The organism is Mangrovibrevibacter kandeliae (assembly GCF_024519155.1).
Classification (GTDB): Bacteria; Pseudomonadota; Alphaproteobacteria; order Rhizobiales; family Rhizobiaceae; genus Mangrovibrevibacter; species Mangrovibrevibacter kandeliae.
The window spans coordinates 1-55741 of sequence record NZ_JANIFJ010000005.1 but is presented as its reverse complement, the minus strand read 5'-3'; the positions used below and the strand labels follow the sequence as shown (position 1 = coordinate 55741).

General features: G+C 68.6%; 52 protein-coding genes, 1 tRNA gene, 1 pseudogene and 1 riboswitch (1 of these 55 cut by a window edge). Of the genes and pseudogenes, 34 read left to right on the top strand and 20 right to left on the bottom strand.

The genetic code is table 11. From position 1 onward, the window contains the following. Positions 1-919, bottom strand: partial view of a M3 family oligoendopeptidase gene (locus NPA30_RS13875; protein WP_256803322.1) — the 5' portion only. It extends 896 nt beyond the left edge of the window; the window shows 919 of its 1815 coding nt (coding positions 1-919); it begins with the start codon at positions 917-919; its stop codon lies off the left edge, out of view. A gap of 434 nt (positions 920-1353) precedes the next feature. On the opposite strand from NPA30_RS13875, the gene NPA30_RS13870 reads away from it, so the two are divergent. Next, entirely contained in the window at positions 1354-3198 is a 1845-nt protein-coding gene (locus NPA30_RS13870) for a DUF882 domain-containing protein (protein WP_256803321.1), read from the top strand. Positions 3199-3979: 781 nt separating this feature from the next. Next, the gene (locus tag NPA30_RS13865) at positions 3980-4405 is read left to right on the top strand and encodes a MucR family transcriptional regulator (protein ID WP_256803320.1); all 426 of its coding nucleotides are present in this window, start codon (positions 3980-3982) and stop codon (positions 4403-4405) included. A 98-nt stretch (positions 4406-4503) separates the two neighbouring features. Here the strand turns inward: NPA30_RS13865 and NPA30_RS13860 are convergent, their stop codons facing one another. Beyond that, positions 4504-4758, bottom strand: a complete 255-nt coding sequence (locus tag NPA30_RS13860) for a DUF2312 domain-containing protein (RefSeq protein WP_256803319.1) — start codon at positions 4756-4758, stop codon at positions 4504-4506. 162 nt (positions 4759-4920) lie between these two features. After that, the gene (locus tag NPA30_RS13855; protein WP_256803318.1) at positions 4921-5229 is read right to left on the bottom strand and encodes a DUF1244 domain-containing protein; all 309 of its coding nucleotides are present in this window, start codon (positions 5227-5229) and stop codon (positions 4921-4923) included. A gap of 240 nt (positions 5230-5469) precedes the next feature. Here NPA30_RS13855 and NPA30_RS13850 point away from each other — a divergent pair, with 240 nt between their 5' ends. Both NPA30_RS13850 and pyk read left to right on the top strand, forming a co-directional pair. Next, positions 5470-5940, top strand: a complete 471-nt coding sequence (locus tag NPA30_RS13850) for a DUF1036 domain-containing protein (RefSeq protein WP_256803317.1) — start codon at positions 5470-5472, stop codon at positions 5938-5940. After that, entirely contained in the window at positions 5937-7355 is a 1419-nt protein-coding gene (gene pyk / locus NPA30_RS13845; RefSeq protein ID WP_256803316.1) for a pyruvate kinase, read from the top strand. Before NPA30_RS13850 ends, pyk begins: the two co-directional genes overlap by 4 nt. 74 nt (positions 7356-7429) lie before the next feature. On the opposite strand, the gene NPA30_RS13840 is transcribed toward pyk, so the two are convergent. From NPA30_RS13840 to NPA30_RS13820, 5 genes are all read right to left on the bottom strand, one after another. Then, complete coding sequence (locus NPA30_RS13840; protein ID WP_256803315.1) at positions 7430-8095, bottom strand: tetratricopeptide repeat protein; 666 nt, start codon at positions 8093-8095, stop codon at positions 7430-7432. A gap of 75 nt (positions 8096-8170) precedes the next feature. After that, entirely contained in the window at positions 8171-8296 is a 126-nt protein-coding gene (gene ykgO, locus NPA30_RS13835) for a type B 50S ribosomal protein L36 (protein WP_084411784.1), read from the bottom strand. Between the two features lie 141 nt (positions 8297-8437). Then, positions 8438-9514, bottom strand: coding sequence for a 5-(carboxyamino)imidazole ribonucleotide synthase (locus tag NPA30_RS13830; protein WP_256803314.1), 1077 nt, complete (start codon positions 9512-9514; stop codon positions 8438-8440). After that, positions 9511-9999 carry a 5-(carboxyamino)imidazole ribonucleotide mutase gene (gene purE, locus NPA30_RS13825; protein WP_256803313.1) on the bottom strand — a complete coding sequence of 163 codons (489 nt, stop codon included), beginning with the start codon at positions 9997-9999 and terminating at the stop codon, positions 9511-9513. Before purE ends, NPA30_RS13830 begins: the two co-directional genes overlap by 4 nt. Then, a complete protein-coding gene (locus tag NPA30_RS13820; RefSeq protein WP_256803312.1) occupies positions 9996-10199 on the bottom strand; it encodes a YdcH family protein in 204 nt (67 codons plus the stop codon). Before NPA30_RS13820 ends, purE begins: the two co-directional genes overlap by 4 nt. A 211-nt stretch (positions 10200-10410) precedes the next feature. Here NPA30_RS13820 and NPA30_RS13815 point away from each other — a divergent pair, with 211 nt between their 5' ends. The 8 genes from NPA30_RS13815 to NPA30_RS13780 all read left to right on the top strand — a co-directional run bounded on the left by NPA30_RS13815 (position 10411) and on the right by NPA30_RS13780 (position 17994). Then, positions 10411-10581, top strand: coding sequence for a YdcH family protein (locus tag NPA30_RS13815; protein ID WP_256803311.1), 171 nt, complete (start codon positions 10411-10413; stop codon positions 10579-10581). A gap of 256 nt (positions 10582-10837) precedes the next feature. Further along, on the top strand, positions 10838-11494 hold the full coding sequence (locus tag NPA30_RS13810) for a thiamine phosphate synthase (protein ID WP_256803310.1): 657 nt from the start codon (positions 10838-10840) through the stop codon (positions 11492-11494). Then, the gene (locus tag NPA30_RS13805; protein ID WP_256803309.1) at positions 11491-12471 is read left to right on the top strand and encodes a tetratricopeptide repeat protein; all 981 of its coding nucleotides are present in this window, start codon (positions 11491-11493) and stop codon (positions 12469-12471) included. The genes NPA30_RS13810 and NPA30_RS13805 overlap by 4 nt, the downstream gene beginning before the upstream one ends. A gap of 58 nt (positions 12472-12529) precedes the next feature. Beyond that, the gene (gene efp, locus NPA30_RS13800) at positions 12530-13093 is read left to right on the top strand and encodes an elongation factor P (RefSeq protein WP_256803308.1); all 564 of its coding nucleotides are present in this window, start codon (positions 12530-12532) and stop codon (positions 13091-13093) included. A 66-nt stretch (positions 13094-13159) separates the two neighbouring features. Beyond that, positions 13160-13966: an inositol monophosphatase family protein gene (locus tag NPA30_RS13795; RefSeq protein ID WP_256803307.1), complete on the top strand. Its 807-nt coding sequence runs from the start codon at positions 13160-13162 to the stop codon at positions 13964-13966. 171 nt (positions 13967-14137) lie between these two features. Next, entirely contained in the window at positions 14138-15169 is a 1032-nt protein-coding gene (locus NPA30_RS13790; RefSeq protein ID WP_256803306.1) for a flagellar motor protein MotA, read from the top strand. Between the two features lie 3 nt (positions 15170-15172). Beyond that, positions 15173-16201 (top strand): peptidoglycan -binding protein, encoded by a 1029-nt coding sequence (locus NPA30_RS13785; protein WP_256803305.1) that lies wholly within the window; start codon positions 15173-15175, stop codon positions 16199-16201. 197 nt (positions 16202-16398) lie between these two features. Continuing rightward, on the top strand, positions 16399-17994 hold the full coding sequence (locus NPA30_RS13780; protein WP_256803304.1) for a putative bifunctional diguanylate cyclase/phosphodiesterase: 1596 nt from the start codon (positions 16399-16401) through the stop codon (positions 17992-17994). Between the two features lie 34 nt (positions 17995-18028). On the opposite strand, the gene NPA30_RS13775 is transcribed toward NPA30_RS13780, so the two are convergent. Beyond that, complete coding sequence (locus NPA30_RS13775) at positions 18029-19255, bottom strand: YeeE/YedE family protein (protein WP_256803303.1); 1227 nt, start codon at positions 19253-19255, stop codon at positions 18029-18031. A gap of 518 nt (positions 19256-19773) precedes the next feature. Here NPA30_RS13775 and NPA30_RS13770 point away from each other — a divergent pair. Next, positions 19774-21858 carry an FG-GAP repeat domain-containing protein gene (locus tag NPA30_RS13770; RefSeq protein WP_256803302.1) on the top strand — a complete coding sequence of 695 codons (2085 nt, stop codon included), beginning with the start codon at positions 19774-19776 and terminating at the stop codon, positions 21856-21858. A 52-nt stretch (positions 21859-21910) separates the two neighbouring features. Here the strand turns inward: NPA30_RS13770 and NPA30_RS13765 are convergent, their stop codons facing one another. Then, entirely contained in the window at positions 21911-23824 is a 1914-nt protein-coding gene (locus tag NPA30_RS13765; protein WP_256803301.1) for an ABC transporter transmembrane domain-containing protein, read from the bottom strand. A gap of 62 nt (positions 23825-23886) precedes the next feature. Between NPA30_RS13765 and rpmE the strand changes: the two genes are divergently transcribed. Further along, positions 23887-24108: a 50S ribosomal protein L31 gene (gene rpmE / locus NPA30_RS13760; protein WP_256803300.1), complete on the top strand. Its 222-nt coding sequence runs from the start codon at positions 23887-23889 to the stop codon at positions 24106-24108. A gap of 64 nt (positions 24109-24172) precedes the next feature. Here the strand turns inward: rpmE and NPA30_RS13755 are convergent, their stop codons facing one another. The 3 genes from NPA30_RS13755 to rcdA form a co-directional block, all read right to left on the bottom strand. Continuing rightward, the gene (locus NPA30_RS13755) at positions 24173-24337 is read right to left on the bottom strand and encodes a hypothetical protein (RefSeq protein ID WP_256803299.1); all 165 of its coding nucleotides are present in this window, start codon (positions 24335-24337) and stop codon (positions 24173-24175) included. Positions 24338-24501: 164 nt separating this feature from the next. After that, the gene (locus tag NPA30_RS13750; RefSeq protein WP_256803298.1) at positions 24502-25230 is read right to left on the bottom strand and encodes a 3-keto-5-aminohexanoate cleavage protein; all 729 of its coding nucleotides are present in this window, start codon (positions 25228-25230) and stop codon (positions 24502-24504) included. Positions 25231-25328: 98 nt separating this feature from the next. Beyond that, positions 25329-25856, bottom strand: coding sequence for a protease adaptor protein RcdA (rcdA, locus tag NPA30_RS13745; protein ID WP_256803296.1), 528 nt, complete (start codon positions 25854-25856; stop codon positions 25329-25331). Positions 25857-26265: 409 nt separating this feature from the next. On the opposite strand from rcdA, the gene NPA30_RS13740 reads away from it, so the two are divergent. After that, positions 26266-27240 (top strand): NAD(P)H-quinone oxidoreductase, encoded by a 975-nt coding sequence (locus NPA30_RS13740; RefSeq protein ID WP_256803602.1) that lies wholly within the window; start codon positions 26266-26268, stop codon positions 27238-27240. 143 nt (positions 27241-27383) lie between these two features. Beyond that, complete coding sequence (locus NPA30_RS13735; protein ID WP_256803295.1) at positions 27384-28079, top strand: DUF1013 domain-containing protein; 696 nt, start codon at positions 27384-27386, stop codon at positions 28077-28079. A gap of 124 nt (positions 28080-28203) precedes the next feature. Here the strand turns inward: NPA30_RS13735 and NPA30_RS13730 are convergent, their stop codons facing one another. Together NPA30_RS13730 and NPA30_RS13725 are read right to left on the bottom strand one after the other, a co-directional pair. Then, a complete protein-coding gene (locus NPA30_RS13730; RefSeq protein ID WP_256803294.1) occupies positions 28204-28989 on the bottom strand; it encodes an SDR family NAD(P)-dependent oxidoreductase in 786 nt (261 codons plus the stop codon). A 92-nt stretch (positions 28990-29081) separates the two neighbouring features. Continuing rightward, positions 29082-29888, bottom strand: coding sequence for an SDR family oxidoreductase (locus NPA30_RS13725; RefSeq protein WP_256803293.1), 807 nt, complete (start codon positions 29886-29888; stop codon positions 29082-29084). Between the two features lie 289 nt (positions 29889-30177). Between NPA30_RS13725 and NPA30_RS13720 the strand changes: the two genes are divergently transcribed. The 4 genes from NPA30_RS13720 to phoB all read left to right on the top strand — a co-directional run bounded on the left by NPA30_RS13720 (position 30178) and on the right by phoB (position 34575). Further along, positions 30178-31317, top strand: a complete 1140-nt coding sequence (locus NPA30_RS13720) for a hypothetical protein (protein ID WP_256803292.1) — start codon at positions 30178-30180, stop codon at positions 31315-31317. Between the two features lie 52 nt (positions 31318-31369). Further along, positions 31370-32650, top strand: a complete 1281-nt coding sequence (locus NPA30_RS13715) for an ATP-binding protein (RefSeq protein WP_256803291.1) — start codon at positions 31370-31372, stop codon at positions 32648-32650. 439 nt (positions 32651-33089) lie between these two features. After that, positions 33090-33824 carry a phosphate signaling complex protein PhoU gene (gene phoU / locus NPA30_RS13710; RefSeq protein ID WP_256803290.1) on the top strand — a complete coding sequence of 245 codons (735 nt, stop codon included), beginning with the start codon at positions 33090-33092 and terminating at the stop codon, positions 33822-33824. Positions 33825-33837: 13 nt separating this feature from the next. Then, on the top strand, positions 33838-34575 hold the full coding sequence (gene phoB, locus NPA30_RS13705; protein ID WP_256803289.1) for a phosphate regulon transcriptional regulator PhoB: 738 nt from the start codon (positions 33838-33840) through the stop codon (positions 34573-34575). 184 nt (positions 34576-34759) lie between these two features. Here phoB and NPA30_RS13700 read toward each other — a convergent pair whose 3' ends face one another. Further along, positions 34760-36112 (bottom strand): Nramp family divalent metal transporter, encoded by a 1353-nt coding sequence (locus NPA30_RS13700; protein ID WP_256803287.1) that lies wholly within the window; start codon positions 36110-36112, stop codon positions 34760-34762. A gap of 275 nt (positions 36113-36387) precedes the next feature. On the opposite strand from NPA30_RS13700, the gene mntR reads away from it, so the two are divergent. After that, on the top strand, positions 36388-36843 hold the full coding sequence (mntR, locus tag NPA30_RS13695; protein WP_256803286.1) for a manganese-binding transcriptional regulator MntR: 456 nt from the start codon (positions 36388-36390) through the stop codon (positions 36841-36843). Between the two features lie 139 nt (positions 36844-36982). Here mntR and NPA30_RS13690 read toward each other — a convergent pair whose 3' ends face one another. Then, a complete protein-coding gene (locus NPA30_RS13690; protein WP_256803285.1) occupies positions 36983-37537 on the bottom strand; it encodes a GcrA family cell cycle regulator in 555 nt (184 codons plus the stop codon). A 508-nt stretch (positions 37538-38045) separates the two neighbouring features. On the opposite strand from NPA30_RS13690, the gene NPA30_RS13685 reads away from it, so the two are divergent. From NPA30_RS13685 to NPA30_RS13665, 5 genes are all read left to right on the top strand, one after another. Next, positions 38046-39254, top strand: a complete 1209-nt coding sequence (locus NPA30_RS13685) for an aspartate aminotransferase family protein (protein WP_256803284.1) — start codon at positions 38046-38048, stop codon at positions 39252-39254. 8 nt (positions 39255-39262) lie between these two features. After that, positions 39263-40180, top strand: coding sequence for an ornithine carbamoyltransferase (gene argF / locus NPA30_RS13680; RefSeq protein ID WP_256803283.1), 918 nt, complete (start codon positions 39263-39265; stop codon positions 40178-40180). After that, the gene (locus tag NPA30_RS13675; RefSeq protein ID WP_256803282.1) at positions 40177-41196 is read left to right on the top strand and encodes an Hsp33 family molecular chaperone; all 1020 of its coding nucleotides are present in this window, start codon (positions 40177-40179) and stop codon (positions 41194-41196) included. The genes argF and NPA30_RS13675 overlap by 4 nt, the downstream gene beginning before the upstream one ends. A gap of 120 nt (positions 41197-41316) precedes the next feature. Then, on the top strand, positions 41317-43932 hold the full coding sequence (gene mprF / locus NPA30_RS13670) for a bifunctional lysylphosphatidylglycerol flippase/synthetase MprF (RefSeq protein ID WP_256803281.1): 2616 nt from the start codon (positions 41317-41319) through the stop codon (positions 43930-43932). After that, entirely contained in the window at positions 43929-45302 is a 1374-nt protein-coding gene (locus tag NPA30_RS13665) for a virulence factor family protein (protein WP_256803279.1), read from the top strand. The genes mprF and NPA30_RS13665 overlap by 4 nt, the downstream gene beginning before the upstream one ends. Positions 45303-45325: 23 nt before the next feature. On the opposite strand, the gene apaG is transcribed toward NPA30_RS13665, so the two are convergent. Beyond that, a complete protein-coding gene (gene apaG / locus NPA30_RS13660; protein ID WP_256803277.1) occupies positions 45326-45715 on the bottom strand; it encodes a Co2+/Mg2+ efflux protein ApaG in 390 nt (129 codons plus the stop codon). An 87-nt stretch (positions 45716-45802) separates the two neighbouring features. Between apaG and NPA30_RS13655 the strand changes: the two genes are divergently transcribed. Then, positions 45803-46408 carry a CDP-alcohol phosphatidyltransferase family protein gene (locus NPA30_RS13655; RefSeq protein ID WP_256803275.1) on the top strand — a complete coding sequence of 202 codons (606 nt, stop codon included), beginning with the start codon at positions 45803-45805 and terminating at the stop codon, positions 46406-46408. 4 nt (positions 46409-46412) lie between these two features. Here the strand turns inward: NPA30_RS13655 and NPA30_RS13650 are convergent, their stop codons facing one another. After that, positions 46413-47606, bottom strand: a complete 1194-nt coding sequence (locus NPA30_RS13650) for an O-succinylhomoserine sulfhydrylase (RefSeq protein WP_256803273.1) — start codon at positions 47604-47606, stop codon at positions 46413-46415. 51 nt (positions 47607-47657) lie between these two features. Continuing rightward, positions 47658-47735: riboswitch (SAM riboswitch) on the bottom strand. A 76-nt stretch (positions 47736-47811) separates the two neighbouring features. Between NPA30_RS13650 and NPA30_RS13645 the strand changes: the two genes are divergently transcribed. The 5 genes and pseudogenes from NPA30_RS13645 to NPA30_RS13625 all read left to right on the top strand — a co-directional run bounded on the left by NPA30_RS13645 (position 47812) and on the right by NPA30_RS13625 (position 51753). Continuing rightward, positions 47812-48894, top strand: a complete 1083-nt coding sequence (locus NPA30_RS13645) for a 2'-deoxycytidine 5'-triphosphate deaminase (protein WP_256803272.1) — start codon at positions 47812-47814, stop codon at positions 48892-48894. A 92-nt stretch (positions 48895-48986) separates the two neighbouring features. Beyond that, positions 48987-49265: pseudogene (locus NPA30_RS19565) on the top strand (MarR family winged helix-turn-helix transcriptional regulator); the annotation flags it as partial. Positions 49266-49478: 213 nt separating this feature from the next. Beyond that, the gene (locus tag NPA30_RS13635; protein WP_256803601.1) at positions 49479-50168 is read left to right on the top strand and encodes a GNAT family N-acetyltransferase; all 690 of its coding nucleotides are present in this window, start codon (positions 49479-49481) and stop codon (positions 50166-50168) included. Between the two features lie 112 nt (positions 50169-50280). Beyond that, positions 50281-50355 (top strand) — tRNA-Gly (locus tag NPA30_RS13630). A gap of 192 nt (positions 50356-50547) precedes the next feature. Further along, on the top strand, positions 50548-51753 hold the full coding sequence (locus NPA30_RS13625) for an AI-2E family transporter (protein WP_256803271.1): 1206 nt from the start codon (positions 50548-50550) through the stop codon (positions 51751-51753). Here the strand turns inward: NPA30_RS13625 and NPA30_RS13620 are convergent. Continuing rightward, positions 51698-53632, bottom strand: coding sequence for a glycosyltransferase family 2 protein (locus NPA30_RS13620; protein WP_256803270.1), 1935 nt, complete (start codon positions 53630-53632; stop codon positions 51698-51700). The genes NPA30_RS13625 and NPA30_RS13620 overlap by 56 nt on opposite strands. A gap of 160 nt (positions 53633-53792) precedes the next feature. Between NPA30_RS13620 and NPA30_RS13615 the strand changes: the two genes are divergently transcribed. After that, complete coding sequence (locus NPA30_RS13615; RefSeq protein WP_256803269.1) at positions 53793-54629, top strand: transporter substrate-binding domain-containing protein; 837 nt, start codon at positions 53793-53795, stop codon at positions 54627-54629. Between the two features lie 212 nt (positions 54630-54841). Then, positions 54842-55741, top strand: a 900-nt coding sequence (locus NPA30_RS13610) for a cache domain-containing protein (RefSeq protein ID WP_256803268.1), incomplete at its 3' end; no start/stop codon positions are given.

Here is a 55741-nt window from a genome sequence, read left to right as displayed (position 1 = left end):
AGTGGGCGAGCCGCTCGAGGCCGAGCCACTTCGCCTTCAGCGCGTAGTAGCGGTGCGACAGCGTCGGGTAGGCCGCCACGACGGCGTCCGACAGGGCATCGACGACCTCGCGCTCGACCCGGTTCGCCAGGTGGCGCGAGTCGGCGACATCGCCGAAGCCGCGCCAGCGGTCGGAGATCTCCTTGTCCTTGGCGAGGGTGTTGGTGATCAGCGTGAAGACGCGCAGGTTCGCCCCAAGAACCTCGGCGAGGGCAGCGGCCGCGAGCCGGCGCTTCTCGCGGTCCGGGTCCTGCAACAGGTTGAGCGTCGATTCGAGGCCGAGGTCTTCGCCGCCGACCGAGAACCGCAGCGCCGTCATCGTCTCGTCGAACAGCCGGTTCCAGGCGGAGTGGCCGGTCTGCGACTTCTCCAGGAACAGCTCCTCGAGCCGGTCGTCGAGCTGGAACGGCTTGTCCTTGCGCAGGTCGAGGAGCCAGGGCCGGTAGTGCGCGAGGGCCGGATCGGCCGCCACCGCGGCATCGACGTCGGCGTCCTCCAGCCGGTTCAGCTCCAGCGGAAAGAACAGGAGCAAGGCCGAGATATCCGTCAGTTTCGCCTGCATGTCGCCGTAGAACTTGGCGTGTGCCGGCGCGGACGTGTCGCCCGCATAGACGAGGCTGGCGTAGGAGATCAGCCGTCCGAGCCGCTCGTCGAGGTCCTCGAAGGCTGCGATCGCGGCGGCGAGCCCGTCCGTGCCGGCGCGCGTGGAGGCCTCCGCCAGACGACCGCGCCAGCGGGCCTGGAACTCGCGCGCGATCGTCTCGGATTGCGCGACGTCGGCCTTGATCCGCGGATCGTCGAGGCCGGCATAGAGATCCGCCAGGTTCCAGTGCGGAAGCATGTCGGCCCCGGATCCGGCGGTGGAGGAAGTCGAACGCATGGGATCCTCGTCTTCGTTGGGGGCGGCCACCGGCGAAGGTCGGTGTCCGACGCAGTCGGGGGCGGTCTAGCGCCAATCGGGCCCTCTGTCATGCCGTGTGCGGTGGCTGCACCTCGAGGGGGGTGCGGCTTGCTTCTTGATCTTGTCGCGGCTGCACCCGAGTAATATAGCCCGATTGTCATAGTTCGAGACGAACGGGGCGGGGAGGCCATCGCCTGTAGAGGGCCGCGAGGTCCGCGTACGGAACTTGCTCCACGCTGGAGGGCAGCCAATTTCACCGGCGATTAACCATTTTATTTTGTATTGGACGCGTGATCTGAGCTAAGCGTCATCTTGATGCCGCACTTCTCTCCCAACGAGATGCTGCACCAACATGTTGCCGGGCCGGCTCGGGGAGTTTTGCGGGCCCAGCGATCGAGGGGAACCGGACGAGAATGTTTGGACTGACCGACCTTGTCGGCCGCGCGATTGGGCGCGCTGCGACGATCGCCACCTGTGCCGCGGTTCTCGCCCTTGCCGGAACGGCTGCCCGAGCCGAGACCCGCACCCTGAAGTTCTATCATCTCCACACGCACGAAAAGGCCGAGATCGCCTACAAGAAGGATGGCCGATATCTTCCGGACGGCCTGAAGAAGATCAACTGGATCCTGCGCGACTGGCGCGAGAGCCAGCCGGTCAACATGGATCCGCGATTGCTCGATCTCGTCTGGGAGGCCTACCGGCAGTCGGGCTCCAGCAGCTACATCCAGGTGATCTGCGGCTATCGCGCGCCCGAGACTAACAGCATGCTGCGCTCGCGCACCAACGGTGTCGCCAAGAAGAGCCAGCACATGCTCGGCCGCGCCCTCGATTTCACGCTGCCGGACGTGCCGCTGAAGAAGTTGCGCGAGATCGGCCTGAAGATGCAGGTGGGGGGCGTCGGCTACTATCCGACCTCCGGCTCGCCGTTCGTTCATTTCGATGTCGGCAACGTGCGGCACTGGCCGCGCATGAGCCGCCGGGAGCTCGTGGCCGTGTTCCCGAACGGCGGCACGCTGCACGTTCCCTCGGACGGCAAGCCGCTGCCGGGCTACCAGCAGGCGCTCGCCTCCTACAAGCAGCGCAAGACCTCGACCTCGATCGAGGTCGCCAATGCCGGTTCGGCAGGCTCCTCGTCCTCGGGCGGCGGCTCGGGCGGCAAGACGCTGCTCGCAGCCCTGTTCGGTGGCGGCGGGGGTGAGGACGAGGCGGAGGACGATGTCGAGGCGGCAACGCCCGAGCCGCGTCCGCAGCCCGCGGCCCGTGTGCCGCAGCCGAAGGCGCCCGCGCCGGAGGTCGAGGTCGCCGCGGCCGTTTCGCCGCCGGCGCCGGTGCCGGCCGTTTCGGTGCGCGCCGCAGCGCTGCCCTCTGGCGTCGCTATGCCCGATCGCTTCGACTCGGGCCCGTCGAAGCGTCCGGTGCCCGCGGCGGAGATCCCCTTCGAGGTCCGCACCGAGGTCGCGGCGATCGTTCCGCTGCCGAGCCGGGCGCCCTCGCGCCCCTCCGTTCCGGCCGCGGCTCCCCGTGCTGCATCCGACGATGTGGCGGCGCTCGTGGCATCGCTTGAGACTGCCGAGCCGGAGGCGAAGCCGGCCGGACCGCGGCTCGCCTTCGCCGTGCCGACGCCGCTTGCGCGGCCGCGGTTCGAGCGGATCCTCGATGCCGCGGCGAACCCGCCGGCGCCGGCTTCCGATCCGCTGCTCGTCGCCACGTCCATGCCTGCTCCCACAGCGCCGGCGGCACTGCACACCGCCGCCATACCGGCGGCAGTTCCGGCTGCCCCGGGTCCGACGATCGATCGGAGCATCGTGGAGGAAGTCGCCGCGCTCGTTCCGCCGCAGGGCGACGGGCAGGCGGGTGGAACACCGGACGCGGCGCCCGGCGTGACTGCCCGTGCCGCGGCGACCGGAACCCGCGTCGCCTCGCTGCAGGCGGCGGCAGCCCCGGCCGCTGGCCGCCTCGAGGTGATTCCGGCTGGCAAGACCGGCCGTCTGACCCGCAAGAGTGCCGAGATGCGGCCGCGCTCGCGCCGCATCGAAGCTCAGGATGCGATCCGCTCGCGCATCGAGGTGGCCACCCTGGTCACCAGTCCGGAGATCCGGGCCGAGGCCGAGCCGCTGGTGACGCCGAAGGCCGACATGCTGATGCGGGACGTTCCGACCTCGGTCTACGCCGCCGGCTTCACGGCGGGCCCCCGCCGCAGCGCGAGCCGCATCTTCGGCGAGACCATCAAGTTCCTGCCGGTCGCGAAGTTCGAGTAGCCTCCAAGGCGACCCCGCCGCAGGCGCTTCGACTTCGCCGGACCGGGACCGGGCGCAACCGGTCGATGGTTCGGCGTGCCGCCCGCGGGCCTTTCTGCCGCCCGGGGTCGCTCCCGGCGTCGGGTCGGCTCGAGGCGTTGAAGCCGCTCAGCGCGCGTGCCCAACGCTGGAGCGCCGGAAACGGCAGTGCACGGTCGCATCTCCCGGTCTCCTGCGTTTGACACTGGTCCAGCGCCCGCTGGCCGCGCCTCCTGCTGCTCGTCGGTTGCAACTTCTGCTTAGTATTGGTCTGCGGATACGTCAGAGCCTCGCCCGGCCGATGCGTGTGTTTCCGGGCTGGCATCAATGCGGCCATAGTAGAGTGTCGCTGGTGATTCGGCTCCGATCCCTCGGATGCTTCAACGCGGGTCGTCTCGCTCGCCGCGAGAAGGCACTGGCTCAGCGAACAACACAGCTATAGGTCGCACTGCGACAATTCGCATGTCAAAGCGAGGGTTTGGGTTGAACCGATGAATTGGACTGATCTTCGCGCTGCGCGCCGCCGCAGCTCCGCAAGTTACTTCCGAACGTCGAAATCAACCAGAAATTTTTCCCGAAACTTGCGATCAGGCGAATCGGACTTGACATTAAGTATTGCCCCTACAATACACGAGGCACTGATCGCACTGATGTTCAACGAGGAGCGGCAGCTCGGTAAAGAAGCGTCTTCGACGCTGTGGCGTCGACATCAGGCGCGGTCCAGCCGCGCTGCCGGAGATGCGCTCAAGGATTGGATAAGACAATGGAACAGATCGACGGCGTGGACAACAACGAGATGCTGATGGAGCTGACCGCCGAAGTGGTCGCCGCTTATGTCAGCAACAATTCGTTGCCGGTTTCGGATCTCCCGAGCCTCATTTCCGACGTCTACGGCGCGCTCGGCCGCACCCATGCCGCCCCGCAGGCGCCGCAGGCCGAGAAGCCGAAGCCGGCGGTGCCGGTGAAGCGGTCGGTGACGGACGACTACATCATCTGCCTGGAAGACGGAAAGAAGTTCAAGTCGCTGAAGCGGCATCTGATGACCCACTACAACCTGTCGCCCGAGGAGTATCGGGAGAAGTGGGATCTGCCGGCCGACTATCCGATGGTGGCACCGAACTACGCGGCCGCCCGTTCGCGGCTCGCCAAGCAGATGGGCCTCGGCCACAAGCGGCGCCGCAGCCGCTGATCAGAGACCGAAAAGGGGCGGCGCGGCCGCCCCTTTTCGCGTCGGTTCACAGGAGCGGGCCTGCAGCACCGCCCGGTGCGCTCGACGCTCCGACCCGCTCAGGCCATGCCGAGCGCCTGCATGTAGAGGTCGAGGATCGCCTCCATCTCCTGCCGCTCGTTCTTGTCCTGCTTGCGCAGCGACACGATCCGCCGCATCACCTTGACGTCGAAGCCGCGGGATTTCGCCTCGCCGTAGACGTCCTTGATGTCGTCGGAGATCGTCTTCTTCTCCTCCTCCAGCCGCTCGATACGCTCCACGAACTGCTTCAGCTCGTCTGCGGCTACACCGGTGTCGGCGACGTCTGCGACCATTCCACGTCCCTTGATCTTCGAGAAGAAACCCGCCCGTCGCGAAGGACGGCGGAGCCGGGCGCGGCCGGCAAAGGCCCGCACGCGCGACTCGGATGGCGCGCTCTAGCAGAAACGGTCGGAAAATTGAACCGGAAGGGACGTGGAGCCGCAGGGAGCCAGGCGTCAGTGGCCGGCGCCTTGCCCCGCCTGGAATGCCTCGATCGCGCCCGGTGCCGCCTCGCGCTGGTGCAGCCGGCGCCATTCGTCATAGGGCATGCCGTAGACGTGCTCGCGGGCATCGTCCTTGCTGACCTCGACCCCGGCCGCCTCGGCGGCCTCGCGATACCAGTTGGACAGGCAGTTGCGACAGAAGCCCGCGAGGTTCATCAGATCGATGTTCTGAACGTCCGTGCGCTGACCGAGATGGTCGATCAGCCGGCGGAAGGCGGCAGCCTCGAAGGCGATCCTCTGTTCCTCGCTGAGCTCGGACATGTCGATGACCCTTCCGTTCCGTTTCCGCTGTGGCAGCGTCGTTCCGCACATATCGGCCGCGCGTGTCCCGGCTTCAAGAAGCCACGCGCGTCGCGTCGCTTACTAGGCAGCGCGCGAGGTGCGACGCATCGCGTCGTGTCTCGGGACGGTCATCGCGTTGACAGCATTGGCGGCTATGCGAAGAGTCGCACTTTTGGTATCGGCGCGGCACGCTCCGCCGGCCGTCGTTGGGAATCGTCAATGCCATCCTTCGGGACACTCATCCGCTTCGGCTTCGGCCCTGCCGGCACGGCAGCGCTCGCGCTCGCCGCTTTCCTGTCGCCGTTGTCGGCCGCGCCGGCCCGGGCCGACTTCCGCGTCTGCAACGGCACGCAATCGCTGGTGGGCGTCGCGATCGGCTATCGCGCCGAGGCCGGCTGGACGACGGAGGGTTGGTGGCGTATTCCCGCCACCACCTGCAAGTCGATCATCGAAGGTGAGCTGTCCTCGCGCTTCTACTATCTCTACGCCGAGGACGCGGAAGGCCGCGGACGCTGGGGCGGTCAGATCGACCTCTGCATTGCCGAGAACGAGTTCAAGATCGTCGGCGTCAAGGACTGCTTCGCCCGCGGTTATCAGAAGATGGGCTTCCGTGAGTACGACACCGGCGAGCAAGGCAGCTGGATGGTGCAGCTGACGGAGGCTCCACGCGAAGGAGTGGGCGCACAATGAGACGCGATCGTCGAGTGAAGATCCTGGCCACCCTCGGACCCGCATCGTCCGACGAGGCCATGATCCGCAAGCTGCACGAGGCGGGTGCGGACGTCTTCCGCATCAATATGAGTCATACCAGCCACGACCTGATGCGCGAGCTCGTCGCGCGGATCCGGGCGGTCGAGACTGCCGTCGACCGGCCCATCGGCATCCTTGCCGATCTGCAGGGGCCGAAGCTGCGGGTCGGCAAGTTCGCCGAGGGCAGCGTGGCGCTCGAGATCGGCCAGTCGTTCGTGCTCGACGACGATCCGACGCCGGGCGACGCCACTCGGGTGCACCTGCCGCATCCGGAGATCCTCGAGGTCGTGCGCCCCGGACACCGGCTTCTGATCGACGACGGTCGCCTGGAGCTGCAGGCCGAATCCGCCGACGGCAAGCGGATCGTGACGCGGGTGGTCACCGGCACCAAGATTTCCGATCGAAAGGGCGTCAGCCTTCCGGACTCGACGCTGCTCAGCGGCGCGCTGACCGACAAGGACCGGGCCGATCTCGACGCGGCGCTGGCCGAGGAGGTGGACTGGATCGCGCTGTCCTTCATCCAGCGGCCGGAGGATCTGACCGAGGCGCGCGCCATCGTCCGCGGGCGCGCCGGCATCCTGTCGAAGATCGAGAAGCCGCAGGCGGTCGAGCAGTTGGACGAGATCATTCGCCTGTCGGACGCGATCATGGTCGCGCGCGGCGACCTCGGCGTCGAGATGCCGCTGGAGGACGTGCCCGGCATCCAGAAGCGAATCACCCGCGCCTCGCGCCGCGCCGGTAAGCCGGTGATCGTCGCCACCCAGATGCTGGAATCGATGATCTCGGCGCCGGTGCCGACCCGCGCCGAGGTCTCGGACGTCTCGATCGCAGTCTTCGAGGGCGCCGATGCGGTGATGCTGTCGGCCGAATCGGCTGCCGGCAGCTATCCGGTCGAAGCGGTCGGGATGATGAACCGCATCGCAATGAAGGTGGAGCGCGACCCGCTCTATCCGGGCATCATCTTCGCCCAGCGCCCCGAGCCGGAGGCGACCGGCGCGGACGCGATCTCGCTCGCGGCCCGGCAGATCGCCGACACGCTCTCGATCTCGGCAATCGTCACCTACACCTCGACCGGCGGCACCGGCCTGCGCACCGCGCGCGAGCGGCCGCGCACGCCGATCCTGGCGCTGTCGCCGGAGCGCTCGACGGCACGCCGCCTGTCGCTCGTCTGGGGTCTGCAATGTGCGGTCACCGAGGACGCGGTCGATCTCGACGATGTCGTCAAGCGGGCGTGCCGCGTCTCGGTCGAGCAGGGCTATGCGAAGGTCGGCGAGAAGGTGATCGTGATGGCGGGCGTGCCGCTGCGCACGCCGGGCGGCACCAACATGCTGCGCATCGCCACGGTCGAGGGCTGAGCTTCCGGCCGGCCGTCGCCACGGCCACAGTCCGGGCGCCCCGTGCATTCGTGTCCGGCGGGCCTCCAAACGCCTCAGATGGGCTGGCCCGACAGGTCGTCGGCCAGCCGCCCGACGGCCTCCTGCGCCGAGCGCAGTGCCGGATAGATGGCGAGCACCCGCATATAGGTCTCGAGCGCCTTCTGCTTGCGGTCGGTCTGCTCGAGGATCGTCGCGAGGCCGAGCAGCGCGCCGAAGTGGCGCGGCTCGAGCGCCAGCGTGCGCTCGATGTCGGCCAGCGACTTGCCGAACTCGTCGCGCGTGAAATGCAGCGTCGCCCGCCGGTTCCACGCCTCCGCATAGCGGGGGTCGAGGAGGATTGCCTGGTCGAGAAGGTCGAGCGCACTGGCGCCCTCCTTGTCCGACATCGCCTGGCCCGCCCACAGCATCAGGAGGTCGACGGTGGCGCTGCCGCTCCTGGACCATTCAGCCTGGATTTTCGTGGCGACGACCTGCGCCTTGTCAGGATCCGATTCGCGTTTCAGGTCCGCAAAGAGCTGGTCGAGGCGCTGCGCCGGCGTCTGGTCCGGCGTTGCGGCGGCTGCGTCCGACGCCCCGGCTTCGGGCGCCGGTGCGGCACTGTCCGGAGCGGGGAGGCTCGGCGGGATCGCCTCCGGCTCCGCAGTCTGGGCCTGCAGGGCGGTCGCGCTCAGCGGCAGCGAGACGGCAAGGGCAATGGCTGAAAGACGAACGGCGCGCATGCGACCGACCATACGTCGTGCAGGCGCGCCGTCAAATCGTGAAAGCGTGAGCCGGAACAGGCCCGGCCGACCGGCTCAGCCCTGGCGGGCCTTGAAGCGCGGCGCTTCCTTGTTGATGATGTAGATGCGGCCCTTGCGGCGGACCATGCGGTTCGCACGGTGGCGGGACTTCAGCGCCTTCAGCGAGTTCTTGATCTTCATTGTTCCGGACCGTCGTCGATGCGAGCGGCGGGCCGCTCAATGAAAAGCGCGCCGGAGGGCGCGCTCGAAAGGTTTGGACGAATTAACCGGAGGGGCCTGCGGTGTCAAGATCGTGACGCAGGCTTGCGACCGGCAGGATGCTCATGCGGGACGCGGCTGAAGCCGCGTGAAATGGCCCATCTTGCGGCCGTCGCGGCTCTCCGCCTTGCCGTAGAGGTGGAGCACCAGATTGGGCTCGGTCAGGAGGTCGAAGGCCGACTCCGCCTCGGTTCCGATGAGGTTGTGCATGACGCAATCGGAGTGCCGGACGGTGTCGCCGAGCGGCAGTCCGGCGATCGCGCGGACGTGCTGCTCGAACTGCGACACCGCACAGGCCGCCTCGGTCCAATGGCCGGAGTTGTGCACACGCGGCGCCATCTCGTTGACCAGCAGGCGGTCGTCGTCGGTCACGAAGAACTCGATGCCGATCACGCCGACGTAGGAGAGACGTTCGAGAATCACCCGGCCGAGCGCCCGCGCCTCATCGGCGACAGCGGGAGGGAGCGTGGCCGGCACGCTCGAGGTGCGCAGGATGCCGTTGCCATGGACGTTCTCGGCGGGATCGTAGAGCGCGATCGCGCCATCCGGGCCGCGCGCGCCGATGATCGAGATCTCGCGCTGGAAGCGCACGCGCTTCTCCAGGATCGCCGGCACGCCGCCGAGATTGTCCCAGACGCCGTCATAGGGTGCGCCCTCGCGCAAACTCGCCTGGCCCTTGCCGTCGTAGCCGAAGCGGCGGGTCTTCAGGATGCAGTCGCCCCCGAGTTCGAGCAGCGCGTGACCGAGTTCCTCCTCCCGGTCGATCGCCCGCCACGCGGCGGTGCCGACGCCGACGGCGTTGAAGAAGGCCTTTTCCGTCACGCGGTCCTGCGAGACCTCGAGCGCATCCGGTGGCGGGAAGACCGGGCGCCTCGCCGCAACCTGCCGCAGCGGCGCGACCGGGACGTTCTCGAACTCGTAAGTGATCACCGCCGCGCGCTCGGCGAGCTGCGCCAGCGCCGTCGCGTCGTCATAGGATGCCCCGATCACCGTGTTGGCGACCTGTCCGGCCGGGCAGGCGGGGTCCGGGTCGAGCACCACGGTGTCGAATCCGAGCCGCGCCGCGGCCATCGCCAGCATCCGCCCGAGCTGCCCGCCGCCGACGATGCCGATCGTGTCGCCCTGCACCAGTGCGCTCACGCTTCGGTCTCCGGCCGCTCGGCCACCGCCTCGCTCTGGTTGCGGCGCCAGGTGTCCAGCCGGTCGGCCAATGCCGGATCGGAAAGCGCCAGGACGGCGGCGGCAAGCAGGGCGGCGTTCACCGCCCCGGCGCGGCCGATGGCGAGCGTACCGACGGGAATGCCGGCCGGCATCTGCACGATCGACAGCAGGCTGTCCTGGCCGGACAGCGCGCGGCTCTCGATCGGCACGCCGAAGACGGGAAGGGGCGTCATGCTGGCGGTCATGCCCGGCAGATGCGCCGCGCCGCCGGCACCGGCGATGATCACCCGATAGCCCGCAGCCTTGGCGCCCCGGGCAAAGTCGTACAGGCGCTCCGGCGTGCGATGGGCCGAGACGATCCGCGCCTCGAAGCCGACACCGAGCGCTTCCAGCGTTCCGGCGGCATGCTGCATGGTCGGCCAGTCCGACTGGCTGCCCATGATCAGCGCGACCTCGGCACTCATGCCGTGATGTCCGGGATGATCTGGTCCTCCAGGTCCTGGAGCTTGTCCTTGATGGCGAGCTTCTTCTTCTTCATGCGCTGGATCTGCAGCCGGTCGCAGCCCGTCATCTCCATCGCGTTGATGGCCGCGTCGAAATCGGTGTGCTCCTGCCTGAGGCGCGCTACCTGCAAGCGCAGCGCCGCCTGCTCCTGATCCGCCATGATCGTCCCTCGATGACGCCCGTCCCTCGGGATCCCCGATCCCGCCGCATCGCATGCGATTAACAGGATGGAAGGGATTGGGAAACAGCTGACGAAACGAGGTTCGACACTGCAACGGATTTATGACACGATTCGCTGGTCCGCTTCGAGGTCCGGCAGGATCGGAATGCCGGGTCCCGAGAGGGACGGAACCGGATGAAAGGAGCTCTCTATGGCTTTGGATGCTCATCTCGCGACGCTGGAACAGCGCCACTCGGCGCTCGACGCACAGATCCATTCCGCAAACACCAGCCCCGGCACGCGTGAGTCCGACATCAAGGAGATGAAGCGGCGCAAGCTTCATCTGAAGGACGAAATCGAGCGGCTCCGCTTGAAGCAGTAGAGGTTCTCTCCACGATCCTCGGGTGCGGCATCCACCGCGCCCGAGACGACGCGTTCGCCGTCGCGGCCGCGACGTGCAGCGGTCGCCCGCCCGGCCTTCCCGCAGCGACCATACGCCCCGCCCGCCGGCTTGACCGCCTCCCTCCGATGCCGCTTATGACGTTTCGGCCCGGCCCCGTCCGCACCAGCTCGTGCCGACCGGCTCGAACAGGCGGAGCGCCGCTCCCGGCCGGCCGCAACCGAACATGGCGCAGGTGATGTCCCAACCCGATCCAGTCCGTCCCCGCCTCGTTCTCGTGACGACGCCGCTCGGCGACGCCGAAGCCGAGGATCGTCTGCGCGCGGCCTTGTCCGGCGGCGACGTGGCCTCCGTGATTGTCGATGCCGCCGGTCGCGACTCCGCTGCGTTCCAGCGCCTCGCGGAACTTCTCGTGCCGATCGTGCAGGAGGCCGGGGCCGCAGCGCTGATCGCCGACGACACCCGCTGCGCCGGGCGGGTCGGGGCGGACGGCATCCACCTGACCGGCGGCGACCTCGAAGCGTTGGCCGAGGCGGTCGAGCGGTTCCAGCCGAAGTCGATCGTCGGCGCCTCCGGCTTCGAAACGCGCCACGACGCGCTCGAGGCGGGGGAGAACCTGCCGGATTACCTGATGTTCGGCCGTCTCGCCGGCGACCAGAAGGACGCGCCGCACGAGCGCAATCTCGAACTCGCCGCGTGGTGGGCGCAGATCGTCGAGCTGCCGTGCATCCTGATGGGCGGTGCGAGTCTCGAGGCGCTCGACGAGGCGATCGCCAGCGGTGCCGAATTCGTCGCTCTCGGCGCGGCCGTCTTCGGGCCGGGCGTCGACAGTGCGGAGGCTGTACGCCGTGCCAATGCGATGTTCGACGCCGCGCTTCCCGGAGCTAAGGCGTGAGAGGAGCGCGAGCCGCGCTTCTGGCCGCGACGCTGCTGGCGGTCGCGCCGGCATCCGCGGAGCCTGCCAAACCGGCGCTGGCGCCCACGGGGCACCGCGACCACGCCGGATCCGCCGGGCCGAAGGCAAGCCCGAGCAACATGGCCTACGGCGCGTTCCAGCGGGGCCTCTACGTCACCGCCCGCAAGCTTGCCGAGCCGCTCGCCAATCTCGGGGATCCCGCGGCCCAGACGCTGCTCGGCGAGATCTATTCGCGCGGCTTCGGGGTCACCCGCGACCCGAAGACGGCGGCGCACTGGTACGAGGCGGCGGCCGCGAGCGGCAGCGCCGAGGGCGAGTTCCGCTACGCGCTGATGCTCCTCGACGGGAAGGTGGTGACGCAGGACCTCGCACGGGCGCGCGACCTCATGAAGGCGGCGGCCGACGCCGGCAATCCGCTCGCCGAGTTCAACTACGGTCAGATGCTGATCCAGGCTTCTCCGAGCGGAGGCTTCACCGAGGCGCGCGGCTATTTCGAGAAGGCGGCGACGGCCGGCGTTTCAGACGCGCAGTACGCCATGTCCCAGCTTCTCGCCTATGCGCCGGGCGGCGGTCATCCGGACCTGCCGGCGGCGCGGGCCTGGCTGCTGGCCGCCGCCATCAACGGCCACGACACCGCTCAGATCGAGATCGGCATCTGGCTGATCAACGGCAAGGGTGGCCCGGCCGACGCCCGGCAGGGCTTCTTCTGGCTGCGGCGCGCGGCCAATCGCGGCAACCCGATCGCGCTCAACCGCGTCGCGCATCTCTACAAGGACGGGATCGGCACCCCGCCCGACACCGTCGAGGCGGCGAAGTGGGCGGTGCTCGCCAAGCGGGCCGACAACAGCGACCCGGTGCTCGACGACTTCTTCCGTGGCCTCGATCAGGGGGCGCAGAAATCGGCGCTCGAGGCCGCCAACCGCTTCCGCTCGGTCCGCTCGGGCTCGCGATCTTGAACTGGCGGACCATTTATGGTCTTCACCGGCCGGACCGCCTCCGGCTCCAGAGCACCACATGAAAATCAGCGGAAACGAGATCAAGCCCGGCTTCGTGATCGAGCACAATGGCGGCCTGTGGGCGGCGGTGAAGAGCAATCACGTCAAGCCTGGCAAGGGCGGCGCCTTCAACCAGGTCGAGCTGAAGAACCTCATCGACGGCACCAAGCTGAACGAGCGCTTCCGCTCCTCCGAGACGGTCGAGCGGGTCGAGCTCGAGATGAAGGACTTCCAGTTCCTCTACGCCGAGGGTGAGCAACTGGTGTTCATGGACACCGACAGCTACGAACAGCTGGAGCTGCAGAGCGACTTCGTCGGCGACAGAGCCGCCTTCTTGCAGGACGGCATGCAGGTGACCGTCGAGCTCTACGACGACCGGCCGATCGGCATCCGGCTGCCCGACCAGGTGAAGCTGAAGATCACCGAGGCCGATCCGGTGCTCAAGGGCCAGACCGCGGCGTCTTCCTACAAGCCCGCCATCCTCGAGAACGGGATGCGGGTGATGGTCCCGCCCTTCATCGAGGCGGGCGAGACCATCCTCGTCGACACCAACGAGATCACCTACCTGCGTCGCGCCGACTGACGGCGCCACGCGCTTCGAACACGCTGCGAGCCGGCCGCCGGCTCCCGAACCCGAGAGACCACTGCCATGCCCCGCTCCGCCCTCCTGAACGTCATGACGCAGGCCGCCATGAAGGCCGGCCGCTCGCTGACGCGCGATTTCGGCGAGGTGCAGAACCTGCAGGTCTCGATGAAGGGCCCGGCCGACTTCGTCTCCAATGCCGACCGCAAGGCCGAGGAAATCGTGTTCCAGGAGCTCACCCGCTCCCGGCCCGACTGGGGCCTCCTGATGGAGGAGCGCGGGGAGGTGACCGGCGCGGACGAGCGCCACCGCTGGATCGTCGACCCGCTCGACGGCACCACCAACTTCCTGCACGGCATCCCGGTCTTCGCGATCTCGATCGCGCTGGAGCGGGACGGCGAGATCGTCGCCGGCGTGGTGTTCAACCCCGCGATGGACGAGCTCTACACGGCCGAGAAGGGCGGCGGCGCCTTCCTGAACGACCGGCGCATCCGCGTCGCTTCGCGCAAGAGCCTGCCGGAGGCGCTGTTCGGCACCGGGATCCCGTTCCTCGGCAAGGGCGATCACGCCCGTTTCCTTTACGAGATCCGGCAGGTCATGGGCGAGAGCGCCGGCGTTCGGCGCATGGGCGCTGCGGCGCTCGACCTCGCCTATGTGGCGGCCGGGCGGCTCGACGGCTTCTGGGAGCGCGATCTGCTGCCGTGGGATCTGGCGGCGGGCTCGCTCCTCGTGCGCGAGGCCGGCGGCTTCGTGACGCTGACCGATGGCAGCAAGTTCGACCACATGGCCGGCGAGATCGCCTGCGGCAACGAGCCCCTGCACAAGGCGCTCGTCGATCAGCTGAAAAAGGCCGAGGCGGCCCGCAGGAGCTGAGGCCGATCGCCGCCGCCGAGCGAGGCCGGCAGCGGCATCGCAGGTCGCTCCGCACGCTTTCGCATCCGGCCGCGATGCACTAGGTCATGACCTGAAGCCTTTCATGGTGGCATGGAAGGCTCTACGTTCCGCGGGAGGCAAGGCCCCCGAGGAAGAGTTTTCGGAAGCGCGATGCAGGTTTTCAGTTCGCCGCCAGACAACCGAACGCGCATCGACGGGGTCGACACCGGCCACCTTTCGAGCCCGCTCGTCTTCCTGTGGTCGATGCTGGTCTTTCTGGCGCTCGCCGGCTTCGTCGCCGCGATCCTCGGCAACCAGATCCGCACCGCCTTCTCGACCAACCCCGGCCTCAACGGCCTGATCATCGGCGTCCTCACGGTGGGCGCGGTCCTGGCGCTGATCCAGGTGGTGCGGCTGAGCCGCGAGGTGCGCTGGGTCAACGCCTATCGCAGCGGCGAGGGCGACTTCGAGACGATGCGCGCGCCGGTGCTGCTGGCGCCGATGCGCGGCCTCATCGGGCGCCGGCGAGGCCTGGCGCTGTCGACGCTCTCGTTCCGCTCGATCCTCGATTCGATCGCCACCCGGCTCGACGAGACGCGCGACATCTCGCGCTATCTCATCGGGCTTCTGGTCTTCCTCGGCCTGCTCGGCACCTTCTGGGGCCTGTTGCGCACCATCGGCTCGATCGGCGACACGATCCAGGGGCTGAACCCGGCCGGCGGCGACACCAACAGCATCCTCAGCGCCCTCAAGGCAGGTCTTGCCGCGCCGCTGTCGGGCATGGGCACCGCGTTCTCGTCCTCGCTCTTCGGTCTGTCCGGCTCGCTCGTCCTCGGCTTCCTCGACCTGCAGCTGGGACGCGCCCAGAACCGTTTCTACACCGAGCTCGAGAACTGGCTCTCCTCGGTAACGGACGTCGACACCGATGCCCTGCCGGCCGCCGTCGTGCCGCCGAACGGCAGCGAGGAGATGCGCGTCCTGTCGGAAAAGCTGAACCGACTGGTTGCCGAGCAGGGCTCGAGCCCGCGCACGAGTGCGGCGATGGCGAGCCTGGCGGAGAGCATCCAGGGCCTCGTCCAGCACATGCGCTCCGAGCAGCAGATGCTGCGCGACTTCGTCGAGGCACAGGCGGCCGAGCAACGCGAGTTGCGCGGCGTGCTCGACCGGCTGTCCAGCGCCATCGGCAAAGAGAGCGGAAGCTGATCCATGGCGTTGTCGCGCAACCGCCGCGGCGAGCGGCAGATCGACTACTGGCCGGGCTTCGTCGACGCGCTGTCGACGCTGCTTCTGGCCATCATGTTTCTCCTGTCGGTGTTCGTGCTGGCGCAGTTTCTCCTGTCACGCGAGATCACCGGCCGTGATGCCGTGCTCGAGCGTCTGAACAGCCAGATCAACGAGCTGACGCAGCTGCTGGCGCTGGAGCGCAGCAGTGCGCAGGACCAGGAGGACCAGATCGCCCGGCTGCAGGCCTCGCTCGCCGGGGCCGAAGACGCGCGCTCGCGCCTGCAGCGGGCCCTCGACTCCGGCAGCGGCTCGACCGCCGCGGCGACCCAGCGCGCCGACAGCCTGGCCGGGCAGCTGGACAGCGAGAAGCAGATCTCGCAGCGCGCGCAGGCCCAGGTCGAACTCCTCAACCAGCAGCTCGCCGCCCTGCGGCAGCAGCTCGCCGCGCTCGAAAGCGCACTCGACGTCTCGGAAACCCGGGACCAGGAGAGCCAGGTCAAGATCGCTGATCTCGGCCGCCAGCTCAACGTGGCGCTGGCGCAGCGCGTGCAGGAGCTGTCGCGCTATCGCTCCGACTTCTTCGGGCGGCTGCGCGAGATCCTCTCGGACCGGGAGAACATCCGCATCGTCGGCGATCGCTTCGTCTTCCAGTCCGAAGTGCTGTTCCCCTCCGGCTCGGACACCCTGCAGCAGGCCGGTCAGGACGAGATGATCAAGCTCGCCGACGCGATCAAGGAACTGGCGCGCGAGATCCCGTCCGACATCAACTGGATCATCCGCGTCGATGGCCACACCGACAACATTCCGGTGTCGAGCAACCGCTTCATCGACAACTGGGACCTGTCGGCGAGCCGCGCGGCCTCGGTGGTGCGCTTTCTGATCGCGCAGGGCGTGCCCGCTGATCGGCTGGCCGCGACCGGCTTCGGCGACGAGCAGCCGCTCGACACCGGCGACACGGTGGAAGCGCGCGCCCGCAACCGGCGCATCGAGCTGAAGCTGACCGAGCGCTGAGCGCGCGGCGGAGAGCTGCGCCGCTGTCCGGCGGGTCGACGGGCGCCTGAACGGCGGGGCGCGGGTCCGGCTCAAGAGGCTCCGGCGTTCGCAGCGCAGTCTTGCCGACACGACCGCAAAAGCCGGGCGTCGGACACGCGATCCGTTAAGGAATCCGGCTTAGTCTGCGAGCCGTATTGCTCCGAGCGGCCGGTTGGATGTCCTTTTCACTTCAGGATCGCCTCGCCTCGACACGACCAGGACTCCTCTACGCCGCCGGCGGTGCGGCCTTGGGGGCGCTGTTCTGCGTCTCCGGTTTTCTGATCGACATGCAGGTGCGCCACTGGCTGCATCTGCAGGCGGACCCCGTGCACGTCTTCACCTCGACGACGATGCACGTGCTGGCGCTGGTGGCGCCGTTCATCCTCGGTTACGTGTTCCTGCAGTTCGGCCGGCAGCGGCACGTCAACGACGAGCGCCTGCAGCAGCTCGGCCAGCTTGAGGCGCAGCTGCGCGACCGGGCGCGGCTCGACGAACTCACCCGGCTGTCGAACCGCAGCCACCTCATCCGCTCGCTCGAGCAGGGGATCGCCAGCCGCGAGTGGCACGCGCGCGGCGCGCTGGTCTACATGCTCGATCTCGACAAGTTCAAGCAGATCAACGACACGCTCGGGCACCGCGCCGGCGATCTCGTGCTGGCGGAAGTCGCTCGCCGCATCCAGAGGCTCTGCCGCAGCGAAGACATTCCCGTGCGACTCGGCGGCGACGAGTTCGTCGTCGTCCGCTTTCCCGAGGCGGGCGAGCGCCCCGAGGATTTCGGCGAGGCGCTCATCGCCTCGATCGGCAGCCCGATGGATCTGCAGAACGCCTTCCTGAAGCCTGGCGTCAGCGTCGGCGCGGCTCGTATCGGCGTCGACGGGGGCAACTGGTCGGACGTGCTTCTGTCCGCCGACCTCGCGCTCTACGTCGCCAAGAGCAGCGGCACCGGCTCCTTCCGTCCCTTCCAGCCGGACATGCGGCGCGCCAAGGATGCCGACGCCGAGTTGGCGGTCGACCTGCGCAAGGGCCTGGAGCGTGGCGATCTCGAGCTGCACTATCAGCCGCTGTTCTCCACCCGCACCGGCCGGGTGAGCAGCGTCGAGGCCCTCTGCCGCTGGCGTCATCCGACCCGCGGGCTGGTCTATCCGAACGAGTTCATCAGGCTCGCCGAACGCAACGGCCTGATCGTCGCCCTCGGCCGTGCCGTTCTGCACAAGGCCTGCGAGACGGCCGCGCTCTGGCCCGCGCCGGTGGGTGTGGCGGTCAACCTCTCGCCGCTGCAGTTCGAGGACGGCAATCTCGCGAGTCTCGTCTCCGGGGTGCTCGCCGAAACGGGTCTCGCACCCGGGCGGCTCGACCTCGAGGTGACCGAGTCGCTCCTGCTCGAGCCGAGCCCGATGGTTCAGCGGACGATGGACGAACTGCGTGCGCTCGGCGTGAAGATCACGATGGACGATTTCGGCACCGGCTTCTCGAGCCTCAGCACGCTGCGCCGCTTCCGCTTCGACCGGCTGAAGATCGACCGGTCCTTCACCACCGAGCTCGCCAATGCCGAGACGGCCGAGATCGTGCGCACCATGGTGCGGCTGGCGAGCACGTTGCGCATGGACACCGTGCTGGAAGGCGTCGAGACCGAGCAGCACGAGCTCTTCGCCCGGCTGGAGGGGCTCGACGAGGTGCAGGGCTACCGCTACGCCAAGCCGATGGCCGACGCCGACCTCCTGCAGCTCCTGTCCGCGCAGTGGCCGGAAGGCGAGGTCGCCGCGGTCGCCTGAGGCCGACCCCCGCGCGCCTCGCCCGTCGCCGCGCTCAGGCGCCGTCCGACCGGGCCACAGCCGTGCGTCTCTCACGGAAGAAGAACGGTCGCATGCCGACGCCGATGATGTTGCCGGCAAAGGCCGCGACGGCCCACAGCCAGCCGTGCAGGCTGCCGGAGGCGATCCCCGAGAAGTACGCACCGATGTTGCAGCCATAGGCGATGCGGGCGCCATAGCCGAGAAGCAGGCCGCCGATGGCGGCGGCGACAACCGAGCGCAGCGGAATGCGAAGGCTGGGCGCGAAATTGCCGGCCAGCGAGGAGGCCAGCATGGCGCCTGCGACGATGCCGAAGTCCATCACCGAGGTGACGTCGGCGAAGACGCTCGCCTGCAGCGCCTTGGCGTTGGCCGGCGCCTGCCAGTAGGCCCAGGCGGTGGGATCGACGCCGACGAGCTGTGCGATCTTGGCACCCCACAGCGCAAAGGCGGACGTGATGCCCCAGGGCCGCCCGGCGATCGCGAGCGTCGCAAAGTTCAGGAGGACGAGGGCGATCGCACCCGCGACGAGCGGCCACGGACCGCGCAGCCAGCGCGCCGGGCCCTGCCGCGGCGCGACGGGCGCCTGCTCGAGCTTGCCGTTGCGCCGCTTCTCCACGAGGACCGTTAGCCCGGCGATCGCCGCGAAGATCGCCAGCGACACCGCGATGCCGGCGGGCGCCCCGAGCGAGACGAGCGAATAGGGCAGCAGCGCCGGCAGGCTCGTCCACCAGTCGAAGTTGATGGTGGCGAGGAGCGAGCCGAGGATGAAGAAGGCCAGCGTCACCAGCATGCGGGCATTGCCGCCGCCTGCGGTAAAGAGTGTGCCGGAGGCGCAGCCGCCGCCGAGCTGCATGCCGAGCCCGAACATGAAGGCGCCAGCCACGACCGACAGGCCAATCGGTGAGACGAAGCCGGCGACGGGGTGGCCGAAGAGCGAACCGGAGGCGAGGGCGGGGAAGAAGAGGACGACCGCCAGCGCAAGCAGGATCATCTGGACGCGCAGCCCGCGCCCGCGCCCGTCGAGGATGAAGACCCGCCAGGCGGAGGTGAAGCCGAAGGCGGCATGATAGAGCGCAATGCCAAACCCGCCGCCGATCAGGAAGAGCGCCGCCTGCGGCATTCCTTCGGCGACGCCGAGGGTGAGCGCGCCGAGAACGAGCAGGGCAGCCGCCAAAAGGCCGGGTGTGCCGAGAACGGCGGGTGTGGGAACGCGCGGTGGCGCGCTGGCGATACTGGACATGAGGGGACTCCGTTGATCCGCCGAGTGTGACGTCTCGGGATGCCCAAGGCGACGAAGGATCGTCTGCAGATGCCGGGCGGAGGCAATTGGATTTGCGCTCGGCGCACGCTCCGGGAAATCAGGATGCGCCCCGGCCCGTTTCGGGCTCGGACGAGCGTCTCCGAGCCAGCGGCCTCGTGGGGGCGTCAGACGGTCGCGGCGGGCAAGCATTCGACTTGGAAACGGCTGCTCTTCGGCGGAAAGTCTGCCGAAACAAGTTGTTACCAAGTAATATTGATCAGGCGATCAGGGCCAGCTGTCAACGCGCGGTAGCATCCAAGTCGATTGACAACCACGTCCGCCGTTCCTAGTATTGCCCTTGTAAAGCTTTCCCACCCGCTTCCCAAATCTTTGAGGTCTTTCGCTCCCGCGACGCTGCGGGGGTACGGCTTCGTGTCTTCCAACATCCATTCACCCTGACTGCAGCGCCTCGGCACCGCAGCCCTTCGGGCTGTGCGAGCCCGAGGGAGGAGCGACGCATGACGATCGGTATAGACACGGTCAAGACTTACTGCCCCGCCTTCTACTTTCACGACAACGAAGGCTATTTCCCCTGCGGCATCGAGCATCTGCTGCAAGGCAGCGTGCTGAAGGATCGAAACGACCCGGGCTTCTCGCAGCCTTCGCCCAGCCAGGCCGATCTCGCGGCGCATCCCGCCGACAATTATTACGTCAGCATCGCCGCGTCCCAGTTCGCGGGCGATCTGGCGCACGCGCCGATCTACTACGCCGTACGCGAGTATCAGGACGCGGTGGAGCTGCACTACCTCGTCCTCTACGCCTTCCAGGGCGGGCAGACCTGCCGCGCGCTGCGCGCCGGCACAGAGTTCAACTGCATCGTCAAGACGCTCGGCATGCATCAGGGCGATCTCGAGCACGTCGTCGTCCGGCTCGTGCCGAAGAGCGGCGGGGGCTACGACGTCCTGCAGGTCGGCTACGAGGCGCATGGCGACATGCACTTCTATCCGACCCAGCGCGTCGCCTGGGAGGACGGCACGCATCCCGTCGTCAACGTCGCGCTGAACGGACACTCCTCGCAGAACCGCCTCGTCAGCGGCGACCGCGTGACCGAGTTCGAGCAGCCGGGCTCGGTTGCGATCATCTCCGCGCTCAGCGGCAGCGGCCCCTCCTGGCGACCCTACAAGACGGCGGACTTCAAGTTGCTCGGCCTCGACGGGTCGGGTCAGCCGATCGGCGACCAGGTGTGGGCGAGCTTCCGCGGCCGGCTCGGCGACAGCCAGGACAACACGATGGACAGCGCGACCTACTTCGACGGCAGCAACCTGTCGTCGCTCGACTGGTCGTTCGTGAAGCTCACCGACTGGGCAGCGCGGCTGTTCGACAAGTATCCGGACGACATCAAGCATGGCGATGGTCCCAATGGCCCGGGCGGACGAGACTGGGTGACCCCGGCCTCGGGCGTCCTCTACGGCGACCAGATGATCGTCCTCCAGCACACGGAAGACATGGGGCAGGGGCCCGGCGCGGTCGCCTGGCTTGCCGGCAACGTCGTCTCGACCGGCCGGACCGAGATCGTCCAGGGTTGGGCCAATCACTCCAGCCTCGGCATGATCGTCTACGGCAATGACGGCGGCAGCGGCCTGAAGACGCTGTGGGCGACGGGCGACATGGGGCAGGGCCCCGGCGCGGTCGCCTGGTTGACCGGCAACTTCATCGGCGACGAGCGCAAGGAGGTGGTCCAGTGCTGGGCCAACCATTCGAGCCTCGGGATGATCGTCTATGGCACCGACGGCCAGAGCGGCCTGAAGACGCTCTGGTCGACCGACGACATGGGGCAGGGACCCGGCGCCGTGGCCTGGCTCGTCGGCAAGTTCCTCGGCAACGGCAAGGACCAGATCGTGCAATGCTGGGCCCACCATTCCAGCCTCGGCATGATCCTCTATGGCAGCGACGGCGGCAGCGGCCTGAGGACGCTCTGGGGGACGGACGACATGGGGCAGGGGCCAGGCGCGGTGTCGTGGCTGGTCGGCGACTTCAACGGCGACGGCCGGGACGAGATCGCGCAGTGCTGGGGCAACGGCTCCCGTCTCGGCATGATCGTCTACGGCTTCGACGGCGGCTCCGGCCTGACGACGCTGTGGGCGACCGGCGACATGGGACAGGGCCCCGGCGCGGTCGCCTGGCTTGTCGGCGACTTCGTCGGGGACGGGCGCAAGGAGATCGTGCAGTGCTGGGGCAACGGCTCCCGTCTCGGCATGATCGTCTACGGCAGCGACGGCGGCAACGGCATGAAGACCCTATGGGCGACCGGCGACATGGGGCAGGGGCCGGGCGCCGTCGCCTGGCTCGTCGGCAACTTCCGCGGCGACGCGAAGTCGGAGATCGTGCAATGCTGGGGCAACGGGTCGAGCCTCGGCATGATCCTGTACGGCAGTGACGGCGGCAGCGGCATGAAGACGCTGTGGGCGACGGGTGACATGGGCGAGGGCCCAGGCGCCGTCGCCTGGCTGACCGGTAATTTTCGCGGCGACGACCGGGACGAGATCGTTCAGTGCTGGGGCAACGGATCGAGCCTCGGCACGATCGTCTACGGCACCGTCTGAGCGGGAGGGACGCGAGAGGCACCGACAGCCGCTGCTGCCGGTGCCGGCTTCGCTACTCCGCCGCGCTGACGAGGCCGCGGCTGCCGGCTTCGAACTGCAGCCGCGCGAGACGCGAGTAGAGCCCGTTGCGCGCGAGCAGGGTCGCGTGCGTTCCGTCCTCCACGATCCGGCCCTCGCTGAGCACGAGGATGCGGTCGGCCTTGAGCACCGTCGCAAGGCGGTGGGCGATGACCAGCGTCGTGCGGCCCTGCATCAGCGTCTCCAGCGCCTGCTGGACGAGGATCTCGCTCTCGGCATCGAGGGCGGAGGTTGCTTCGTCGAGCAGCAGAATCGGCGCGTCGCGCAGGATGGCGCGGGCGATCGCGATGCGCTGGCGCTGGCCGCCCGACAGCGTCACGCCGCGCTCGCCGATCTGCGTGTCGTAGCCCTCGGGCAGGTCGCTGACGAAGGCGTCCACCCGCGCCGCCCGGGCGGCCGCGACGATCTGCTCGCGGCTTGCCGCGGGATCGCCGAAAGCGATGTTGTCGGCGACGCTGCCGGCGAAGACCGTCACCTCCTGCGGCACGAGGGCGACACGCTGGCGCAGCGCGACGAGGTCGGCGTCGCGCACGTCCACGCCGTCGACGAGGATGCGGCCTGCGACCGGGTCGTAGAAGCGCTCGATCAGCGCGAAGACGGTCGACTTCCCGGCGCCGGAGGGGCCGACCAGTGCGACCGTCTCTCCGGGCCTCACCTCGAAGTCGAGATCGTAGAGCGCGGAGCGGTCAGGCCGGCTCGGATAGCTGAAGGACACGTCGGCAAAGCGCAGAGCCCCGCGAGCGGGAACCGGTAGCGCCTGCGGGTGGACGGGCGCCGCCACGCTCGGAACTTCCGCCAGCAGCTCGCCGAGCCGCTCGGCCGCCCCGGACGCCTGCGAAAGCTCGCTCCAGACCTCGGAGAGCGCGCCGAAGGAGCCGGCCGCGAAGACCGAGTAGAGCATGAACTGGCCGAGCGTTCCGGGCGAGACCGAGCCCGCCACCACCTGCTGCGCGCCGATCCACAAGACCACGACGATCGAGGCGAAGATCATGAAGATCGCAAACGCCGTCAGCGCCGAGCGCGCGACGATGGACGCCCGCGCTGCGCCGAAGGCGCCATCGACCGCCGTGGCGAAGCGGCCGGCCGCCGCGGCTTCGCCGGTGAAGGCCTGAACGGTGCGGAGTGCGCCGATCGCCTCGCTCGCATAGGCCGTCGCCTCGGCCAGCGTGTCCTGCGCAAGCCGCGAGCGTCGGCGGACGTTGCGCCCGAAGGCGACGAGCGGCAGCACGATCACCGGAATCGCCCCGACGACGATGAGCGACAGGCCGGGACTGGTGACGGCCATCATGGCGACCGCACCAAAGGCGAGGATGACGTTGCGCAGCGCGACCGACGCGGTCGCTCCGACCGCCGACTTGATCTGCGTCGTGTCGGCCGTGAGGCGCGAGACGAGTTCGCCGGACAGGGCTTGGTCGTAGAAGGCCGGCGAGAGACGGGTGAGATGCCGGAACACGTCCGTCCGCAGGTCGGCGACGACCCGCTCGCCGAGGGTGATGACGAAGTAGTAGCGTCCGGCGCTGGCGATGGCCAATACGCCGGCGAGCACCACCAGCATGGCGAAGTAGGTGTCGATGAAGGTGGTGTCGGAGCGCTCGAACCCGTGGTCGATCACCCGACGCACGGCGAGCGGCAGCGACAGCGTGGTCACCGCCGCGAGCGTCAGGAAGACGAGGGCCCCGGCGATCAGCCCCTTGTAGCGCAGCAGATAGGGTCCGAGATTGGAGAGCGGCCTCAACGTCCGCCGGCGTCTGGTGTCCGCAGCCTGCACCCTGTCCGTCTCCCCCGGGTCGATCTCGTGCCGCCCCTTGTGCCGTCCTGGGCGGTGATGTATAGGCTCGACCCCAGTTTTGAAAGCGTTCGCGCTTTCCAATCCATCACAATCCGGCATCGTGGGCGGCTTGGTCGCAGGCTCGGGCTTGACCGGACAGCGCTCGAACAGGACGTGAGACGATGAAGAAGAGCATTCATCCCGACTACCACACCATCACCGTCGTGATGACCAATGGCAGCAGCTACCAGACGCGCTCCACCTGGGGCAGCGAGGGTGACACGCTGAACCTCGACATCGATCCGACGAGCCACCCGGCCTGGACCGGCGGCAACCAGCAGCTGATGGACCGCGGCGGTCGCGTCTCGCGCTTCAAGAAGAAGTACGAGGGCCTCGGCATCTGAGCCTGGCCTCGCGCCGACGCAACGAACCCGGCCCTCGTGCCGGGTTTTTTGTTGCCGTGGTGCCCTACCGGCGACGACGGCCCGCCAGGGCAAGGAAGAGATCGTAGCTGGCCATCAGGGCCACAAGGCCGACGATCAGCACCAGATCCGGCTCGCGCGCCGGACCCAGGATCACGAAGAGGAACGCGGCGAGCGCCGCAAGCGAAACCGAGGCGACCAGCTTATCCATTGCGTTCGGCTCCCCCAGTGCCTGACTGTAAATGGATGACGGCAGATAGTTCGCAAGTCTTTATTTGTTGCCGATCCGGTGGCACGTTTGCAACCAAATCTTGAAGGAGGCCGGGGCGGGCGTGGATCGGTCTGTCCGGTCGGCCGGACATTTGAGAGCGGGCGTCACGGCCGGCGTTCGAGAACCTCGGCGCGCAACGCCATCGCGGCCCGCAGGATCGCGGCATTGTCCGGCGCCACCGAGCCGTCCTGAAGGTGCTGCCCGTCCTCGAGCCCCACTCGCGTCGACAAGCCGCGCTGGAAGGCATGCCTTGCCAGGGGCCAGACCGTCGCGTCGAAGCCGTGGAGCAGGATCGGCCGGCGCAGGCCGGCTTCGGCGAGCACATCGAGGATCGCATCCGCGGCGGCGAGCGCGGTGGCGGCATCCTGCTCCTCGAGCTCCACGAGCACCCGCAGCGGATGCATGGGCGGCTGCAGGCTGGCGAGCCGCCGGGCATCGGCGACGCTCGCCAGACCCGCCTCGATGGCGACACCCTTGTCGCGCAGCCGCGCCATGACAGCCGGGGCGTCCGGTTCCGAAAGATTGACCGAGGCGTGGTCCGGCAGATCGGTCCAGCCGTCGATCGCATCGAGCGTCGCCTGGGGCGAGCCCTCGATCCAAGCGCCGGTGGACGCCCCGATCAGCGTGCCGGGGCATGCGGCGCGCACTGCGCGGACGGTCTCGCTGACCGCGCGCAGGCTCTCACGCCCGCCGCGCCGCGCGTGGAGATGGAGTTCGGCGGCGCCGGCTGCAACGCAGGCGGCCGCGTCCTCGGCCATCGCGGCAGACGTGAGGGGAAGCTTCGGATGGTAATCTGAAGCGCGGGCGCCGTTGATGCAGGCCTGGACGATCACGTGTGATCCCTCCGCTGCGTCCCGCCAGCCGTCTGAAGAGCCGACGAACTGCATCAGCGGCCGCATTCGAGCGGAACATTGCGCCGTGCGGCGCGACGTCAGCTCACGATGGCGGTGCGCAGAAGGTCGATCTGCTCGGCCACCGGATTGCGAGACGTGTCGACCGCGAGCGCGGCGTCCCCGTAGATCTCGCGGTCCAGCATGGCGATCCGGCGCTCGAGCTTCATCGAGCGCTCCACCAGCGAGCGGAACTCCTCCGGCAGGTCGGTGTAGTACTGCGCGTCACGGCTGTTGCCGACGCCCTCGAGACAAACCTTCGACTTCTCCGCCTCGACCTGGGTGCGCGACATGTCGCCCTGGTTGGCGGCGCGCTGCAGGAGAAGCCAGGAGGCGACCTGCATCAGCCGGGTCGTCAGGCGCATCGACTCGGCTGCGTACAGCGTCGACGCGGCCTTTGAGAGGCGCTTGGCTTCCAGCCGCCCGAGACCGTCGAGGTAAGCTGCCGTCTCGTCGACGAGTGCCATACCCTCGTTGAAGAGGGTCTGGAACGATCGTGAGAAGGCCAGATGCTCCGCAAGCCGGATGGTGCGGTCGTCATCGCGCTGATCGAAGCTCTGCGTCGTCATGAGAGAAAACAGCCCTGCCTGCCGGAGACGAAACGGAGCCGGGCGCCAGATGCGCTGACTCGTTCGAGGCCCGAAACTGATTGCGCCCCGCCCGAAAAGCAAGCTGGCCGCACCCCGCTTGGTTAATGCAGCTTAACCGAATTCGTTCAACTTGCGAGGGACGCGGTAAGCCTGCGTTGCCTGTCGGCAAGCTTGGCGCAAAAAAAGAGCCGCGTGAGCGGCTCTCAGGAGTCTCAACAGGGAGGCGTCGAGCGATGCGGTTTCCCGCATCGCCATACCGGCAAATGCCCGACAATCGCTTTATCGCTCAGAAAGCTTAAGTACCGCTTAAAGCGGAATGGAATCCATTGGCAATTCGTAAAGCATGCAGCCCGGCGGGCGGGGAGCGGACAGGGTGATCAAGGAGACGATGAAGGCGGCGGTGCTGGATGGATTCGGCGGGCCCGAAGTGCTGACGCTCGCGGAGCGGCCCGTCCCGGTGCCAACCGCGGGCGAGGTGCTGATCGAGGTCCTCGCCGCCGGAGTCAATCGGCCGGACGTGCTGCAGCGCCTCGGCCACTACCCGCCGCCGCCCGGCGCACCCGATTGGCCGGGCCTCGAGGTCGCGGGACGCGTCGTGGGTCGTGGAACGGACGCGGGGCGGTATCGCGAAGGCGATCTCGTGACCGCGCTGGTGTCCGGGGGTGGCTACGCGCAGTTCTGCACCGCACCCGAGGGCAGCGTGCTGCCCATTCCGGCGGGGCTCGATCCTGTGGCCGCGGCCGCGCTGCCTGAGACCGTCTTCACCGTCTGGCACAATCTCTTCCAGCGCGGCGGCCTGAAGGAGGGCGAGACGGTGCTCGTGCATGGCGGCACGTCGGGCATCGGCACGATGGCGATCCAGCTGGCCTGCGCCTTCGGCGCCACCGTGTTCACGACTGCGGGGAGCGCCGCCAAGTGCGCGGCGGCCGAGCGACTGGGCGCCGCGAAGGCGTTCGACTACCGCCGGATGGATTTTGTCGCGGCGGTGCGGGACGCGACTGACGGACGCGGCGTCGATCTCATCCTCGACATGGTCGGCGGCGACTACGTGCAGCGCAATCTCGTCGCGGCTGCCGAAGACGGACGAATCGTCCAGATCGCTCATCTCTCCGGCAACAGGGTCGAGCTCGACATCGGTCTCGTGATGCGCAAGCGGCTGACCGTGACGGGCTCCACCCTGCGCAACCGGCCCGCCGCGGTGAAGGCGGCGATTGCCCGCGAGGTGGAGGCGAAGGCCTGGCCGCTCGTCGCTCAGGGGCGTGTGCGCCCGCTGATCGAGGCGACCTACCCGCTGGAGCAGGCCGGCGACGCACACCGCCACATCGAGCGCGACCACATCGGCAAGATCGTCCTCTCGATGTGAACATCCGGCGCTGATCCGACGACTGCGCCGGCACTTTTCTTGATTCAGCGCCGCCGAGCGCCTATAGAAGGGGCAATTCCCGGACAATGTGGTTTACCCCACGGCCCGCCTCTCCGGGGCGGACGATCAGGAGACATTTATCCATGGCGCAGCAACTTCTCATGCCGAAGGCGACTGCCGTCTGGCTGGTGGACAACACCGCGTTGTCCTTCGACCAGATCGCGGAGTTCTGCACGCTGCACCCGCTCGAGGTGAAGGCGATCGCCGACGGCGATTCGGCCCAGGGCATCAAGGGGCTCGATCCGGTGATGACCGGCCAGCTGACGCGCGAGGAGATCGCCAAGGGCGAGAAGGACACGAATTATCGCCTCAAGCTTGCGCCGCCGAAGGTTCGTGTGCCCGAAGCCAAGCGCAAGGGGCCGCGCTACACGCCGGTGTCCAAGCGCCAGGATCGGCCGAACGCCATCCTCTGGCTGGTGCGCAACCACCCGGAGTTGAAGGATCCACAGATCTCGCGGCTCGTCGGCACGACGAAGCACACCATCCAGCAGATCCGCGAGCGCAACCACTGGAACTCGGCCAATCTCCAGCCGATGGACCCGGTGACGCTCGGCCTGTGCTCGCAGATCGATCTCGACCTGGAGGTCGAGAAGGCCTCGCGCGACCTCCCGCGGCCGGAGGAGGCCGAGGAGGAGCGCCTGCTCGCCGCCTCGCAGACCCAGAACTATCGCCCCGAGGCAAGCCGCTCGGACGAGGACGAACTCGATGCGGCCGCCGTCTTTGCCAAGCTGACCTCGATGCGCCGCACCGAGCCCGAGGACGGCGACGAACTGGAATAGGTCAGGCCTTCGCCGGGGCAGGGCGCTTCCTTGCCCCGGCGTGCCCAGCCCTTGCGGCATCCCCCCAATTCAGGTGACGCTGTCAGACGCTTGCCGGGCATTCGGTCTTGAGGTGGCGCGTCGCTCAGTCTTCGACCGGCACAGTGTAGTTCAGCGCAAGCCGGCCGCCATCGGCGAAGATCGTCTCGCCCGTGATGTAGCTTGCATCTTCGGAGGCGAGAAAGGCCGCGATCGAGGCGATCTCCCGCGGTTCGGCCACTCGTCCGAGCGGGGTGCGGGCGAGAATGCCGCGCATGGCGTCCTTGTCGCGGGCCACCGAGCGCAGGATGTCGGTCATGATCGAGCCCGGGCCGATCGCGTTGACGCGGATGCCGTATTTCGCAAGCGACAGCGCCATCACCTTGGTGAGCTGCGTGAGGCCGCCCTTCGAGACGCAGTAGCCGACCTGATCGGGTATCGCGACCTCGGCATTGATCGACGACATGTTGATGATCGTGCCCGCCGGCCCGCCGGCCTCCACCCGCTCGACCATGTGCTGGGCGACCGCCTGGCCGCACAGGAACGCGCCTTTCAGGTTCACCCGCAGAACGCGGTCGAAATCCTCCTCCTGAAGCTCCAGGAACCCCGCCTTGTGGACGATGCCTGCGTTGTTGACGAGGATGTCGACCTCGCCGAAGCGGTCGAGCGTCGCGGCGAGGAGGTTGCGGGCGTCGAGGCGCTCGGAGACGTCAGCACTGAGGAATGCGACCTCGCCGATCTCCGCCAGCTCTTCCACGGCCTGGGCGCCTGCCTTCTCGTCGATGTCGGCCAGCATGACGCGGGCGCCGTCGCTCGCAAATCGCCGGGCGATGGCATTGCCGATGCCCTTCGCCGCCCCTGTGACGATCGCCACCCGTCCGTTCAGCGCCATTCTCGTCTCCTTCGGCTTGCGGGATCATCCTGCTGTATCGCCCGTCTTACATGGGAAGCGGCGCCCTGCGCCAGAAGCCGCCGGCTGCGCGTTCACCCGTTGCCGCGAAAGCTCGGGTAGAGGGTCATGCCTCCATCCACCGTCACGGTCTGGCCGACGAGGTAGTCGGCTGCATCCGACACCATCCAGGCGACCACCCGGCCGACATCCGCCGGATCGCCAATCCGCCCGTAGGGGATGAGCTCCAGCATCTTCGCTTCGTTGTCGCGCCGTTCGTCGGCATTGATGCGCGTCGCGATCGCCCCGGGCGCGACGGCATTGACGCGGATCTTCTCGTTCGCGACCTCCTGCGCCAACGACTGCATCAGGAGCGCGAGCCCGCCCTTGGAGGCGGCATAGTTCACCCGGCCCGCCCAGGGGATCACCTGGTGGACCGAGGAATCGAAAACCAGCTTGCCGAGGGCCCGGCTGACCTCGGCGCGCATCCCCTTGGCGCGGAACCGGCGGATCGCCTCCCTGCCGACGAGGAAGGCGCCCGTGAGATTGACGCCGATCACCGTGTTCCAGTCCTCGATCGTCATGTCGGCGATCGCTGCATCGCGCTGCAGGCCGGCGTTCGACATGACGATGTCGGGGGACCGGAATTCTCTCTCGCACGCGTCGAAGAGCGCCGCGATCTCCGCCTCCTGCGAGACGTCGGCCTTCACGGCGACGGCGCGTCGTCCGAGCGCCTCGACGCCTGCCACCGTTTCTTTCGCCCCGTCTTGCGAACTGTGGAAGTTCACCACGACGTCGGCGCCGGCGCGCGCGAGTTCGATGGCGCTCGCCTGACCGATGCCGGAAGAGGCACCGGTCACCAGTGCGACCTGTCCGTCGAGGCGAAAGAGATCGGCCGTCATGCGCGTGGCTCCGCTGGTGGCGTAGAGAGGACGGTGCGGGAACGTCGATGCCGTCGAAAAGGCTGCGTCCAGCGCTGCGCGAGGCCGTGGCCGGTGGACAATGCGTGCGAATCGTCGGATTGCTGCAAAGGATCGGGTCGTTGCCGAAACAAGCGCGGGCATGAGGCTCGGGCGGCCGCTGGGCGCCACGGCCTCGCAGGTCGCGCTGCTCGCCGATACACCGGTCCGAGCGCGGATCCGGGGCGGCAGGCGCTGCCTCGTCCACGTCGACCGTTCGTCCGAGGGAAGTATGAGCGCGATCGAGGCCAGCATCCGGCGCACCTTGGAAGCCGGCGACGCGAGCGATCCGGCGTTCCGCGAGCGCGTCTACATCGCCTCGCGCAACGCGCTGGAGCGGCTGATCCAGCGCGAGAGCCTGTCGCATGAGGATGCCATGGCGCAGCTGCAGCGCCTGGCGGACGCCCTGGTGAGCATCGAGACCGACTACGCCGAGCGCGCGGCTGCCTCGAACGCCGCGGCGCCACCCGACGAACGCGCCGCAGACGAAATCGAGCCGCAGGAGGCCGAGGCGTGGCCGCAGGAGGACTGGGACCCGGACGCGCCGGCCGCGGGCGGCCTGGACTACGACGGAGCTGACGATGTCCCATCATCGGCGGACGATCCGGACGGGCTCGAGCCACACGGCTACGTGAGCGACTGGGAGCAGGCCGGATGGGGGCACACCGGCTGGAGCGAGACCGAGTGGCACGGTCGATCCGACGGCACGACCCCGGCGCCGGAGCCGGAGCCGCAGGACGAGACGGCAGCCGCGCCGGAGTGGATCGAGCCTCCGCCACAACCGCCCGTCGTCCGCCGTTCGCTGACGCGCCGCATCCCCGTGGCGGTGTGGATGGTGGTTGGGCTCCTCGCCGTCGTGCTGGCGGGGGGCGTCATCTGGAGCCTCGTGCTCGGCCGGCCGCTGCTGCCGACCGAGGCCGAACTCGCGGGAACCGGGCAAGGCGACTGGATCGAGCTCTTCGGGGGCGGCGACCTTCAGGCTGTGACCACCGCTGACGGCGCGCGCGCCGAGGCGGTGACGCGCCGGGACGTCGCGGCGCTCGGCATCGCGTCGGCGGAAGACGGTGGAGGCGAGGTGGCGATCGCGATCGGCCCTGGCCTCCTCCCGCGGCTCGCGGGCCGCCGCATGAGCGTCGAGATCGAGGCGGGCTCGCCCGACGGCGCCGAACGGGTCTTCGGCGTGCGCTGCCTCGTGGCGGGTGAGAGCGTCTGCGGGCGCCAGCGCTTCGCCACCGCCCAAGCGAACGAAACCTTCCTCTTTGAGACGGACCTGCCGGAGCGTCTGGACGCGGCGAGCCTCGGCATCGATCCGGGCCTCGGCACACCAAAGACGCTCGACCTCTACCGCGTGCGGGTCCGCCCGGTCCCCTGACGTCGGCCACGGCGGGCGTGCCTGCACCACTTCCAAGCATCGGCCGATCCTCATGTCCCTGCCATCTCCATCCGAACCAAGACAGCCGCTGCGTCGGCTGCGTGCCGCCCTGACCGTGCGCGCGCTGCTCGCCGGCGCCGCGGGCTTTGCGGGAGTCGCCCTCCTGCAGCCGGAGGCCGCTCCCGTTGCCGCCGGCGGCTTCGTGCTGCTTGCCGCTTGCGTCCTCTGGCCGCGTCGCATCGCGCCGCGCGCCATAAGCCCGAAGCGGCCGGCCCTCGAGCGCCGGCAGATCGTCCTGTGGCCCGAGGCCGGCATGAAGGCGGTGGTCGAGACCATGCGTCAGCCGGCGCTGATGCTCGACCGCAACATGATGCTGCGCTACCGCAACTCGATGTCGGAGCGGGCCTTCGGCAGCATGGCGCTGGGCGATCCCATATCGCTGCGCTTCCGGGCGCCGGAGCTGCTCGCGGCCATCGAGGCGGTGATCAAGGGCTCGGGGCCGGCCAGCGTCGGCTATACCGAGCGCCGACCGACGGAACGGACCTGGTCGGTCGAGATCGCCCCCATTCCCGCGCCGCAGGGCGAGGCGCCGTACTTCTTCCTCGTCCTGTTCCAGGATCGCAGCGCCGAGCGGCGGGTGGAGCGGATCCGGACGGACTTCGTCGCCAACGCCAGCCACGAGCTGCGCACACCGCTCGCCTCGATGCGCGGCTTCATCGAGACGCTGCAGGGGCCGGCGAAGGACGACGCGGCGGCTCGCGTGCGCTTCCTTGCCATCATGCACGAGCAGGCCGCGCGCATGTCGCGGCTCATCGACGACCTCCTGTCGCTGTCGCGCATCGAGATGAAGCGAGACGTGAGGCCGGAGGAGCGCGCCGACCTCAAGGGCGTCCTGCAGGAGGTCTGCGAGATCCTCGGACCGCTTGCCGAGGAGAACGACGTCGTCCTCGAATGGCAGCCGCCGGCCGAGGACTTCGTCATCAACGGCGACCATGACGAGCTGATCCAGGTGTTCTCCAACCTCGTCGAGAACGCCTGCAAATATGGCAGCAGCGGCGGGCGGATCGTCCTGACCCTCGCGGCGGTCCAGGAGGGCGGCGCCCGCTACTTCGATGCGTCGGTGCAGGATTTCGGCCCGGGCATTTCGGCCGAGCACGTGCCGCGCCTCACCGAGCGGTTCTACCGCGTCGACGTCGACGCCTCGCGGCTGAAGCGCGGCACCGGCCTCGGCCTGTCGATCGTGCGCAACATCCTGGTGCGTCACCGCGCCCGGCTGGTGGTGACCTCGAAGATCGGCGAGGGATCGACCTTCACGGCCCGCTTCGCACGCTGAAGCAGCGGCAGGCTGGCCTCGTCGCGCGCCGTCTCGATCGAAGATCGGCCATCGTCTTCAAGGCCTTCCGCCTTTATATTCCTGCTATAAAACCGACACATGAAGGTCATCCGACGCTGCTAGGGCTGCAGCGGACCGGCTTTGCCCTTCGGCAGAGCGCGCATCCGGTCCGAGCCGCTGACGGAGGGATGCTCGGCTTGCGCTCGGTCGGGTCACCCGGCGTAGATCCACGAGGATGGCCGCTCAGGAGAGTTCGCGGGGACCCGTGACCGTCGTCCGTCGTGTCGGGGCGGACCGCCTGTCAGGTCTCCGCCGTCGCAGGCGGGCGGCATGGCGGTCGACTTCGGCGAGGCGGATGGACTATCGAATGTCCGGCGACGGGCCGGCGCAAGGACGACATCACGGGCGGCTTCGGCCGATCCTCGAAGGAGATGGTGACATGGACGAGCACATCGTCAAATCCTACGACGAAGAGCTGAAGCAATTGGTCCGCCGGATCTGCGAGATGGGCGGCCAGGCCGAGCGCATGGTCGAGCAGGCGGTCTCGGCGCTGATCCACTCCGACCTCAGCCTCGCCCAGTCGGTGGTCGCCGAGGATGTGATTCTCGACGCCGCACAGCGGGACCTCGAGGAGCGGGCGATCGTGACCCTCGCCAAGCGTCAGCCGATGGCCCTGGATCTTCGCGAAGTGGTCGGTGCGATCCGCATCTCCAACGATCTGGAGCGGATCGGCGACCTCGGCAAGAACATCGCCAAGCGGGTCATCGCCGTCCACGACTACAGCTATCCCGTGCAGCTCTCGCGCGGCATCGAGCATCTCTCCGAGCTCGCCCTCGATCAGCTGAAGGAGGTGCTCGACGCCTATGCCGAGCGCGACCACAAGCGCGCCGAAGCGATCCGGGTGAACGACGAGCTGATCGATTCGATGTACACCTCGATCTTTCGCGAACTCCTGACCTACATGATGGAGGATCCGCGCAACATCACGGCCTGCACGCATCTCCTGTTCAGCGCCAAGAACATCGAGCGCATCGGCGATCACGCGACCAACATCGCGGAGACGATCTACTATATCAAGACGGGATCGACTCTGGACAACGAGCGGCCGAAGGACGACCGCACGCCGTCGGTGACCGTCGCGCCGGACGCGGATCGTCCGGCGACGTCGTTCTGAGCGGCCGCCCTCGATGTCGGCGCGCATCGCAGTCGTTGAAGACGAAGAAGCCCTGGCGATCATTCTTCGCTACAACCTGGAATCGGAGGGCTACACGGTCGACACCATCGGACGCGGCGACGAAGCGGACGTCCGGCTGAAGGAGGAGGTGCCCGACCTCCTGATCCTAGACTGGATGCTGCCGGGCCTGTCCGGCGTCGAGCTCTGCCGGCGGCTGCGGATGCGGCCGGAGACCGAGCGGCTGCCGATCATCATGCTGACGGCGCGCGGCGAGGAAAGCGAGCGCGTGCGCGGCTTGTCGGTCGGGGCGGACGACTACGTCGTCAAGCCGTTCTCCACGCCGGAACTCCTGGCGCGCGTGAAGGCGATGCTGCGCCGGGTGAAGCCCGAACGCATCTCGAGCCAGCTCTCGGCGGGCGACATCGACCTCGATCGCGAGACGCATCGCGTCCGGCGCGCGGGACGGGAGGTGAAGCTCGGGCCGACGGAGTTCCGCCTGCTCGAGTTCCTGATGCAGTCGCCTGGCCGCGTGTTCTCGCGCGAGCAGCTGCTCGATGGCGTGTGGGGCCGGGACATCTATGTCGACGAGCGGACGGTCGACGTTCATGTCGGCCGGCTGCGCAAGGCGATCAACCGCGGTCGCCAGCGCGATCCGATCCGCACCGTGCGCGGCGCGGGCTATGCGCTCGACGAGCACTTCGTCGCCGCCAAGGCCAACGCCAAGGTGGAAAGCGTCGGCACGCCGGCCTGAGTGCAAGGGACGCGTCCGGCGTCGGCGCTGCATGTCTGCGCTCGGCCGCCGTCTTGGGACAGCGATGCTGGCTCCACAGCAAACGGAGCAAGCGCAGGAGCCTTCGGTGCTGGTACACTGAGCGACGTCCGACCCGTGATCTGCCGGTTGCAGCTGATCTCCCGCGCAGGCTGTGGCCGCGGCGTCAGCCGGCTATGGTGTCGATCAACAGCTTGACGTTCAGCACCACGATGATGGCGGCAACCAGCCAGGCCAGGATGGCGATGCCGCGCGAGATGGCGAAGCTGCCCATTACTCGCTTGTCCGAGACGAACTGCACCAGCGGGATCACCGCGAAGGGAAGCTGCATCGACAGGATCACCTGACTGAAGATCAGGAGCTCGGCCGTGCCGCTCTCGCCGTAGAGCGCCGTCACCACCACCACCGGGATGATGGCGATGCCGCGGGTGATCAGGCGGCGCATCCACTGCGGCAGGCGCAGTCGCAGGAAGCCCTCCATCACGATCTGGCCGGCGAGCGTGGCGGTGACGGTGGAGTTCATGCCGGACGCCAGGAGCGCGACCGCGAACAGCGTCGAGGCGATGCCGAGACCGAGCACCGGCGACAGCAGCTCGTAGGCCTGTTCGATCTCGGCCACGTCCGAATGTCCGCTTGTGTGGAAAGCCGCGGCGGCAACGATGAGGATCGCCGCGTTCACGAACAGCGCCAGCATCAACGCGATCGTGCTGTCGGTGGTGGCCCACTTGATCGCGTCGCGCTTGCCCTCGTCGGTTCGCTCATAGGCGCGCGTCTGCACGATCGAGGAGTGGAGGTAGAGATTGTGCGGCATCACCGTCGCGCCGAGAATGCCGATCGCGACATAGAGCATGTCCGGGTTGGTCACGATCTCCGACGTCGGGATGAAGCCGCCGAGCACCGCTGTCACCGGCGGCGCCGCCGCCACGATCTGGATGGCGAAGCAGACGGCAATCACCGTCAGGAGCGCGATCACGAACGCTTCGAGAAAGCGGAAGCCGCGCTGCATCAGAAGCAGCAGCAGGAACGCGTCGAGTGCGGTGATCAGCGCACCGGCGATCAGCGGAATGCCGAAGAGAAGCTTCAGCGCGATCGCCGTGCCGATGACCTCGGCAAGGTCGCAGGCGATGATCGCGGCCTCGCAGGCGATCCAGAGCAGAAGGTTGACCGGCCGGGGATAACGGTCCCGGCAGGCCTGAGCGAGGTCGCGTCCGCCGGCGATGCCGAGGCGGGCCGAGAGCGCCTGCAGGAGGATCGCCATCAGGTTGGACAGCATGATCACGGTGAGGAGCGTGTAGCCAAACTGGGAACCGCCGGCGAGATCGGTCGCCCAGTTGCCAGGATCCATGTAGCCGACCGACACGAGATAGCCGGGGCCGACGAAGGCGAGCAGCCGGCGGAACCAGGAGGCGCCCGCCGGCACGCGGACCGAGGCGTTGACCTCGGGCAGGCTCGGCCGGTCTCCCTCGGTGCGGGTCAGCGGCCAGTGCGGGTGCGAAGTTTCGGAAGCTGTGTCGGCCATGAACGGACCCGGGGGATGTTACGGGTGCTAATATGCACCGAAGCCAACATTATTCAATAGGCTATAATTCATGGGGTGAGCTGTCCAGCTGCGTCGGGGGCGCGCCGGCTGCGGCCGACCATCGGCCCAGACGAGACCCGGCGCGTCACGGCGGAATAGGCGAGGGGCGAGAACGGAAGCGATGACACCCGAAGGCCGTGCAAGGTGGCTGCGAAATCGAAGCCCGTGCTATACTTCCTCAGTCGACTTCCATCCACGCACGAGGATTGCCTGCAGTGCCCGCAACCCGACGCACCACCGTCCGCGACGAGCCGCTGCCGGATGCCGACATCCACTCGGAGGGCTTTCGGCAGGCGCGCGCGGCCCAGCGCGGGGCGCTGGTGGAGGACTATGTCGAGCTGATCGCCGACCTCATCGAGGACGGCAACGAGGCGCGGCAGGTGGATATCGCCGCGCGGCTGGGCGTGTCCCAGCCGACCGTCGCGAAGATGCTGACCCGGCTCTGCGCCGACGGTCTGATCTCGCGCAAGCCCTATCGCGGCGTCTTCCTGACGCCGGAGGGACAGAAGGTGGCGCAGTCGATCCGCGCCCGGCACCAGACCGTGGAAGCCTTTCTGCGCTGGCTCGGCGTCAGCGCCGAGACGGCCCGGATCGATGCGGAGGGAATCGAGCATTACGTCAGCGAGGAGACGCTCGAGGCGTTCCGGACGCTGATGGCCGAGCGGCGCTGAGGGGCGCGTCGCACCGGGCGCGTGTGGCACCCGGGCGAGATGCACCCGCGCCCGGCGGTCCCGAGGATCTCCGAATACGAAAGCGGCCGCAGCGCGGGAGGCGATGCGGCCGGCACGGGCGCGGCAGGGGCGATGCGCCTCAACGCATGCGGCGACGATCCGAGGCCGGTTGGAAGGCCATGCGGTTGTGGTAGGCGCAGTAGGGTGAGCCCTCACCGGAGTGATTGCCGCAGAAGCGGAAGTCCTCGGACAGCGGGTCGCCCAACGGCCACTTGCAGGTCCGCTCGGTGAGCTGGATCAGCGTCAGGTTGCGCGAGATTGGCACCACCTCGGCGCTCGGCGTCTCGATCACGATGTCGCTGACCGCATCGGCGACCGTCTCGAACTTCAGCGCGGTCGCACCGACGAGGCGTGGCATCGGGCGGGAGACCGTCTGGGCAACGGCCCGGGTCACCTCCACCGCCTGCTGGTCCTCGGCGCTGCGGATCTCGGCCGCCGCCGGCTTCTGCTTGACCGCCGCCGACGCCACCGCCGCCGGCGCCTTGGCACGGCTGTCGAGCTTCAGGCGATGGACCTTGCCGATGACGGCGTTGCGGCTGATTCCACCGCCCAACTGCGCGGCGATCTGACTGGCGCTGAGGCCTTCGCTCCACAGCCGCTTCAGGAGATCAACCCGTTCGTCGGTCCAGCTCATCAACAAGCTCCTTTTTTCCAAACACGCGGCCTGTTGGAATCCGTCCACGCTCTCCGGACCGGGGAGGTCCGCAGACGCTGCACACAAAATCTATTGGTCAACTAGGTCCGCCGCACGAAATCTAGTGTATGCGCAAAATTTACCTCAGCGGTGGACTCGTGTGCAAGAGTCGCTCCCGGTCGCGCGAATCGATTGTCGCGCTTTTCCCCAGCTTGTGGCTGCGGCGGTGAGCCTCGCGCAAGCTCCGGCAGCTACCGCGCGCGCCCCGGGCCGCGTTGACAACGCGGCGTGCGGCCGTGCTATAGCAACGCCTTCGAGCGCCGTTGCGTCACGGTCGGCTTGCCGCGCGCAGTACCCGCTCGAGGTCGATGATCGGCATGCGGCGGCGGCGGCGCCGTCGATCGCACGTCCCCACCCCAGGCCAGAATCGAAGCCTGCCCGACCGGCAGGCTTTACGCGTTTCAAGAACCGCCCGCTCCGGTGCGGGCCCACCACAAGGCGCATCGCCATGGCTACCGCAAGCAAGGACACCTCGCCCCTCTACGCCACCTATGCCCGGGCGAACCTGCGCGTTAAGCGAGGCGAGGGCGTGTGGCTCTACACCGAGGACGGCCGGCAGTTCCTCGATTTTTCCGGCGGCATCGCGGTCAACGTCCTCGGCCACGCCCACCCGCATCTCGTGGAGGCGCTGAAGGCGCAGGCCGAGACGCTGTGGCACGTGTCGAACATCTTCCAGATCCCGGGCCAGGAGCGTCTGGCCGAGCGGCTCACCGAGGCCACCTTCGCCGACAAGGTGTTCTTCACCAATTCCGGCGCCGAGGCGCTCGAATGCGCGATCAAGACCGCGCGGCGCTACCACTACGTCAACGGCAGGCCGGAGGCGTTCCGCCTGATCACCTTCGAGGGCGCCTTCCACGGCCGCACCCTCGCCACCATCGCGGCCGGCGGCCAGCCGAAATATCTCGAGGGCTTCGGACCCAAGGTCGAAGGCTTCGACCAGGTGCCGTTCGGCGACCTTGACGCGGTCAGGGCCGCCATCACCGACGCCACCGCCGGCATCCTGATCGAGCCGCTGCAGGGCGAGGGCGGCGTGCGGTCCACGTCGCCGGAGTTCATGCGGGCGCTGCGCAAGCTGTGCGACGAGCATGGGATCCTTCTCGTCCTCGACGAGGTGCAGACCGGCGTCGGACGCACCGGTCGGCTCTTCGCGCACGAGCATTTCGGTATCACGCCCGACATCATGGCGGTCGCCAAAGGCATCGGCGGCGGCTTCCCGCTCGGCGCCTGCCTTGCGACCGAGGCTGCGGCCGCCGGCATGACCGCCGGCACCCACGGCACGACCTATGGCGGCAACCCGCTGGCGATGGCCGTCGGCAACGCCGTTCTCGACGTCGTCCTCGCCGAGGGTTTCCTGGAGGGCGTGCGCGAGATCGCGCTGCAGTTCAAGCAGTCGCTCCAGTCGCTCGCGGAGCGCTTCCCGGAGGTCATCGAGGAGGCGCGCGGCGAGGGCCTGCTGCTCGGCCTCAAGGCTCGGGTGCCGAACACATCGCTGGTGGCCGAGATGCGCGAGCAGTCGATGCTGGCCGCGCCGGCCGGCGACAACGTGGTGCGCCTGTTGCCGCCGCTGAACGTGACGCCGGACGAGGTGCGCGAGGGCATGGAGCGGCTCGAGGCGGCAGTCGCCAACCTGTCGGGCGCCGCCCGCAAGAGCGCGTGAGACCCGGAATGCAGACAGCAAAGCACTTCCTGGATCTGTCCGCCGTCGATGCCGGCGAGCTGCGTGCGATCCTGACCGATGCCGCTCGGCGCAAGGGGGAGGGGCGCGAGGGCGCCCGTCCGCTCGCCGGCCGCATGCTCGCGATGATCTTCGAGAAGCCGTCCACCCGCACGCGCGTCTCCTTCGACGTCGCCATGCGCCAGCTCGGCGGCGAGACGCTGTTCCTGTCGGGCACGGAGATGCAGCTCGGCCGTTCGGAGACCATCGCCGACACGGCGCGTGTCCTGTCGCGTTACGTCGACGCGATCATGATCCGCACGACCTCGCACGACCGGCTGCTCGAGATGGCCGAATACGCCACCGTGCCGGTGATCAACGGTCTCAGCGACGACTCTCACCCCTGCCAGATCATGGCCGACCTGTTGACCTTCGAGGAGAAGCGCGGGCCGGTGAAGGGCAGGACCTTCGCCTGGACCGGCGATGGCAACAACGTCCTCAACTCGTTCATCGAGGCCTCCTGGCGCTTCGGCTTCGAACTGCGGGTGGCGACGCCGGAAGGCTCCGATCCCGATCCGCGCTACGTCGAGCGGGCGCGCGCCGAGGGCGCCCGGCTGCTGCTGACCGACGATCCGGTCGAGGCGGTCAGCGGCGCCGACTGCGTCGTCACCGACACCTGGGTCTCGATGGGCCGCGAGGATCAGGCGCGGGGCCACAACGTGTTCATGCCCTATCAGGTCAATGAGCGGCTGATGGCGAAGGCTTCGCCGGATGCGGTCTTCATGCACTGCCTGCCGGCCCACCGCGGCGAAGAGGTCACCGACGCGGTGCTGGACGGACCGCAGTCCATCGTCTTCGACGAAGCGGAGAACCGTCTGCACGCGCAGAAGTCGATCCTGGCATGGTGCTTCGACGGGATCGGACGATGAGCGATCTGTCCGGCAGCCTCGGCGAACTCGGCTTTGCTGGCGACGATGCGGTCGTTCCCTTTGCGGTCGAAGGTCTGGACGCGCGGGGCCGGGCCGTGCAGCTCGGCCCGATGCTCGACAGCATCCTGGCACGCCACGCCTATCCCGAGCCGGTCTCGCGCCTCCTTGCCGAAATGATCGTGCTGACGGTGCTGCTCGGCACCTCGCTCAAGTTTCAGGGAAAGTTCATCGCCCAGACGCAAACCGATGGGCCTGTTGATCTTCTGGTCGTCGACTTTTCCACGCCGTCGGACGTGCGAGCCTATGCCCGCTTCGACGAGGCCCGACTTGCCGCGGCGGTCGAGCGGGGGAAGACCGAGCCCGAGGATCTTCTCGGCAGCGGTGTCATGGCGCTCACCGTCGATCAGGGGGCGCACACCCAGCGCTACCAGGGCATCGTCGAACTCAACGGCACGACGCTGGAAGAAGTCGCCGAGGGCTATTTCCGCCAGTCCGAGCAGATCCCGACCACCGTGCGCCTCGCGGTCGCCAGGATCGCGCGGCGCGAGGAGACGGGCGGGTTCCGTGAGAGCTGGCGTGCCGGCGGCCTCGTCGCGCAGTTCCTGCCCGAGGCGCCCGAGCGCATGCGGTTGCCCGACCTGCCGGGCGGCGACCTGCCGGAGGGCGTGGAAGCCTTCGAATTCGAGCCGGACGACGCCTGGCTCGAGGTCCGGGCGCTGGTCGACACGATCGAGGATTCCGAACTCGCCGATCCGGAGGTCGGGGTCGAGCGGCTGCTCTTCCGCCTGTTCCACGAACGCGGGGTGCGGGTCTTCCCCTCGGACGAAGTCCGGGACGAGTGCTCCTGCTCGCGCGAGCGGATCAAGGAGGTGCTTTCGAGCTTCACCGCGACCGAGATCGAGGAGAGCATCGAGGATGGGCGGATCGAGGTGACCTGCGAATTCTGCGGGCAAGCCTATGAGTTCGAGCCGTCGGAGTTCGATCCCGAGGGTGAAGGTCCCGCCGAAGAAGCTTAAATTTCGGCAAGGTGGCGCTGCGGCGGGGGTGCCGCCAAGTTTCGTCACAATTCGGCAGGCTTTCGGGATCATCAGGACCGACGGCGGCCCTCGACGGCCGCAGTTCCGGGCAGTGATCCGATGACTTCGTCCAGCTCCGTTACCGCGCAAGGTGGCCGCTCGTCGCCCGGCCTGCTGCGCATCGTCTTCGCCTTCCTGCTGCGTTACCGCGCCGCCCTCGTCGCCTTCATCACGCTCTTCATGCTGCTGATGATCGGCGTGGCCATCGGCGGATTGACGCAGGAACTTCGCTATCACGACGTCGTCCACGCTCTGCGGCATACGCCCTGGAGTGCGGTCGTGCTGGCCATGCTCTTCACCGCCGGGAGCTTCGCGGCGCTGTCGTTCTACGATGTCTCGGCGATCCGCTTCGCCGGCGCGAAGCTGCCTTATCCGCTCGTCGCGATCACCGCCTTCAGCGCCTACGCGGTGGGCAACATCGCCGGCTTCGGCCCGCTGAGCGGTGGCGCGATCCGCTATCGGCTCTACACGCGCTTCGGCATCGCCCCGGAGGACGTCGGCCGCATCATCGCCTTCGTGACCGGCGCCTTCGGTCTCGGCCTCGCCGTCACCACCGGCGTCAGCCTGCTGATCGTGGCCCCGGAGGTCGCCGCGCCGCTCGACTTGCCGGCCGTGGCGCTGCGGCTGGCGGGCGTCGCGGCGCTCCTGCCGGTCGGGCTTCTGCTGGTGGTGGCGCGGCGCTCGCGCGTCTTGCGCCTCTGGCGCCTGCACGTTCCGCTGCCCGAGCCGGGCCTGCTCCTGCGCCAGATCGTTATCACTTCGGCCGATATCCTGGCTGCGTCGGCCGTCCTCTACGTGCTCCTGCCGGACGGCGCGTTGAGCTTCCCGGCCTTCGTCGCGATCTATGCCGTCGCCATCGGGCTCGGGGTCGTGTCGCACGTCCCGGGCGGCGTCGGCGTCTTCGAGACCGTTATCCTCGCGACCGTCGGCCAGACCCTGCCGCTCGGCGGCGTGCTCGGCGCGCTGGTGCTCTACCGCATCGTCTACTACGTGCTGCCGCTCGTCGTCGCGGCCGCGCTGGTCGGGGCGATCGAGGCCCGGCAGATCGCGCGCGGCCCCGCGGGCGCGGCGCTCCGGCGCGCCGGCAGCCGGCTGTCGGCGCCGCTGCTCTCGACCCTGACGCTCGTGCTCGGTGGCATGCTGATCCTGTCCGGCGTCACGCCGACGCCGCACCAGCATCTCGACCTCCTCTCCGATCTCCTGCCGCTGCCGATCCTGGAGGGCGCGCACTTTCTCGCCAGCCTCCTCGGGCTCGTGATGCTCGTCGTTTCGCGGGGCCTGTCGCAGCGCCTCGACGGGGCGTGGTGGGCGGCGGTGAGCGCTGCCTCGGCCGCGCTGGTGCTGACTCTCGCCAAGGCCATCGCGCTCTACGAGGCGGCCTTCCTCGTCGCACTGCTGCTGACGCTGGTCGCCACGCGCCGCGACTTCGACCGGCCGGCTTCGCTCCTGCGCCAGGCGCTCAGCCCGCAGTGGCTGCTGGCCGTCGCCATCGTTCTCGTCAGTGCCGCGACGGTGCTCTTCTTCGTCTATCGTGACGTCGAGTATTCGAACGAGCTGTGGTGGCAGTTCGAGTTCTCGGCCGAGGCGCCGCGCAGCCTGCGGGCGCTGCTCGGCGTCGTCGTCGGAGGCGGTCTCGTCGCCGGCTGGAGCCTCCTGCGCCCGGCGCTCCTCGCCGTCGCCCCGCCGGATCGCGCGGCGCTCGACCGGGCCGTCGCCATCGCCGAAGCGCATGGCCTCGCCGACGCCAATCTCGTGCGGATGGGCGACAAGAGCCTGATCTTCTCCGAGGACGGCGACGCCTTCATCATGTTCGCCCGGCAGAACCGCTCCTGGGTGGCGCTGTTCGATCCGATCGGTCCGCGCGAGACCTGGCCGAACCTCATCTGGCGCTTCGTCGAGGAGGCTCGGGCCGGCGGCGGTCGCGCGATCTTCTACCAGGTGACGCCGGCCGCGCTGTCGATCTATGCCGACGCCGGCATGCGGGCCTACAAGCTCGGCGAGAGCGCCTCGGTGGACCTGCCGGCGTTCAGCCTGAAGGGCGGGCGCAGCGCCAACCTGCGCAACGCCCTGAACCGCGGTGAGCGTGACGGCCTCACCTTCGAGATGGTGCCCGCCGACGCCGTCGCGCCCATCCTGCCTGAACTCGCGGCGGTCTCGGACGCGTGGCTGGAGCATCGCGAGGTGCGCGAGAAGGGCTTCTCGCTCGGCGCCTTCCGCTCCGACTACGTGACCTCGCAGCCGGTCGCCCTGATCCGTCACCACGGGGAGGCGGTCGCGTTCGCCACGCTGCTCGTCGCGGGCAACCGGGAGGAGATGTCGGTCGACCTGATGCGCTTTCGTCCGGGCGCGCCAAACGGCACGATGGAATACCTGTTCGTGCAGCTGATCACCCATGCCCGGGACAGCGGCTACAGGCGCTTCGACCTCGGCATGGCGCCGCTCGCCGGCTTGTCGGACCGGGCCGTGGCGCCGGCCTGGGACCGCATCGGGCGCATCGTCTTCGAACGGGGCGAGCGCTTCTACAACTTCCGCGGCCTGCGGGCGTTCAAGGCGAAGTTCTCGCCGCAGTGGGAACCGCGCTACCTCGTGGTCTCCAGCGGGCTCAATCCCGCCGTTGCGCTCGCCGACGTGACCATGCTGATCGGCGGCGGCCTGCGCGGAGTGCTCGGCAAATGAAGATTCTCCTGGCCGCGACGGCGTTCGCCGCAGCGTTCTCCACGTTCGCTCTCGCGCCGGCCGTGGCCGACGACTACGACACCGGCCTCATCCCGTCGCCGAAGATCCTGTTGCCGCAGAGCGCACCGAAGGCGGCCGTGGTGCTGATCTCGGACAGCGACGGCTGGGGCGCGGCCGACGACGGCGCCGCCGCCACGCTCGTCGGGGCCGGGGACGTGGTGATCGGCATCGATCTGCCGTCCTACCTGAAGTCGATCGAGGCCGACGACGGCGACTGCACCTACCTCGTGTCGGACATCGAGAGCCTCAGCCAGCAGACCCAGCGGGAGGTGGGCGGCTCGGCCTACCATCTGCCGGTCGTCGCCGGCCGCGGCGCCGGCGGCACGCTGGCGCTGCAGATCGCGGCGCAGACGCCGGCCGCCACGATCGGCGCGACAGTGGCGGTCGACCCGGACGTCGTCCTGCCCCTGTCGAAGGAGCTCTGCACCGACGCCGCGCACGAGAAGACGCCGGCAGGCTGGGTCTACCAGCTGAGCGACGAGGATCTTCCCGATCCTGTCACGGTCGCCTTCACGCCCGCCGGGGCGCCTGACGCGCGGGCCCATGTCGACGCCCTGAAGTCCGCCCATCCCGCGATCGCCATCGAGGCGGCGACCGAGGCGCCGGATGCCGCGCTGCTGAGGCTGGTCGAGCGCGAGGCGGCGGCCTCACAGGCGACGAATGCGAGCTTCGACCTGCCGATCACCGAACTCGACGCGACGCCGACGCGCGACACCATGGCTGTCATCATCTCCGGCGACGGCGGTTGGCGCGACCTCGACAAGGAGGTCGGGGGTTATCTGCAGGGCGAGGGCGTGCCGGTGATCGGCGTCGATTCGCTGCGCTACTTCTGGTCCGAGCGCACGCCGGAACAGACGGCGGCGGATCTCTCGCGCATCATCGAGACCTACCGCAAGCGCTGGCACGTTCGCCACGTCCTCCTCGCCGGCTATTCGTTCGGCGCCGACGTGCTGCCCGCCGTCTACGCCGAGCTCAATCCCGCGATCCGCCAGCGCGTCGTGCAGCTGTCGCTGATGGCGCTGTCGGAGACCGCGGACTGGGAGGTGTCGGTGTCCGGCTGGCTCGGCGTCGACACCGGCGGGACACCGACGCTCCCGCCGCTGGGCAAGATCGACCCGAAGCTCGTCCAGTGCGTCTACGGGACGGAAGAGGACGACAGCGCGTGCCCGGCGTTGAAGGGCAAGGCCGAGGTCATCGCCATCGAAGGCGGCCATCATTTCGACGAAGACTATGACGCGCTCGGCGCGAAGGTCCTCTCGGGGCTCGACCGGCGGCTCAGCGCGGCGCCGGGCAAGGTGGCGACGGAGTAGGGCGCCGTCGCCTGCGTCGAAGTTCAGTTCAGAACCCGCTCGCCCGCCGGCAGATCGAGGGAGAAGGCAGGGATCGTCACTTCGAATGTCCCGCCCTCGGCCTCCATCTCGTAGTGCCCGCGCATGATGCCCGATGGCGTGCCGAGCGGGCACCCCGAGGTGTAGGTGTAGCTGTCGCCCGGCTCCAGCACCGGCTGCTCGCCGACGACGCCAGGGCCTTCCACCTCCTGCACTCGGCCGAGGCCATCGGTGATGTGCCAGTGGCGTGATCGGAGTTGAACGGTCAGGCCGCTGCCGTTTTCGATCTCCACCGTGTATGCCCAGACCCAGCGTGACTTCTCCGCGTCGGAGTGCTCCTCCAGGAAGCGGGGCGTCACCGTCACGGTGATGTCGTGGGTGGTGGTCCTGTACATCGAGCAGTCGAGCCTTAGCGGGTCTGGTCGAATGCTATCGGGGAGCGATGCGTCGCGGTCAATGCCGCGGGCGAGCAAGGAGACGGCGTGCTGGACGGGACATTGAAGCCGCACATCGATCCTGCGCTCGACCGCGTGGCGCGGGGTCTGGCGGCAGCCGGTTGCACGGCCGACGGTGTGACGGTCGCCGCACTCGTCGTCGGGCTCGCGGCGGCGCTCGCCATCGCCTGCGGATATCCGGTGCTGGGACTGGCGCTGCTTCTCCTGTCGCGCATCGCCGACGGGCTCGACGGGGCGCTCGCCCGCACGACCCGGCCGACCGACCGCGGCGGCTTTCTCGACATCGTCTTCGACTACGTCTTCTACGGGGCGATCCCGCTCGCCTTCGCCGTCCTCGACCCGCTGGCCAATGCGCTCCCCGCAGCCGTGCTCCTGATGAGCTTCTACGCCAACGGGGCGAGCTTTCTCGCCTTCGCCATCATGGCCGAGAAGCGCCAGGTGCGTGCCGAACTGCGGGGCAAGAAGTCGCTCTACTTCTCGACCGGGCTCGCCGAGGCCAGCGAGACGATCGCCGCCTTCGTCCTGTTCTGCGTCTTTCCGCAGCACTTCGCGGCGATCGCATACGTCTTCGCCGCGATGTGCTTCTGGACGTTTGCAGCGCGGGTGGCGCTCGCCGTCCGGGTCTTCGCCTGATCCGTCAGACCGCGGCGAGCGCCGCCTCCAGATCCTCCAGGAGGTCTTCGACATCCTCGAGGCCGGCCGACAGGCGCAGGAGGCCATCGCCGATGCCCAGCTCGGCCCGCACCTCCGGGGCAAGGTTCTTGTGCGTGGTGGTCGCCGGATGGGTGATGAGGCTCTTGGCGTCGCCGAGATTGTTGGAAATCTTGATCACCTCGAGCGCGTTCGAGAAGCGGAAGGCTGCGTCCTTGCCGCCGGAAAGCTCGAAGGCGACGAGCGTCGATCCGGCGCCCATCTGCCGGCGCGCGATCGCATGGTCGGGATGGTCCTCGCGGCCGGGGTAGAGCACCCGGGCGATCTTGCCTGATCCCGCCAGGTGATCGGCGATCCGCGCCGCGCTGTCGGTCTGCGCCCGCACCCGCAGGGGCAGCGTCTCGAGGCCCTTCAGCAGCGTCCAGGCGTTGAACGGCGAGAGCGACGGGCCGGTATGGCGGAAATAGTCGTGAAGGTTCTCGTCGATCCAGTCCTTCGAGGAGAGGATGACGCCTCCGAGGCAGCGGCCCTGGCCGTCGATGTGCTTGGTGGCCGAGTAGATCACCACGTCCGCGCCGAGCGTCAGCGGCTTCTGCCAGATCGGCGTCGCGAAGACGTTGTCGACCACGAGCCTGGCGCCGACGGAATGCACGATCTCGGCGACGGCGGCGATGTCGATCACCTCCAGCGTCGGATTGGTCGGGCTCTCCAGGAAGGCAACCTTGGTGTTCGGGCGCAGCGCCGCCCGCCACTGGTCGAGGTCGCGCCCGTCGACGAAGGTCGATTCGACGCCGGCGCGGCCGAGCACGGTCTCGATCACGTAGCGACAGGAGCCGAACAAGGCGCGGGCGGCGACGATGTGGTCGCCGGCCTTCACCTGGCACTGCAGCGCGGCCGCGACGGCGGCCATGCCGGACGCGGTGGCGCGCGCATCCTCGGCACCCTCGAGCAGCATCATGCGCTCCTCGAACATGCGGGTCGTCGGGTTGGAGTAGCGCGAGTAGATGAAGCCCGGCTCGTCGCCCTTGAAGCGGGCCTCGGCGGCCTCGGCGGTGTCGTAGACGAAGCCCTGGGTCAGGAAGAGCGCCTCGGAGGTTTCCCCGAAGCCGGACCGCATCGTGCCGCCATGGACCATCGCCGTTGCCGGCCGCAAAGCTCGCTTGCCCGTCGTGTCGCTCATCGTCGTCGCCTCGATCCAAAACAAAAACCGGCCGTGCGCTGCCGCAAAGCCGGTTGTCGGATCGCGGCCCTTTAGCGAGTTGTTTAACGTGGCTGCAAGCCGGCCGGCCAAATCACCACGATCCCGCTGCCATACGCCCGCTGTGGACAGGCGTCAATTCTCTGGTACAGCAGCGCCGAGGGCCAACGGGAAGCTTCTGCGCGCAATGACCAACGGAATCCTGCCGGACCGGGAAATCGCGGCGCTGTTCGAGACGGGCGCGATCGCCGCGCCGCGACCGCGCGACGGCGACCAGATCCAGCCGGCGAGCCTCGACCTGCGGCTCGGCGCGACCGCCTATCGCGTGCGGGCGAGCTTCCTGCCGGGGCAGGGGCAGCCGGTGCAGGCCAAGCTCGACCGGTTCGGGCTGCACGCCATCGACCTGACCTCCGGCGCCGTGCTGGAGACCGGCTGCGTCTATCTCGTGCCGCTGCTCGAAAGCCTCGCGCTGCCGGCCGACCTTTCGGCGGCGGCCAACCCGAAGAGCTCGACCGGCCGGCTGGACGTCTTCACCCGCGTCATCACCGACGGCGCACAGGAGTTCGACAAGATCCCCCAGGGCTATAAGGGGCCGCTCTATATCGAGATCAGTCCACGCACCTTCCCGGTCGTGGTGCGCACCGGCTCGCGTCTCAACCAGATCCGCTTCCGGCGCGGCATGGCAGGGCTCGACGAGGCGGCGCTGCTGGCGCTCAACGCGGCCGAGCGGCTGGTCGATCGCGACGATGCCAACATCTCGGGCGGCGGCGTCGCCCTGTCGATCGACCTTGCAGGCGACGCCAGCGGTCTCGTCGGCTATCGCGGCAAGCGTCACACCGGCGTCGTCGATGTCGACCGGCGCGGCGCCTATGCCGTCGCCGAGTTCTGGGAGCCGATCCATCGCAGCGGCGCGGGCGAGCTCGTGCTCGATCCGGACGAGTTCTACATTCTCGTCTCGAAGGAAGCGGTGCACGTGCCGCCGGACTTCGCCGCCGAGATGACTCCGTTCGATCCCCTCGTCGGCGAGTTCCGCGTGCACTATGCCGGCTTCTTCGATCCCGGCTTCGGGCATTCCAAGGCCGGCGGCACCGGCAGCCGGGCCGTTCTGGAGGTGCGCAGCCACGAGGTGCCGTTCATCCTTGAGGATGGCCAGATCGTCGGCCGGCTAGCCTACGAGCAGATGGCAGCACCGCCCGGACGCCTGTACGGCGCCGACCTTGCCTCGAACTACCAGGCGCAGGGCCTGAAGCTCTCCAAGCACTTCGTGTGACGCCTCCAACACGTGCGGCGAAAACGCACTTTTAGCGATAAACATGCGCAGTTATATAACTCTGTATGTTAAGTGATGCGCGAGGTTCCTGAGTGGTCGACGACATCGTGCGCAGCCTCGGGCTGCTATGTCTTGGGACGCGGCTGAAGCGCATCGGCGACCGGCTGCAGGCCGACACCGACGCGATCATCGGACGGAGCGGCCTCACGGTCGCGGCCAGCCAGTATCCCTATCTTGCTGCCATGGACCGGCTGGGGCCCTTGACGGTCGGCGATCTCGCGCAGGCCGTCGGCGTCAGCCAGCCCGGTGCGACGCGCAGCGTCAACGTTCTGATGCGCGACGGTCTCGTCGCGGCCGAGGCGGGCGAAGGCGACCTGCGCCGCAAGATCCTCCGGCTCACCGAAGCGGGCCGGCGGGCGGTCGAGATCGGCCGGCTTCGGGTCTGGCCCCAGATCGAGGCGGCCGTCGCGGACCTCTGCACTGGTCTGAGCGGCCCGCTGCTGGACCAGCTCGCGGGGCTCGAGGATGCATTGCAGGACGCTCCGCTGACGCGGCGCGGAGGGTTGCCAGACGCCGGCTCCAGGATGCCTGAGGCCGTCCTGGCCGGCCTTGCACGGCCGATCTGGACTTCGTTGACGACGCGGCACGCGGCTCTCGCCGAGGGCGGCCCGTCAGCGCTGCGCTACCGGCCGGAGACGAGCCTGTTTGCCGCGACGCCCGACGACGAACCCGAGCAGCTGAGCGCGCTCGCCGCACTCGCCGCGCCCGGCGAGGAGATGCTCGTGCTGCGGGAGGCCGAGGCGCCCTTGCCGGCGGACCTGACGCTCCTCTCCGGTGCGAGCGTGGTGCAGATGCTGGCCGAGGACGCCGTCCCGATCGTCGAGGACGCGCGGATCGAGCGGCTGGGCGCGATGGACGCGGCGGAAATGCTGGCGCTCGCGGAGGCGACGAAGCCCGGTCCCTTCACGCTGCGGTCGCAGGACCTCGGGCCGTTCTGGGGCATCCGCTCGGAGGGACGGCTGGTCGCCATGGCCGGGACGCGGATGGCGATCCCGGGCGCGACCGAACTCAGCGGCCTCTGCACCCGGCCGGACATGCAGGGGCGCGGCCTCGGTCAGCTGATGCTGAGGTTCGTGGCGGGCCGGATCTCAAGCCGGGGCGAGCGCGTGTTCCTGCACGTCTTTGCCAGCAATACCCGAGCGATCGCCCTCTACGAAACGCTCGGCTTCCGCCGGACGCGGCAGTTCGAGGTGCTGCGGCTGCGGCGCGAGTGACGCCGGCAGCGGCCCTGTCGGGCAGCGCTTGCCGCATCGGCTGGCCACGTCGGGCACCGGCGTGAGCGCGCTTGCGCGGACCCTCGGCCTCCTATAGGAATTCCGGCACGGCGCGGGTGTAGTTCAGTGGTAGAACGCAAGCTTCCCAAGCTTGATGTCGTGGGTTCGATCCCCATCGCCCGCTCCAGCCGCCCAAGGCCCGACAACGGGACGTGGCGGGATCCGGATCGATCATCGGTCGAACGCCGCCGGACGCGATGCCGCTGCGGCATCGGCGAACTGCCGCTCCCGCGTTTCGAAGGCTTGCGTTTTCCCTCGCATGTGCCGACTTCTTAACGTGAATTTGCGATAGAAGCGCGTGCACAGCGTGGACGACGGGATGAACGAGCGCGCAAGACCGGGCGGCGAAGCGAGATTCATGGGCGGCGCGAGCGTGCGCGCACCGCTGGTGACGCCGCTGTCGGCGGCCCGCTGGCTGCTGGTGCTCGTGCTCGCCGCCGGGGTCTACTTCTTTCACAGCTTCCTCGTGCCCGTGCTGGCCGCTCTGGTCATCGGCTTCGCCAGCTGGCCGCTCTACCGGCGCCTGCTCGAGATGGTCGGCGGCCGGCGCACGCTCGGCGCGGCGGTGGCGCTGATCCTCATCGTCGCCGGCCTCGTGCTGCCGATTTCGCTCGCCATCACCTATGCGGTCGGCGAGTCCCGCCTCTGGGTGGCCTGGGCGAGCCAGGTCAACCGGTTCGGCGAGCCGGTGCCGCACTGGCTGGCCGCCCTGCCCATCGGCGGCGACTGGCTGTCGGAGCGCTGGATGGAGGCGGTGGGCCGGCCGGGCGCGCTCGGCGATCTCGTGCAGCTGGTCAGCGGCGAGAATATCGCCGGCATCTACCGCATCCTTCTGGCCGCCGGCAGCGGCGCCTTCGAGCTGCTGCTCGGGCTCCTGTTCATGCTGATCGCGCTGTTCTTCGTCTATCGCGACGGCGCCAACTTCGCGGCGCAGATCGACCGCCTCGGCGAGCGCATCCTGCCGAGCCACTGGCAGGGCTTCTCGCGTGTCGTGCCCGCCACGATCAGCTCCACCGTCACCGGCATGGGGCTGATCGCGATCGGCGAGGGCGTCGTGCTCGGCTGTGCCTATTTCCTCGCCGGCGTGCCGTCGCCGGTGACGCTCGGCGTGATCACCGGCTTCATGGCGCTGATACCGGGTGGCGCACCGCTCTCCTTCACGCTGGTGTCGCTCTACCTCGTCGGCAGCGGGTCGCTCGCCGCCGGGATCGGCCTCTTCGCGTGGGGTGCCGTCGAGCTCTTCATCGTCGACAAGACGCTGCGCCCCCGCCTCGTCGGCGGGCCGATCAAGCTGCCGTTCCTGCCGACGTTCTTCGGCCTGGTCGGCGGAGTGAAGACGATGGGCCTGCTCGGCCTGTTCATCGGACCGGTCCTGATGGCGCTGATCGTGGCGATCTGGCGCGAGTGGATGCGCGAGCTGCAGGAGAGTGAGGCGCGCGCGCTCGCCGAGGGGCAGTTCCGGCGCGCGGTCAGCGAGCCGTTGCCACCGGAGCCGCTGGAGACGTCGCGGGTCGCCAGTCGGTGACGACGGGGGTGTGCGGCGTCTTCTCCCAGCGATGCGGCGCCCGCACGAGTTGCCACAGGGCGCGCAGCGTGGCGCAGCTCGTCAGCAGCCAGTAGGCGTGCATCCAGATCAGCCGGCGCGCCAGCGGGCGCTCCTGCGGTTCGAGGCTCCGCCACGCGAGCAGCGCAAAGCCGAGCGTGCCGCCGACGACATTCCAGATGTCGAGCGCATAGAGCAGCGACAGGATCAGTCCCGGTGCTCCGTGGCGCAGGATGTCGAACGTGGCCCAGGCCACGGCGAAGGCGAAGAACAGGTGTGCGGCGCCCGCCACCAGCATCCCGAGAAACAGGAACTGGAACACGGCAAAGCCCTCCGGCCCGAGGTCGCGCAGGAGTCGCAGCGGACTGCGCATGTGGACGAGCCAGGTCTGCATCCAGCCTTTCATCCATCGCATCCGCTGCGGAAACCAGACGCGCCGGCTGGTCGGAGCATCCTCGAGCGTCGGGCAGTCGATGGTGCCCGTGCGGTAGCCGCGTCGGTGCAGCCGCATGCCGAGATCGGCGTCCTCGGTGACGTTGTGGCTGTCCCAGCCGCCGACCGACACCAGCGCCTCGCGACGGAAGTGGTTCGACGTGCCGCCGAGCGGCAGTGGCAGCCGATGCCGCGCCAGCCAGGGAAGAAGGCCGCGGAAGAGCGCCGCGTATTCGAGCGCGAAGAGGCCGGTAAGCCAGTTCGATGCGCCGTTGCCGATCACCAGCGGCGCCTGCAGGCAGGCAAGGCCGGCGTCCGCCGATCGGAAGCGCTGCCATGCCTGCAGCAGCTGGTCGGGATGCGGCCGGTCCTCGGCATCGTAGAGGACCACGAACTCGCCGCGAACGAGCGGAAGGGCGAAGTTCAGCGCCTTCGGCTTCGTCCGTGGCTCCGAAGGTGGCACCTGGATCACCCGCACGCCGTGATGCCCTTCGCTCGCGCGCTGCGCCGCGGCGACGGTCGCGCGGTCGTCGGCCTCGCAGACGAGAAGGATCTCGCGACGCGAGCGCGGCCAGGACAAGGTGTTCAACGCTTCGACGAGCGGCATGACCATGTGCGCCTCGTCGCGCAGCGGCACCAGGATCGAATACACCGGAAACAGCGGTCGCTCCGACGCTTCGGAGCACGACGGACGCTCGACCCCGCGGTCGATCAGCGCCGCCCAGCGCAGGAGAACGCAGCCGAAGAAGACGAGGCTGGTCGCCGCGTGGAGGCTCACCCATAGCCCGGGCCAGGTGACGGCACAGGCCACCAATGCACTGATCAGCAGACCCGCGCACAGGCCCTGGTGACCCGTCGCCACGGTGCGCGCCGAGGCCTCAGGGTCGCTTGCGGCAAGGCTGAGACGGGCGCGCTCGGCGCGCTCGCCAAGGTCGCGCGCCTCCTCGCGCGTCAGCAGCGCGCCAACCGCCGCCACCCGCGCGAGCGACCTGAGGCTTGGCGCCGCAGCCAGATGGTCGGCGACCAGCGGCAGGCTCTCGAGCGTCGGGAGGATGAAGAGCTTGCGGCGAAAGCCCCTCGAGCAGGTCGCGACGAGGCGGGCGGCCGAAGGACCCGAGCCGAGGCGGTGCTCGCCGACGATGACGTCGTCATCCCCCGGGCCGTCCAGCGGGAGCTGCAGGGCGCGCGCCATCGCTTCGGCAAGAGCTCCGGCGTCGACCACCCCTTGCGCGAGGAGTTCGGTTGCGGCATCGGTGCCGAGACGGTCGGCGCGCAGGCATGCGGCCGCGATGTCGGCGGGGGCAAGATCGAGGTGCCGAAGCGCGCGGGCGATGGCGTCGGTGCCGTCGAGGGGTGCAGCCGGGATGCGCGGGGAGGGCCCCTGGTCCAGGCCGAAGGGGTCGAGCGGCGGCGCGTCGGCGATGCGCACGGGCTCAGGCTCGCGGAGAGCATGCGGTTCATGCAGGGGGGCAGCGACTTGCAGCGACACGGGTGGTGCATCCTTCGTCAGACACCACTCGCGCCGCCGAGTGTGACCTAAGGTTGCAGAACCGTTCGCTGCCCGAAACGAACTAGAAGAGGTAATTTTCGTGCCCTGGTTGCGTCGCCTCCTCTTTGCCATCGGATGTCTGGTGTGCGGCGTCGCCGCGGCTCAGAGCATCGCCACGCCAAACTTTGCCGATCAGCACCAGCGGCTCACCAAACCGGATCTTGCATCGCGCGAGCGTATCCGGTTCCTGACGAGCACCGACTTTCCGCCGTTCAGCTTTCTGGACGTGCGCGGCCGCCTGGGTGGCTTCAACGTCGATCTGGTGCGAGCCATCTGCGACGAACTCGGCCTTTCCGACCGCTGCCAGATCGAGGCGATGCCGTTCGACCAGCTCGTTCCGGCCCTGCTCAGCGGGCAGGGGGACGCGATCATCGCGGGGATCGCGATGACGCCGGTGAACCACGCCCAGCTGGCATTCACCGAGCCGTATTTCCGCTACCCGGCCCGTTTCGTGACACGGCGCGACCATGGGCTTGCCGAGCCGCTCGCCGTCAGCCTGCGCGGGCGCAAGGTCGCCGTCGTGGATGGAAGCGCACACGCCGCGATGCTTGCCTCGTTCTTTCCGGACGCCGTCGCGGTGGCGTTTCCCGACCGGGCGCGGGCCCTCGAAGCGATGACCGCCGGCGCCGCGGACGCCTTTTTCGGCGATGGCGTCGGGCTGTCCTTCTGGCTGGCGAGCAGCGCCGCGGGCGACTGCTGTGCCTTTGCCGGAGGGCCCTTCCTGTCCGACCGCTATCTCGGCGAAGGGCAGGCGATCGCCGTGGCGCCCGACGACCGGGATCTCGTCCAAGCCTTCGACTACGCCATCGTGCAGGCGGTCGAGCACAAGCGCATGTCCGAACTGCTGCTGCGGTACTTCCCGATCAGCGCCTTCTGAGCGATGCCGGAGACCGCCTGCTGCGAGCCACGTTCGCCGCTCGTTAACCCTGATTGGCGATTGCATGGAACTTTACGCCACCAACGCCCTGGTTGCGCGAAAATTTAAGTCCCGCCGTGGACACTCGGCATCCTGACCTTGCCCGATCGACCGGCCGACCTGATCGCCGGCGCTCGAGCGATCTGGTTCATCGTATTGCTGAAGGCGCCCACATGCTGAAGAACGTTTCCTTTCCTGCCAAGATCTCAGTCATGGTGCTGGGCAGCCTGGCGATCCTGACGATATTCTTTGCCGCGATCGCTTACGTCGTCCTGTCTGAAGAGGGCACGCGAAGGGCCGTCGACCGGCAGGAAGTCAACATGCGCGTGGCGTGGGACGTGCTCGGCGCCTACGGCGATACCTTCCGCCTGCAGGACGGCAAGATCTATGTCGGCAGCGCGGCGCTGAACGACGACAACGGGCCCGTGGACAAGATCAAGGATCTGGTGGGCGGCACCGCCACCGTCTTCATGGGCGACACGCGCGTCGCGACCAACGTGAAGAAGCCGGACGGCAGCCGCGCCGTCGGCACCAAGCTCGCGCCGGGTCCGGTCTATGACTCGGTCCTGAAGGACGGCAAGCCGTTCCGCGGCAAGGCGGACATCCTCGGGACCGCCTATTTCACCGCCTACGATCCGATCAAGGACGCCAGCGGCAAGACGATCGGCATCCTCTATACCGGCGTCAAGCGCGACGACTTCTTCCAGTCGGTCAACACCCTCCAGATCCAGATGGGCCTGACCGCGGCGGTCGTGGCGGTCATCCTCGGCGCGGCCGCGCTGTTCCTGTCGCGGCGGATCTTCGCACCGCTGCGCACGCTGACCGGCACCATCGCGGCGGTCGCCGGCCGCCGTACGGACGTGCCGGTCGAAGGGACCGAGCGCAAGGACGAGATCGGCCAGATCGCCCGGGCCGTCGACAACATGCGCGAGAGCCTCGCCGCATCCGACCGCCTGGAGGCCGAAGCCAAGGCGGCGCGCGAGGCGCAGACGGCCGAGCGGGAGCGCCAGATGGCGGCCGAGCATGCCAAGGCGGAGGAGCTGTCGGCCTTCGTGCACGACATCGAGACGGGC

Bases quoted from the DNA above. Each gene is read 5' to 3' on its own strand.
- NPA30_RS13870 (WP_256803321.1), top strand. From the start codon at position 1,354: ATGTTTGGACTGACCGACCTTGTCGGCCGCGCGATTGGGCGCGCTGCG.
- NPA30_RS13865 (WP_256803320.1), top strand. From the start codon at position 3,980: ATGGAACAGATCGACGGCGTGGACAACAACGAGATGCTGATGGAGCTG.
- NPA30_RS13860 (WP_256803319.1), bottom strand. From the start codon at position 4,758: ATGGTCGCAGACGTCGCCGACACCGGTGTAGCCGCAGACGAGCTGAAG.
- NPA30_RS13855 (WP_256803318.1), bottom strand. From the start codon at position 5,229: ATGTCCGAGCTCAGCGAGGAACAGAGGATCGCCTTCGAGGCTGCCGCC.
- NPA30_RS13850 (WP_256803317.1), top strand. From the start codon at position 5,470: ATGCCATCCTTCGGGACACTCATCCGCTTCGGCTTCGGCCCTGCCGGC.
- pyk (WP_256803316.1), top strand. From the start codon at position 5,937: ATGAGACGCGATCGTCGAGTGAAGATCCTGGCCACCCTCGGACCCGCA.
- NPA30_RS13840 (WP_256803315.1), bottom strand. From the start codon at position 8,095: ATGCGCGCCGTTCGTCTTTCAGCCATTGCCCTTGCCGTCTCGCTGCCG.
- ykgO (WP_084411784.1), bottom strand. From the start codon at position 8,296: ATGAAGATCAAGAACTCGCTGAAGGCGCTGAAGTCCCGCCACCGTGCG.
- purE (WP_256803313.1), bottom strand. From the start codon at position 9,999: ATGAGTGCCGAGGTCGCGCTGATCATGGGCAGCCAGTCGGACTGGCCG.
- NPA30_RS13820 (WP_256803312.1), bottom strand. From the start codon at position 10,199: ATGGCGGATCAGGAGCAGGCGGCGCTGCGCTTGCAGGTAGCGCGCCTC.
- NPA30_RS13815 (WP_256803311.1), top strand. From the start codon at position 10,411: ATGGCTTTGGATGCTCATCTCGCGACGCTGGAACAGCGCCACTCGGCG.
- NPA30_RS13810 (WP_256803310.1), top strand. From the start codon at position 10,838: ATGTCCCAACCCGATCCAGTCCGTCCCCGCCTCGTTCTCGTGACGACG.
- efp (WP_256803308.1), top strand. From the start codon at position 12,530: ATGAAAATCAGCGGAAACGAGATCAAGCCCGGCTTCGTGATCGAGCAC.
- NPA30_RS13795 (WP_256803307.1), top strand. From the start codon at position 13,160: ATGCCCCGCTCCGCCCTCCTGAACGTCATGACGCAGGCCGCCATGAAG.
- NPA30_RS13790 (WP_256803306.1), top strand. From the start codon at position 14,138: ATGCAGGTTTTCAGTTCGCCGCCAGACAACCGAACGCGCATCGACGGG.
- NPA30_RS13785 (WP_256803305.1), top strand. From the start codon at position 15,173: ATGGCGTTGTCGCGCAACCGCCGCGGCGAGCGGCAGATCGACTACTGG.
- NPA30_RS13780 (WP_256803304.1), top strand. From the start codon at position 16,399: ATGTCCTTTTCACTTCAGGATCGCCTCGCCTCGACACGACCAGGACTC.
- NPA30_RS13775 (WP_256803303.1), bottom strand. From the start codon at position 19,255: ATGTCCAGTATCGCCAGCGCGCCACCGCGCGTTCCCACACCCGCCGTT.
- NPA30_RS13770 (WP_256803302.1), top strand. From the start codon at position 19,774: ATGACGATCGGTATAGACACGGTCAAGACTTACTGCCCCGCCTTCTAC.
- NPA30_RS13765 (WP_256803301.1), bottom strand. From the start codon at position 23,824: ATGCCGGATTGTGATGGATTGGAAAGCGCGAACGCTTTCAAAACTGGG.
- rpmE (WP_256803300.1), top strand. From the start codon at position 23,887: ATGAAGAAGAGCATTCATCCCGACTACCACACCATCACCGTCGTGATG.
- NPA30_RS13755 (WP_256803299.1), bottom strand. From the start codon at position 24,337: ATGGATAAGCTGGTCGCCTCGGTTTCGCTTGCGGCGCTCGCCGCGTTC.
- rcdA (WP_256803296.1), bottom strand. From the start codon at position 25,856: ATGACGACGCAGAGCTTCGATCAGCGCGATGACGACCGCACCATCCGG.
- NPA30_RS13740 (WP_256803602.1), top strand. From the start codon at position 26,266: ATGAAGGCGGCGGTGCTGGATGGATTCGGCGGGCCCGAAGTGCTGACG.
- NPA30_RS13735 (WP_256803295.1), top strand. From the start codon at position 27,384: ATGGCGCAGCAACTTCTCATGCCGAAGGCGACTGCCGTCTGGCTGGTG.
- NPA30_RS13730 (WP_256803294.1), bottom strand. From the start codon at position 28,989: ATGGCGCTGAACGGACGGGTGGCGATCGTCACAGGGGCGGCGAAGGGC.
- NPA30_RS13725 (WP_256803293.1), bottom strand. From the start codon at position 29,888: ATGACGGCCGATCTCTTTCGCCTCGACGGACAGGTCGCACTGGTGACC.
- NPA30_RS13720 (WP_256803292.1), top strand. From the start codon at position 30,178: ATGAGCGCGATCGAGGCCAGCATCCGGCGCACCTTGGAAGCCGGCGAC.
- NPA30_RS13715 (WP_256803291.1), top strand. From the start codon at position 31,370: ATGTCCCTGCCATCTCCATCCGAACCAAGACAGCCGCTGCGTCGGCTG.
- phoU (WP_256803290.1), top strand. From the start codon at position 33,090: ATGGACGAGCACATCGTCAAATCCTACGACGAAGAGCTGAAGCAATTG.
- phoB (WP_256803289.1), top strand. From the start codon at position 33,838: ATGTCGGCGCGCATCGCAGTCGTTGAAGACGAAGAAGCCCTGGCGATC.
- NPA30_RS13700 (WP_256803287.1), bottom strand. From the start codon at position 36,112: ATGGCCGACACAGCTTCCGAAACTTCGCACCCGCACTGGCCGCTGACC.
- NPA30_RS13690 (WP_256803285.1), bottom strand. From the start codon at position 37,537: ATGAGCTGGACCGACGAACGGGTTGATCTCCTGAAGCGGCTGTGGAGC.
- NPA30_RS13685 (WP_256803284.1), top strand. From the start codon at position 38,046: ATGGCTACCGCAAGCAAGGACACCTCGCCCCTCTACGCCACCTATGCC.
- argF (WP_256803283.1), top strand. From the start codon at position 39,263: ATGCAGACAGCAAAGCACTTCCTGGATCTGTCCGCCGTCGATGCCGGC.
- NPA30_RS13675 (WP_256803282.1), top strand. From the start codon at position 40,177: ATGAGCGATCTGTCCGGCAGCCTCGGCGAACTCGGCTTTGCTGGCGAC.
- mprF (WP_256803281.1), top strand. From the start codon at position 41,317: ATGACTTCGTCCAGCTCCGTTACCGCGCAAGGTGGCCGCTCGTCGCCC.
- NPA30_RS13665 (WP_256803279.1), top strand. From the start codon at position 43,929: ATGAAGATTCTCCTGGCCGCGACGGCGTTCGCCGCAGCGTTCTCCACG.
- apaG (WP_256803277.1), bottom strand. From the start codon at position 45,715: ATGTACAGGACCACCACCCACGACATCACCGTGACGGTGACGCCCCGC.
- NPA30_RS13650 (WP_256803273.1), bottom strand. From the start codon at position 47,606: ATGAGCGACACGACGGGCAAGCGAGCTTTGCGGCCGGCAACGGCGATG.
- NPA30_RS13645 (WP_256803272.1), top strand. From the start codon at position 47,812: ATGACCAACGGAATCCTGCCGGACCGGGAAATCGCGGCGCTGTTCGAG.
- NPA30_RS13635 (WP_256803601.1), top strand. From the start codon at position 49,479: ATGCCTGAGGCCGTCCTGGCCGGCCTTGCACGGCCGATCTGGACTTCG.
- NPA30_RS13625 (WP_256803271.1), top strand. From the start codon at position 50,548: ATGAACGAGCGCGCAAGACCGGGCGGCGAAGCGAGATTCATGGGCGGC.